Origin of the sequence: Rothia kristinae NBRC 15354 (genome assembly GCF_001570865.1) — a bacterium.
Taxonomy (GTDB): domain Bacteria; phylum Actinomycetota; class Actinomycetes; order Actinomycetales; family Micrococcaceae; genus Rothia; species Rothia kristinae.
In genome coordinates this window covers 110875-167079 of the sequence record NZ_BCSM01000002.1, presented here as the reverse complement: position 1 = coordinate 167079, position 56205 = coordinate 110875, and the positions used below count along the sequence as shown (strand labels likewise).

Sequence of the window (56205 nt, the reverse complement as noted above, 5' to 3'; positions counted from 1 at the left end):
GATCGCCGTGCGGCGAGATGCCTTCGGTCAGTTCGCCCATGAACTGCTGTTCCTCTGCCTCCTCGAGCTGATCTTGGATCGGCCGGAACACCTTCTCGATGATGTCGCGCCGAGCTTGCCAATCCCCATAGGCACCTTCAGCGATCCAGTGACTGTGGAAGGACGAGAAGTCGCGCCACGGAGGGTCGAAGACGATGCCTCTTCGCTTGAGGAGCATGCGGAGCGCCCTGAGCGCGGCCCTCGCCTCGTCCTCGTCGGTCCGCAGGTGCGACTTCTCGGTGCCGTAGGACTCGTACTCTGCTCGGACGAGCCTGGTGAGCTCGAGCGCTGTCTCCAGTGGGTTCGGGTCGTGGGCGGTGCCCTGTGCGAGCTGGGTGATCAGGTCGGCGTTGAGAACCGGCTTCGATGAATCCCAGGGGTTGCCAGTCCCTGCTGGCTCCTGGAAGAAATCACTAATGCGCATGCTTCATTATCCCTTGACCCCTGCATTCACGGAGATCAAGAAAAAGACCCCCGAGGAGCGGATGCTCCCCGGGGGTCTCGTGATCGCGCTCAGCTCTCCTGCTTCTGCAGCAGCTTCGAGGTGACGTGGTTCTGGTGCGGGATGGTGATCGAGCCGTCGTCGTTGACCGTGCCGTAGACGTTGTAGCTCATCAGGCCGACGAAGGTCAGCTCGTCGCCGTTGCGGCTCCAGGAGCAGTCGTCGTCGATCTCGGCATGCGGGTTGGTCTGCTCCTGGTGGCCGCAGGTGCCGTCCTCGCCGAGGATCAGCATGTAGCGCCCCTCCTTGGCGTCGAGGTAGGTGCCCTCGAGGTTGTTGCCGCTGCAGCCGGCGAGCAGGGCGGTGGCGGCGATGGCGAGCGTGGTGGCGGTGATCAGGTGGCGTCGCATGGTGGGGCTCCTATGGGAGGCAGGGATCTGTCAGACATGCTATAGGCGCGTTTACGTGACAGTGCAGTAAACGCGCCTATAGATCAGAGGTTGCGGAAGACGATGACGCCGCCGTCCTCGGCGTCCTCGACCGTGTAGTCCATGAGCAGGTCACGTGCCCACTGGTCGTAGTCGATGTAGCGGCGGGCCTCATCGGAGACACCCTCAAGGAGGCCGCCCTCCTCAAGCATGTGGTCGGCGTACTCGCGTCATGAGCACCACTCGCCCTTGTACACGTCCTCGAACGCCTCGAGCGACGGGAAGTCGCCCTCACCCTCGGCGACATAGCTGCCGGACCGGACCCAGGCGAAGAGGGCTTCCTGCTGGTGCTCCGGCACCGAGGTGAGGACGCGACCCCACTGGGCCGCGGTCATGGGGTCCATCTCGCCGGTGACAGGGATGCCCTCGTGGTCCATCACCCAGAGTTCTTCGTGGTCGGTCGCGTGACCGTGCAGCTGGGCAGGGGTGACCTCGTCGCAGTCCTCGGCGTCGTACCACCTGCCGACGAGATCGGCTTCTGAATAACACGTGAGACAGCCAAGCCACGCGCGGGGCTCGGTGTGGCGGATGATGCGGGCGCTGGTCGTCATGGGGTCCTCCTCGTCCGTGAGCAGGCTGATCACCTACTCCTCGGGAGGTCTCCCGGCCACGCCTGGCGTGGCGTGTCAGCGGCTGCTGTGCCACTTCGACGACACGAGCGTCATGAAGCTAAGTGCTCGTAGCGCATGTTCGTTTTATGGCTCTCGTTTTCTCGGTCCGCGTCCCTCTACAGGTACCGGCAGACCTGGTCTGGGCTGCATGTGTCGGGGTCCGGGTGCGCGGCGTCGTGCCGGAGGTCGGCGATGGTGCCGTGCAGGGCGGTGAGCTGGGCGATCTGCTGCTCGATCTCGGCCAGGCGCGCGTCGAGGAGGTCTCGCACGTGCTCGCAGGGCGCGTGGCCGCTGTCGCGGATGTCGAGGATTTGGTGGATCTGGGCGAGGGTGAGGCCTGCGGCCTGGCCACGGTGAACGAAGTCGATCCGGGCGACGGCGTCGGGCGCGTAGTCGCGGTACCCGGATGGCGTCCGGTCGGCCGGGGGCAGCAGTCCCTGCTCTTCGTAGAACCGGAGCGTCTTCGAGGTGGTGCCCGCGCGTTCGGCGAGTTCTCCGATGCGCATTGCGGCCTCCGATCATTCGGCAGGGGCCACGCTTGGCCTTCCCCTGCACTGGAAGGTCCAGTATGGCTGAAACGGAACAGAAGTCCAAGCCTTGACGGGAGCAGCGATGCCTACGAAGTACGATCTCGCCATCATCGGATCGGGCGGCGGAGCGTTCGCCGCCGCGATTCGCGCGACCATGCTCGGGAAGTCGGTGGTGATGATCGAGCGTGGCACGCTCGGCGGCACCTGCGTGAACACGGGCTGCGTGCCGTCGAAGGCCCTCATCGCCGCCGCCGATGCACGGCACGTCGCCGCCGACGCCGCCGACCGGTTCCCGGGGATCGCGACGACGGCAGGCCCAGTGGACATGCCCGCGCTGATCGCCGGGAAGCAGGCGTTGGTCGAGACGATGCGGGGCGAGAAGTACGCCGACGTCGCCGATTCATACGGGTGGCACGTCCGGCGGGGAGACGCCGGGTTCGCGGGCACCCCGGACGCGCCGGTGTTGGAGGTCACCGCCGCAGACGGAGCGGTCGAGACGATCGAGGCCGAGCACTACCTGGTCGCCACCGGTGCGCGGCCGTGGGCTCCGCCGATCGACGGCCTGGACGAGGCCGGGTACCTGACCTCGACCACGGCGATGGACCTGACCGAGGTCCCCGAGTCGATGCTGGTGCTCGGCGGCGGCTACGTTGCCCTGGAGCAGGCGCAGCTGTTCGCCCGCCTCGGCTCCCAGGTCACCGTGCTGGTGCGGTCCCGGCTCGCGTCGAAGGAGGAGCCGGAGGTGTCCCGGACACTGCAGGAGGTGTTCGCCGACGAGGGCATCCGGGTGGTCCGCCGCGCGGTGCCGACCCGGGTGTCCCGGGACGCGGCGACCGGGCAGGTCGTGGTTACCGCGGACGTGTCCGGCGGCTCGCAGGAGTTCCGCGCCGACCAGGTGCTCGTCGCCCTCGGACGCCGTCCCGTCACCGACGGCTTGAACCTCGATGCGGTCGGGGTGAAGACCGGGGACTCCGGTGAGGTGGTCGTCTCCGACCATCTGCAGTCGTCGAACCCGCGGATCTGGGCCGCGGGCGACGTGACAGGGCACCCGGAGTTCGTCTACGTCGCGGCCCACCACGGCACCCTCGTTGCCGAGAACGCGTTCGCCGACGCCGACCGGTCCGTCGACTACTCCCATCTGCCGCGGGTGACGTTCACCGGACCGGCGATCGGCGCGGTCGGGATGACCGAGAAGGAGGTCGTCGCCGCGGGGATCCGCTGCGACTGCCGCGTGCTGCCCCTGGAGTATGTGCCCCGGGCGGTGATCAACCGCGACACCCGCGGGTTCATCAAGATCGTCGTGAACGCCGATACGAGCGAGATCCTCGGCCTCACCGCCGTCGCCAAGGACGCCGGGGAACTCGCCGCCGCAGGCGTCCACGTGCTCGGCAAGACCATCGCCGAAGTCGCCGACGCCTGGGCCCCCTACCTGACCATGACCGAAGGCATCCGGATCGCCGCGAAGTCCTTCACCACCGACCCGTCACTGCTCTCGTGCTGCGCATGAACGGCAACGCATGCAATCGGGGAGATCTCATCCGGAAGAGGTGCAGACGATGAGCGCCGATCACGACCGCGACGAACGGCGCGCCGGTCCCATCGTCGCCGCAGGGACCGGGCTGCTCCTACTGGCATGCTGCGCGCTTCCGTTGCTGCTCTCCTGCGGCCTGCCGCTCATCGCGGCGGGCGGAGCACTCGCAGGCGTCGGAGGGATCCTCGGCAATCCCTGGATCATCGGTGCCGGGATCGCCGTCGCGATGGCCGTCACGGCCGGGATGCTCGTCAGGCTACGGCGGCGGCACCGAGGCCGCAGGACTGGCTGCTGCGAAAATCCTTCGACTGCTGATCGGAACCGGTAGCTCGATCGGATCCAGCCATCACCGCCAACGGGGCCACCTCGGCATCCCGCGGCCCTTCCAGGTCTCCACGAGACCGGCGACCCAGCGGACGGACGCGAAGAGTCCGTAGCCAGCCCCGGCGAGGCCCATGGAGACCACGAGCCAGCGACCGATCCCGAGCCACACGCTCCCGTCCACGTCGAGGGCCCAGTGAGCGCCCGTGATAAGCCCGGCGACGGCCATCCAAACACCCGCGACGATCACTGCGACCGGCAGCAGCGCGAGGCACATCGACGCGGCGACAGACCAAAGCTGACGGGCCTCCAGCTTCGCCGTTGTGGCGATGATCTTTTCGGTCCGCTCGTTCGCGGCGTCAATCTTGGCTGTTGCCACGGCCCCGGCGACGGCAGCGGCCCTCTCGATCGACTGCACAGCCTGATCCCGGGCCGTGCTGATCGCACTCGTCGCCTCGGCGCTGGCTTGGGTGATCGACTCCCGCCAGGCCTTCTGCGCACCGTTCGCGGCCCGCTCGAACTTAGCCCGGCTCTCATCGAGATGCTTGGCGGCAGCCTCGGACTTAGAGGCTGAGCCCTTCAGACTCTCCCCGTTGAGGTTCACGCTCATACCCGCGAGAGTGGACGCGATTCCGGCGAGCAGTTCGCTGTTCTCGTTCGACTCCGGCGGCGGCGACGTTGAGGTCAGCTGATGCGAGATCGCGGAGAGCTGCTTCTCCTGCTCCTCGCTGTCCACCTTCACGAACCCCGCGAGCTTCTTCTGCTGCTCGGTCAGCGTGGCGATCCTCGTATTCTGCGCCTCGACGGCGGCGAGGATCGAGGTCAACAGCTCCATCGTCTCCGGACTGCCGAGCGGTTGCGGCGACTGCACGGGCCCGTTCTGCTGCTTCAGCCTGTCGAGTGCTGCGCTCATGTTCCTGCTCCTTCTGCTGCTGGTGGTAGTCGAAGAACGCCTGCGCGCCCTCCGGGGTGAAGTCCGCCGAGAGTGCGCTCGTGCGCTTGCGGCGCTCGGCACGCCCGGACTCGCCGCGGCGGTCCTCGATGTAGAGCGTCCAGGTCTCCTGCCCGGCGCGTTTGCCCTTCTTGCTGACGGGGCTGTGCAGCCGCATCCGTGGCACCCGATCCCCGTCATCACCGAGCTGCTGGTTCTGCTCCTCGATCACCGAGACCAGACCGGCCTTGTCCACCGCGCGGGGATCGGCCAGCGCCGCACTCATCCGGTCGCCCATCTCGCGGTCGAGCGACCCCTCGGCGAAGTCTTCGCGGCGCAGCTCCCAGTCCTTCGGCGCGTGCTCCAGCCGCTTCACGACCGAGAGCCCGTGCTCGCGCATCAGCTCGTCGTTCGCCGACTGCACGCCCTTCTGATTCCCGGCCTTGCGGTCGTGGAACGTGCGATAGTCCGAGAGCGCCTTTCCCGTGCGGTTGTTGTGATTGAGAACCAAAATATGGTTGTGCGGCTTCTTTCCCCGCCCATCCACATGACTGACGACGAGGCAGTCGGAATCCGGGTGCATCTTCTTGGCGAGCTGGTAGCCCAGGTCGTTCACCCGCTGCACGTGTTCGGGGTTCTTCGGGTCGAACTCCTCGTCGCTGAACGACTGGCGGTAGTGCAGCGTCTCGACCTCGCGCGTCGTGTTCTGCGTGAGCGCCCGAGCGCGCGCCGAGAACGCGCCGGGGCCTCCCGGCACATCGCACGTGATCGCGACGCCCCGCTCGTCCTCCTTGCCCCGGATATAGCGCTCCGTGTCGGCGGCGCTGGCGCTCGGGCTGTAGTGCGTCGTGCTCATGACGCCGTCCGATCACCGAGCAGGGCGCGGACCTCGCGCAGCAGCTCGATCAGCTCGGGCACCTCCGACGACAGCGCCACCGCCTCACCGGCACGTGCTCGGTGGTCCAGGTCGTTGACGTTGATCGCCAGCGGGCGGATCTGCGCGGCCAGCTCGCGCGCGTCCGCCGACACCTGCGCGCGCGCCTCGACGCCGAGCAGGTGCGCGGCCACGGCGGCGTCCAGCTCCTCGCTCCGAGAGGCGTGGAGGGCATCGCGCACGACGGCCCGCACCCACGTGCTCGGAGCCAGCCCGAGCCGCTTCGCACGAGTGCGAAGCGCCGCGAGCGTGGCCTCTCCGAAGTCGGTATCGAGCTTCGCGCGGCCCCCACGACGACGCTTCGCGCCGCCGTGACTCTGCCGCACAGCCTCCGCATCAGCCCGACCCGTGTTCACCTGGGAGTCGGTCTGCTGCTCCACCTGTACGCCAGAGTGGCAAGCAGTAGGCATGTCGGACACATCGCTGACGCTCGTGTCCTCCATGTCTGCTTGCGAGGGGCCTCCGGCCCCCTCGACCCCCTGGAAGAGCGCGTCCAGTTCGGTGCTCATGCGGCACCTCCGATCAGTGCCAGCGGCACGTCCGGACTCCGCACGGCGAGCCCGCTCAGCAGCTCCGCGACCGCGCCGTCCGCGTCGTGGTCGGCCGAGGTCTCCGGACCGTAGGTCAGTTCCCGCGACCCGGCGTTCCGGTGGTACGCGTTCCCGTACATGCCGGGCGTGTGCGCGGCGGCCGGAACGCTGCACTGATGCCACTCGTAGGGCTCGATCCTTCCGATGTGCTGCACGAGGTAGCGGTTGATCTCGTCGGCACGGTAGACCTTCACGACCGAGGCCAGGCGGCGGATGAACTGGTCCAGCGCCTCGTCCACGTTGCCCTTCTGACGGGCGTAGTAGAAGAACTCGACGGGCTCGATCGTCGCCGTGATGACGATGAGACGCGGGGCCACCTCGCCCTTGTTCTTATAGCGCGCCTTCGCCGGGGAGGCGTTGTACGGATCGAGCAGCAGCAGCCAGTCGTTCGCGTCCATCGCCGAGGCGCGCAGATCGTCGAGCAGCAGCACTTCCTCCCCGCGCCAGTCATCGAGGGGGTTCCCCGTGGCGGCCCGGTAGACCTGCCACCGCTCGCCGTGGGCGTTCGCCGCGTTGATCGCCTCGGTGATGAAGTCCGTGGCGAACCGGGTCTTGCCGATACCGGCATCCCCGTGCACGAATACCACGTGCGTCGAGAACTCATCGGCGCGGAGCTTCGCCGCCGCCCGGTACGCGCGGCGTTGACCGTAGGCGGACAGGGCATCGTCGATCTCCCGCTGATGCCGCGAGTAGATGTCGAACAGTTCATCGGTAAGCATGATCTGATCGCGCGTGATCTCGCCCTGGAGCACGCGCTCGCGCATGTCCTCGAAGTTCTCGGCGACGACCTTCTTCTTCACGTGGGCGCGACCCTTGAGCCACGTCTCCCGGCGCTGGGCGTCGATGCCGAGGTAGTCCGGCCCGCGCACCGTGGCGACCTCCGAAGGCGCGTACTGGTGCTTGTCCGCGTACTTCACGTGCGTCAGGTACGAGAGCATGTTGTCGAAGGCGTACCGCCCGCGACCGGGCTTCTCGACGTACTGCGGTTCGACGCCGATGCCAAACGCGAGCCGATCCAGAGGCGCGCTCTTCGCGCGGCTGGCGAACTTGATCACCGCGTGCAGGTGATCCGGCTTCGGCTCGACCACGAGGGTCTTCTCGGTGTCGCTCCAGACCTCGCGCTCGTCCTTGTCGTGCACGATGCCGTAGGCCTCGACGACCTCACAGCCGATCGCCTCGAGCCGCTGCACCACGTAGGCGAGGATCGCCCCGGCTCCCTGCTGGAGCAGCGCGGCCCCGTTCGCGTCCTCGGCGGCCCAGGTCCAGTACGACGGATCGAGGTACTGCGTGAGCCCGATGCTCGTCGGGTTGTTCTCCTGCTTAGCTACGGCGACCACCGCCCAGGACGTCGGAAGGAGCGTGCGGCGCCTTAAATGACCCCCTATTGACCCCCAAATGATCCTGCGGGGTCACGCGGTGGAGCGAAGGCGAAACCGGCAGCTGACCAGGCATGTTGTTGCATGGCGCGGCAATCGACAAGCCCTTGCCGCGCCCGTAGGAACGGATGAGGCTTCCAGAACTCTTGGAGTGCGGAGCACGGATGAGGACGGGCATCACGACGACGGGCAGCCCGCCTCCGGCGGATGCCAGGCCAGGCCCATCGGTCGGGCTGGTCAGGTCAGCGGGAGCGGTGGCGCTGGTGCGTTCGGCGGCGTTCATCGGGCACCACCCTTGCGGTAACGCTTGATGACGGCCTGATGCGTGACGCCGAGGGCGTCGCCGATCTTGGCCCAGGTCACCCCGTCGGCGCGGGCATCGGCGACGGCCATCTCGACGGCCTCCTCCAGCACGGAGCGGAGCACGCCGAGGTCGTAGAGGTGCGCTTCGCTGTCGGCGAGGGTGGGGTCGCCCACACGCCAGCGGAAGCCGTTCACGTGGGCGAAGGCGGCGGAGTTGGCGCTCATCAGCGATCACCACCCATCACGGCGGCGACCGCGGCCCGCTGGCGCGGAGTCAGCGGCATGCGGGCCAGGCGCTCACCAGCTCGGCGACCGGCGGCGAGGGCGGCAGCGATGACGGGATCGAGCCCATCAGCCTGCGGATCGGGGGTCGAATCCTGGTCGAGCCCAGGGCAGTCCAGCGCAGATGCGCGGGGAGCGTCGATAACGACAGACATCGGAAGTCCTCAAACATGAGTGTGCTTCCGGTTCCCCGCCACGGTAATTGGGCTGTTTGACCGGCTACTCATCCGGGAGTAGTACCGCCAGCTTCAAAGTCTGGCCCCCGGTGGGATCTTCTTGTCTGCAACCAGACTCCCACGAGTCGACTCACCAGTCCACTGACGAGTCGACTCGCGTGTCAGTCGCGACGCGGCTCTATACGAATGAGGTCGGGGTCGAACTTCACATGACCGGGCGCGATGGGCTCGATGGTCACCGTCACCAGCTCGTCCACGAGCATCCGGCGGCGGTCCACGTCCAACGTCTTCCACTTCGCCTCGACCACCTCGCGGCGCTCCGCGGTGCCGACCGGCTCGTCCACGTCCGCGAGCAACTTCGCCGCCACCGACACCGAACGGTCGAGCAGCTCCGCGTCGATCTCATCGATGCGGGCCTTCACGTCGTTGATCGCCGCCGTGATCTCCAGGACCGGCTGATGGATGTCACGCAGCAGCGGGCTCAGCTCCTTCACCCGCTCGACCAGGGCGTTCCGCTCCGTCAGCAACTCCTCGTGATCTGGCCCATCGTCCTCCTGCGGCATCACGAGGTTGTGCACATCCACCGAGGACAAGCGGGTGAGCACCGCCTCGGTCACCATCGCATCGACGGGCTCGCGCTGGCGGGTGAGATGGAACTGCTCGCCGCAGCGGTACGTCGGCTGCTTGCGACTGTTCGTCCCGGAGACGAGCGTCGCGCCGCACTTCCCGCACAGCCCGATCGTGGACAGAAGGTACTTCGGCTGGTTACCCTGCCTCGCCGACCTTCGCACGTTGTCCTCCAACTTCGCCACCGCGGCCCGCCACGTTTGCTCGCCGACGATGGGCGGGAACGCGTCGCCCTGCACCGGGTACAGCTCGCCCGACGCGTAGTGCTTGATGTAGCCAGCGTAGAGCGGGTTCGCCAGGAGGTAGCGCACGGCATCGACGGAGAACTCCGACCCGCGGGCGGTGAGATGACCGGCACCGTTCAGATCCTCGCGGATTCGCCGGATCGACAGCGACGGCTCGCCGAGGAACGCGGCGAAGGCCCGCCGGACGGCGTCGGCCTCCTCCGGGATCAGCTCGCCCTCTCGCGTCCACCCGAACGCCTTCCAGGCGCTCGTCGGGATGCCCTCGAAGCGTCGGCGCTCGTTCGACCTGATCTGACGCTCCGCCTTACGCCTGGCCTCGAACCGGGCCAGTGCCGCGAGCATCGTCGCTCGGAACTCACCGTCGGCCGTCGAGAGGTCGATCTCGCCGTCCACGGTGACGACCCGCAGCCCCAGGTCAATCAAGGTGTTGAGGTCCTTCGTGCTGCGCAGCAGCCGGTCCATGTCCACGGCGACCACCATCGAGAAGCGGCCCGCGCGGGCGTCGTCCAGCATCTCGGCCCAGCGGGTGCCAGCGCGGCGCTTCTTCGTCGCCGACACGGCGTTGTCCTCGTAGACCTCGACGACGTTCCAGTCCTTGGCCTCGGCCAGCGCCCTGATCTTCCTCAGCTGCGTATCGACCGTCCAGCGGTCGCCCTTGCGGTCCATGGAGGCGCGGACGTACGCGGCCACCTCGTTCGTCTTCCTCAGCGCTACCAGTTCGACCATGCAACCAAGCTTACGGAACGAGTGTCACAACCGCGACATGCTCTAGCGCATGTCGATGACGCCGTTGCCCACCTCGATGCGGGAGGTGCGCGCGGCGATCGCGGACAGCAGCGGCATGGGTGCGGCCGCCTGCGGGGCGAAGTGGTGAACCCGGAAGTACGCGCCGTTCACCCCCAGCTCCTCCGCGCCGACGGCGATCTCCACGGCGTCGTGCAGCATCTGCCGGGCATCCACCCCGTTGCCCGCGGGGCCGGTGCCGTAATGACCGAAGCTCAGGAATCCAAATGCTTTCATGTTCAAGCAAACCGCCCCGGGATGACGGTTATTCCCGCCGGCATTCCGGGGATCCGCTGCCCCGCCGGCGGTGCGGCGCGGAACATCCGCAGCGGCGGCCCGGTTGTGCCGGGGGAAGCACCCGAGCACACGGAGGAGAACCCATGAGCACCGGAAGCGCATCCCCAGCCGACGCCCCCCGGGAGCAGGGCCGCACCCTGCGCCTGATCTGGCCGCAGTGGCAGGGAGCCGGGCAGGAGATGGTCGCCCAGCTGCTGCCCGAAGCGCCCCTGGATCGGGCCCGCCGCGGCTACGCCCTGGGCGCCCGCTTCCTCGAGGCCATGCTGCCCGAGCACGACGGACCCACCGAGGTGGTCCCGGTCCCGCAGGAGGAGTCGGGCTCCACGGGCGGCATCGAGTCCCGCGAGCAGATCCTCGCCTCCCTCGACGCCGCCCAGGAGATCCTGTCCCGGCACGGGGACGCGCCGCGCATCCTCACCCTCGGCGGGGAGTGCTCGGTGAGCGTCGTCCCCTTCACCGAGCTGGCCCGCCGCCACGGGGAGGACCTCGCGGTGGTGTGGATCGACGCCCACCCGGACGTCGACACCCCGGAGACCGGCTACGACGGCTACCACGCGATGGCCGTCTCCGCGATCGTCGGGCAGGGAGACCCGGAGATCCTGGACAGGCTGCCGGCGGCGGTGGATCCCGCGCGGGTGGCCCTGGCCGGGCTGCACGACGGCGAGCAGGACGCCCTCGCCCACCTCGACGAGTGGGGTCTGAGCTCCTTCTCCCCGGCGGATCTGCGTGAGAGCACCCGCCCGCTGCTGGACTGGCTGGCCGGGACCGGGGCGGGCAAGGTCGCGGTGCACCTGGATGTGGACGTCGTGGACAGCGACGAGGCCGCGCTCGGTCTCGGCCTGGTGCCCGGCGGGCTGACTCGGGCGCAGGTGCGCCGCATCATCGCGGACCTGGACGAGGCCGCCGACGTCGTGGGGCTGAGCATCGCCGAGTTCATCCCCCGCTCCGTGCTGGCCATGGAGGCCCTGGTGGACGGGCTGCCGCTCACCGAGCGGTAGCGGCCTGCTCCTGCGGGTCCGGGGCGGGCAGTCGGTGCGCGACGCGCCCGCGCATGTCCCGGAACACCCGGACGCTGGCCCACACCACCGCGGTGAGCGGGACCGCCAGCAGCGCCCCGGCCACCCCGCCCTCGTGGGCCCCGATCGCCAGCACCGAGATGATGACCACCCCGTGCAGGCTCAGGGCCGAGCCCATGACCTTGGGCTGCAGCACGTGGTGCTCCACCTGGTTCACGATGATCACCACGATCGTCAGAATCACCGCGGCCGCCGGGCCCGCCGCGACCAGGGCCACCAGGGCCGCGGCGAAGCCGGTGACCAGGGCGCCGACGATCGGGATGAACGCGCCGAGGAAGATCAGCGCGGCCAGCGGGAAGGCCAGCGGCACGTGCATCACGAGCATCGCCGTCAGGTCCACGATCGCCGCGAAGGCCGCGATGATGACGGTCCCGCGGATGTAGCGGCCCAGCACGTGCACGCTGGCCCGCCCGGCCTCATTGGCCCGCTCGGTCAGCCGCTGCGGCAGCCACCCCACCAGGAAGGCCCACATGCGGGGCCCGTCCAGGAGGAAGAAGAACAGCATCACCACCATCAGGAGGGACCCGGCCAGCAGCTCGGTGACCACTGAGACGCCCTCCACCGCGCTGGAGCCGGCGTCGCTGGTGCGCAGGTACTCCCCGGCCTTGAGCAGGTACTCGTTCAGGTGCGTCTCGTCCAGGGGCACTCCCCAGCCGGTGAGGATCTCGGCGAGCTGGTTGGCCCCCTGCTGCGCCTGGGCGGAGAGGTCCGGCCACTCCTCGATCACCGTCATCACGATCCCGGAGATGATCGCGGCCAGCACCAGCAGGATCGCCAGCAGCGCGGTGACCGCCGCCCCCACCCGGGAGAAGCGGGCGCGGGTGCGCAGAGCCCGAATGATGGGGTTCATCGCAGCGGCGATGATCAGGGCGATCAGCAGCGGCAGCGTCACCAGCTTCAGCGTCGCCGCCAGCCACACCCCCAGGCCGACGACGCCCGCGATCAGCAGGGTCTGCAGGCACCGGATCGCGGCCCGCCCGTAGGCGTCGCGCCACAGGCCCCGCACGGGGGCGGCCGGCGACGCGGCGGGGGTGGTCTCGGCCGGCTCGGCCGCGGGGGTCTCCATGACTCCACACCCTAGACCCGCACCCGTCCCGCCCGCCCGGGCGCGGGCAGCTGGGAGTCTCCTGGGGATCCGGTCACGCTCGGATCACGCGGCGGCACCCGAGCGCCCCGACGGCGAGGCTCGAAACCCGGTCCCGGCAGCGGTGCGCCCCGCCGTCGCCGGCCGCGACGGGGCGCCGCACCCGGGGTGACCGTCCCGTGACCTTCTCGGACCGCGGATCACGGCCCGGTGAAGCCCCGGCGCGGCGGGCCTACGGTGGGGGTGTCCCCCGGGAGGAGACCCCTTCCGCGGGCAGCGACACGCAAAGGAGCATTCGGATCATGACCCGCCATCCTCAGCACCGCATCGCCGCCGTCTCCGCCGCCGGAGCCGCCCTCGCCCTGGGCGCCGGCATCCTGGTGGCCGGTCCCGCGCAGGCCGAGGACGCCGCGTCGACGCCGACCGGCACCGCGACCTCCACGCAGCAGACCACGGCTCAGCAGGCCGCCGCCTCGCAGAGCCCCGAGTCCTTCGCGAACCTGGCCCTCGTGCGCTCGGCCACCGAGCCCACCGTGTACTGGCTGAAGGCCCCCGCCCCGAACGGGATCGGCGAGGTGCCCGCCCCCGACGGGACCTACAGCGTGGATCTGACCAGCGGGGATCAGCACGAGCACTTCGAGGTCACCTCCCACGAGGGTCGGCTGGATCTGAAGGACTCCCACATCCTGAAGACCGCCGCCTTCGACCCGCAGATCACCGTTCAGTGGGTGGGCTGAGGCCCGCCCCCTCCCCCGACGCCCGAGCCCGCGCGCGCACCCTTTCCCGGAGGCGCTGCGCGGGCTCTCGCGTGTCCGGATGAGGCGGCGTGAGGGGTGATCCTCAGGTGCCGCAGTAGGTGGTGAACCCGCGGGTCTGCGCCCCCGACGGTGCGCCCAGCCGGGTGTTGCCGGGCCGGTGCTCGAAGGGGTGGGAGACGGCGTCGAGGATCTCCAGCACCGGGCCGATCTCCCCCGCCTCCGCCGCGTCCAGGGCCTCCTGCAGCGCGTGGTTGCGCGGCACGACCCGCGGGGCGCTTCGGCGCATCAGCGCGGGATCCGGCCCCAGCTGATGCCAGCGGGCGAGCCACTCCCGGAAGCGCGGGTCCGCCGCGAGGCCGGGGTCCGGGGAGGGGTCCGCTCCCGGCTCATCCCGCGTGCCCTCCGCGGCGGGTTCGGCCCGCGGCCGGGCGCCGCGGGAGCCATGCCCGTCGGCCCGCGCGGGATCCCCCGACTCGGCCACAGGGATCAGGGCGCCGAAGGTGTCCGTGTGGTCCGCGGCGTGCTGGGCCATCAGCCCCAGCAGGTCCTCCACCGCAGCGGCGGTCGAGGGCGCGGCGGCCTCCCCCTGCACCCGCAGCCCGATCCTGGCGGCGAAGAGCCGGAGCCGCTCGGCCTCGTAGACGGGCGGGAATCCCGCGAGCGCCTCCTGGGCGAGGTCCACGGCCCGGTCCGGCTCGGCGTCGAGCACCGGCAGCAGAGCTTCCGCGAAGCGGGCGAGATTCCACTGCGCGGCCGCGGCCTGGTTCCGGTATCGGTAGCGCCCGGTGCGGTCGATCGAGCTGAACACGGCGTCGGGGTCGTGGGCGTCCAGGAAAGCGCAGGGGCCGTAGTCGATGCCCTGCCCGGAGATCGCCATGTTGTCCGTATTCATCACCCCGTGGACGAAGCCCACCGCCTCCCACGCGGCCACCAGCCGCGCCTGGGCGAACACGACCCTCCGGTACAGCTCCAGCGGCGGGTTCGCGGCGTCGGCGGCCCCCGGGTGGTGGCGGGTGATGCACCAATGCGCGAGCCGGCGCACCAGCTCCGGTCCCCCGGTGCTCAGCGCGTACTGGAAGGTGCCCACCCGCACGTGGCTGTCCGCGACGCGGGCGAGCACTGCTCCCGGCAGCTGGACGGTGCGCCGCGGGTCCATCCGGTCCGGGCGGGACACGAGGGCCCCGGTGGCGGCCACCCCCAGGGACCGGGTGGTGGGGATGCCCACGGAGTGGAGGAACTCCCCGACCACGTGCTCGCGCAGCATCGGGCCCAGGACCGCATTGCCGTCGGCGGCTCCCCGAGCGAAGGGGGTGCGTCCGGTGCCCTTCAGGTGCAGCTCCCGCAGGGACGCCGGATCCGGGGCTCGGCGGGCACCGGTCGCCGCGGCGGCGGGTGGCCGGGGCGGTTCGGCCCCGGCAGAGGCGCAGCCGCCGGCGGTCTTGGGCGGGGCGGCATCGACGTCGGGGAGGTCACCCAGCAGCAGGGCCCGACCGTCGCCCAGGCGCGGGGACCAGCCGCCGAACTGGTGCCCGGCGTAGGCCAGGGCGGCGGGCCGGGTGCCGGCGGGCAGGTCGGTGCCGGTGAGCAAGGCGGCACCGGTGCGGGTGCGCAGGCGCTGCGGGTCCAGGCCGAGCTGTGCCGCGAGCCCGTCGTTGACGAGGACGCTGCGCGGAGCCGGTGCAGACTGCGCGCGCCACGCGATGCCGAGCTCGGGGAGATCCCGAAGGAAGGAGGAGCGCATGCCCCCAGTCTCCCACCGGGATGCGGGGGCGGCAGGCCCCTCGGGGGATCAGGCGTCGTCGACGGCGGCGCGCAGCTGCCGGTACGCGTTCAGCGCCGCCGGCATCCCGGTGTACGGGGCGCAGTGCAGGATCGCGGCGGCCACGGTCTCCCGGGACAGGCCCGCCCGCAGGCACCCCTTCACGTGCACGGCGACCTGCGGGGCCAGCCCCATCGCCACCAGGGCGCACAGGATCAGCAGCTCCCGCTCGGCCGTCTCCAGGCCCTCCCGGGACTCGAAGTCCCCGAAGGCGAACTCGGTGAGCAGCCGCGGCAGGGCCGCGCCCGCGGCGGTGCCGTCGTCGAACTCCTCGCGGATCTCATCCCCGTACAGCCGCTGCTGCAGGACCGTGCCGCGTTCGAAGCGCTCCTCCTCCGGCGTCGCGGTGCGCGGGGCGAGGGGCAGCTGGACGCCGGCGGCGCGCAGTCCCTCGTTCATCGCGGCGATCGCGTTGAGGGTGCGCGGGAAGCCGAGGAACGGGGCCAGCCCGTAGATCGCCTCGCGGATCTGCTCCGGGGTGGCGCCGACGTGCAGGGCGGCCCGCGTGTGGGCGGTGAGCTGGCCCGGGCACTGCATCGCGGCGAGGATCGTGACCGTGATGAGCTCGCGGGTGCGGTCCTCCAGCTCCCCCACGGAGAACACCTGCCCGAAGATCACCCGGCGCAGGATCGCCATGAACTCCGGGTCATCCCCGGCCTGCGGGTCCGGGGCCGCCCCGAAGAGCCGCTCGAAGACCTCATCGCCGCGTCGGGTCAGCTCCTCCGACATCGCCATCACCTCATCGGCCGGTTCGCTCCGCCCGGTCTCGGGCGGTCTGCGCACCTCCCGTTCTACCCCGACGACGCCCCGCGCGGCAGTCCCCGCCCAGGGGAGGCACCGCGAGGGCCCCTCTCGGAGGCCCCCCGGCGAACGCCGTCGAGGGGCGCCGTCGGGGAACGGCGGCTCAGACGACCTGCGTGAGGACCACCCCGTAGAAGGCGAGGATCATCGCGATGATGGGGGCGAACGCCAGGAGATGCGCCCACCGGTTGGTCACCAGCACCGCCGCGTACTCCCGCAGGAACGCCGAGGGGACGTAGTACCCGGCCGTGCGCGAGCCCACCGCGCGCCCCCGCAGTCCGGCCTTCCGCAGGAGCATCGCGGCCCGGTACACGTGGTAGTCGCTCGTGGCGACCACCACGGGCCGGTCGGGGTCTTCCAGCAGCTCCCGGGAGAACAGGAGGTTCTCCAGGGTGGTGGTGGAGCGGGTTTCCGGGCGCAGGTGCTCCGCGGGCACGCCGCGGTCCGCGAGGTAGCGGCGCATCGCCTCCCCCTCGGGGATCACCTCATCCGGGCCCTGGCCGCCGCTGGGGATCATCACCGGGGCCCGCCCGCGCGCCGTCTCCCGGTGATACACCTCCAGGCCGCGATCCAGCCGCCCGGCCAGCAGCGGCGTCGGCTCCTCCCCCTTCAGCCCGGCGCCGAGCACGATGATCGCGTCCGGGGCGAAGCGCCTGGCGAGCTTCCGGTACCCGACGGCGGAGGTCAGGAACCCGAGGAAGAAGAACGCGACGTACGCGGTGGCCGCGAAGAGCACCGAGTAGATCGCGGCGAAGACCACCAGCACCGCGTCCTGACGCAGGGCCCCGGTCGCCGCGAGCACGACGGGCAGCGCGGGCAGCAGCACCATCCACGCCCCGGCGGCGAAGGAGAGCAGGGTGGCCGGGCGCCGCCCCTCCTTGCGCATGATGGTGACCCCGTTGACCAGCAGGAACACCGTGAGCACCAGGTACCCCAGGCACAGACCCAGGAACACCAGCAGGGCGATGACGCCGCCGACGACGTCCACCCACGGCACCCGCGCCGACCCAGCCAGACGCAGGACGGCTCCGATCAGCAGCACGACGCCGATGGGCAGGATGATGCCGTAGCGCAGCCGGTGCCCGGCCCGGCGGAAGCCCACCAGGCAGTACACGACGACGCCGAGGGCGATGGCCAGGTGCAGGACGCCGTCGACGGCGGGGTCCTGCAGGATGTCGCGGATGCTCACGAGCCGGATGCTCCGTTTCTCATCGGGTCGCCGGGGATGGCCGGGCACGGGCCATTCTGCCCTGTCCGGACCCGAGGGCGCCGGCGCTTCTCCGGTGCCCCCGCATCCCGCAGGCATCCCCAGCGCCTGTCGCCTCTGGACGCACAACGGGAGATGCCGCGCAGTCCGGGAGATCTCCTCTCCCGTTCTGCGCGGCATCTCCCGCGGAGGAAGGGCCGAGCCAGCGGCGGCCCACACCGGCGCATCCGGTGCGGCCCAGCCCGGCGCGTCCGGGCGGTCAGTGCAGGATCGGCACCAACCCGGTGATCGGCGCGGTCGCCGTCGGCACCTCGAAGCGCACGGCGTGGCTGTCGATCGGGCTGCGCCGGTCCACCAGCACGTTGACGACCAGCAGGGCCAGACCGCCCATGGAGAAGGCGACCGCGACCCAGCCGGTGGAAGCCCAGCCGCCGCCCATGCCCATCACGGTGCCCGCGACCAGCGGACCCACGCCGTTGGCGAGGTTGAAGGCCACGTGGTTCATGGCCGCAGCCAGGGTCTGGGCGTCCCCGGCGGCCATCATCAGGCGGGTCTGCAGCGGCACCACCAGGCCGCCGCTGGCCCCGATCATCACCATGGCCACCCCGGTCAGCCACGCGTTGCCCACGCTCACCGCGTACAGCGCGGAGGACAGCCCGAGCACCGCCTGGAAGCCCAGGGCGGAGTACAGCAGCGTCTCGTGCTTGATGAATCCGGCGAGGAAGCTGCCCGCCGTGGACCCCACGCCGTAGAGCATGAGGATCAGGGACAGCGCCCAGCCCGGGCCGGCGCCGGTGGCCTGGAAGGCGGAGGTGAAGTAGGAGTAGATCGCGAAGATCCCGCCGAAGCCCACGGCGCCGGTGACCAGGGTCAGCAGCACCTTGGGGTTCTTCAGCGCGGTCATCTCCAGCTTGGCGCTGGTCATCCGGTTGCCCGCGGTGTTGGGGGCGGTGCGCCACAGGGCCACGAGGACCGCGGCGGCGATCGCGCTCATCAGCACGAAGCACAGCCGCCACCCGGCCACGTGCCCCAGCAGGGTGAAGGCCGGGACGCCCACGATCGTGGCGACGGTGATGCCCAGCTGCACGTTGGACACGGCCCGCGCCTGCTTGGTGGGCAGGGTCAGGCTGGAGGCGAAGAGCATGGCCACCCCGATGAACGCCCCGTGCGGGATGCCGGAGAGGAACCGGGCCAGCACGAGGGTGCCGATCGTCGGGGCCGAGGCCGCGAAGAGGTTGCCGAGGATCAGCGCGGCGAGGAGGGACAGCATGAGCGGCTTGCGCGGCCACTTGGCCCCGAAGACCGAGATGATCGGCGCGCCGATGACGACGCCGAGCGCGTACGCGGTGATGATGTGGCCGGCGGTGGACTCCTGGGTGCCCAGGTCCGCGGCGATGGACGGCAGCAGGCTCATCGAGGCGAACTCCCCCGCCCCGAACGCGAACGTCCCCATGGCCAGCCAGAATGTGACCAACCCGACTTTTGGTGATGCGTGACGCATGGTGAACAGTCGATTCTCCGACATGATCCCTCCCTTCAGCAGTGACTCGAGACAGCTCACCGTGCGGCGCTGCGCGGCGGGCAGGCGCCCGTCCGTCCCCGGCAGGCACGGAGGAACAACGGGAGACCTGCCGCCATTATTTCGCGATCGGGGAAAAAGATCTGTGAAATCCGTGTTACGTCCGGATATGTGGCTCATGCCATTTATCAGCATGGTCTGGTGTGAGCGCTAACGGCGCGTGGGGGCGGCATCGTCAGTCGCGGCGGACACGCTCCGTCGGTGTCGGTAGGCGCAGGTGCTGCCGATGCGCGCATGGAACACCCCGCCATCCCTCCCCCTCGAGCGCGGTGTTGGGAGCGGTTTCGACGTTCTGGAGCGTTCTCGTGGCTCCCGAACGCCGAAACCGCTCCCACACCGGGGGAAGGGGCCGAGGAGGGGGGCGGTCGGCCACCGCGGAGGCCCTTCCTACGCCTCCGGGATGTCCATGCCGAAGGACTCCAGGGTGATCTCCTCCGGCTCGGGACCGCCGCGCACCCCGCCGTCGAGGGCGTCGATGCGGGCCATCTCCTCCTCGGACAGCTCGACGTCGAAGACGTCCAGGTTCTCCCGGATGCGGTGCTCGTGCACGGACTTGGGGATCACCTGCACCCCGTGCTGCAGGTGCCAGCGCAGCATGACCTGCGCAGGGGACTTGCCGTGCTCCTCGGCGATGCCGGTGATCACCGGATCCGTGAGGGTGGAGGTCTGCCTGCCGTCGATGCCGCGGTAGCTGGTGATGCCGCCGATGGGCGACCACGCCTGGGTGAGGATCCCGTGCTCGCGGTGGAAGGCCTGCAGGTCCGCCTGGCGGAAGTACGGGTGGGATTCGATCTGGTTCACGGCCGGCACGACGTCGGTCTCGGCCAGCAGGCGCTCCAGGTGCGGAACCATGATGTTGGAGACGCCGATCGCCCGGACCTTCCCCTCGGACAGGAGGGACTCCAGGGCGCGGTAGGCGTCCAGGGTCCGCTCGAACTCGGAGGGCAGGGCCTGGTGCAGGATCAGCAGGTCCAGCTGGTCCACCTCGAGCTTGCCGACGGCCTTCTCGAAGGCGTGGCGGGTCTGGTCGTAGCCGTAGTCGGAGATCCAGACTTTCGTCTCCAGGAACACCTCCTCGCGGGAGATCCCGGAGGCGCGCAGGCCCTGCCCAACCTGCTTCTCGTTGCCGTAGGCGGCCGCGGTGTCCACCAGGCGGTAGCCGGTCTCCAGGGCGGTGCGCACGGCGTCGGCGGTGTCCTCCGGGGAGGACTGGTACACGCCCAGCCCGATCACGGGCATCTCGACGCCGTTGTTCAGGGTGAAGGTGCTGTCTGCGGTGAGCTTCTCGGTCATGCCCCCACCCTGACCCCTGATCCCGAGTCTCAGCCAGGGACTGTCAGTACCTGTCTCGCGATCGCGCTTCCCCGGCCCGCTACCCTGACCCCATGCGCATCCGAACCGCCGAGCACCGCGATGTCCCCGCCATCACCGGGATCTACAACGATGCCGTGGAGAACACCACCGCCATCTGGAACGACGCGACGGTGGACGACGCCGACCGGCTGAGATGGCTCGCCCGGCACCGGGAGGCCGGCCAGCCGGTGCTGGTCGCGGTGGATGAGGACGACGCCGTCCTCGGCTACGCGACCTACGGGCCGTGGCGGGATTTCGACGGGTACGCGCGCACGGTGGAGCACTCGGTGTACGTGCACCGGGACGCCCGGGGCGGCGGCATCGGCCGGGCGCTGATGGAAGAGCTGATCGACGCGGCCCGCGCGCGGGGCATGCACGTGATGGTCGCCGGGATCGACGCCGGGAACACCGGATCCATCCGCCTGCACGAGCGGCTCGGCTTCACCCGGGTGGGGCTGCTGCCACAAGTGGGGCGCAAATTCGACCGGTGGCTGGACCTGGCGTTCCTGCAGCTGACCCTGGACTGAGGGGCGGGTGCGGCTGCGGCTGCGGCTGTGGACGGTTTGGGAGCGGTTTCGACGTTTGGGAGCGCAGAGAACACTCCCGAACGTCGAAGCCCCTCCCAAACCTGCTGAGTGGGGCCGGCACAGCCGGGCCGAGGGTGCGAGAAGATGAGGGGATGAGCACCGCCGCGCCGAAGCCCCTGCCCGTCCCTCCCTTGGAGCACACGGTGGAGGCGGTGGTGCGGGCGGTGGGCGCCGTCGTCGACGCCCCAACCCTGCGCGCGACCGAGGCGGCGGCCCGGGCCTTCCTCGCGGGCCCCGGTCCCGCCCTGCAGGAGCGGCTGCGGCAGCGAGCGACCCGGGAGGCGTCGGCCGGTCGCAGCTGGCTGTCCGCGTGGTGGCTGCGCGACTACCTCGCGGTGCGCGAGCCGCTGCCGCTGAGCACCAACGTGGCCTTCCAGATCAACCCGAGCTTCCTGGATTCGACGTGCGGGGAGCCGACGGACGCGGACGCGGAGGATATGGGGTCGGGGGATGCCGATCCGGGGCGGACGGACGGGGCTCCCGACGTCGGGCGGGCGGCGCGGTTCATCCACCGGGCCGCGGCCGTGCACCTGACCCAGGCTCGCGGGCAGACCCCCCAGGAGACGGATCCCCGCGGCAACCCCGTGGATATGACCCAGTGGGAATGTCTTGCCGGCGGGCTGCGGCATCCGCGACCGGGGGTTGATGAGATCCTGGCGCCGCGCGCGGGGGCCGCGCACCGGGAGATCGGGGTGTTCCGGGTCGGCCGGCTCTACGCGGTGCCCGTCGCGGACGACGACGGCGCGCCCCTGCCGGTCTCCACCCTCACCGAGTCGCTGCGGGCGGTGCTGCGGGCAGCGGCGCGGAAGACCGAGCAGGACCAGGAGGCCCCGGGAAGCCGGGTCTCCGTCATCGCTCCCGGGGCGCTGCCGTTCGCGGCGGCCTCGGCCCTGGGCAGCGGCGAGCTGGCCCCGCTGCTGGCAGAGGCCCTGCAGGATCCGCGCAACGCCGCGACGTATGCGCGTCTGCGGGATCTGCTCTTCACGGCGACCCTCACGGACGAGGTGCTGGAGGATGCGGAGCACCTGCGGCGCCTGGCCTTCGAACCCTCCCGGGTGTGGGCGCTCCGCCCGATCAGCTACGAGATCGGCCTGCGCGATGACTGGCTGTGCCTGCACGCCGAGCACTCCACCGTGGACGGGGCCACCCTGGTCGCCGCGATCCAACGGATGCAGGAGGCAGCGGAGGACGCGGGCGGGTCCTCCCGGGTGGTCTCCGGCTCGGCCCCGGCCGAGGCCGGGCGGTGCGTCGAGCGGGCCGCGGCTGGGGAGAACCGGCCGGAGGAGACCGCGACCCGGGACTCGGTCCAGGGGCCGGCGGAGCTGGTGTGGCACTGGCCCGACGCCGCCTGCGCGACGATCCGGGACGGCTTCGCCCGCGGGCGCGAACGGGCGCGGGAGCTGAAGACAGCCATCGTTCGCGTCCCGCGACCGCCGGCGGAGGGACTGCCGCTGAAGCTCAGCGTCGATGCGGTCTCCCAGTTGATCCTCACCGTTGCCCAGCAGCTGGCCTACAGCCGCACGCGCGCCGTATATGAAGCCGTGGACATGCGAGAGTATCGGGCCGGGCGCACCGAGTGCCTGCGGCCGGTGACGCCGGAGGCCGTGGCCTTCGCCCACGCTCTGATCAGTGAAGATGCCGCACTCGACATGTTCTCCGAGGCGCTGGAAGCTCATCGCTCCTGGGTCAAGGCCTGCAAGCGCGGGGAGGGCGTGGACCGGCACCTGCTGGGGCTGCGGCGCATCGCCGCGGAGGGCCGTGATGTCGACGCCCCGGCGCGGGCGTTCCTGGAGGACCCGGGGGTGGCCGCGGCGACGACCGACTTCCTGTCCACCACCTCGATCGGCGGGGCGCAGCAGATCGTGCGCTACGCCTTCGCGCCCACCGTCCCGGAGGGCTTCGGCATCAGCTACACCCCGCACCCGGAGGCCATCGAGTACTGCCTGACCTGGCACCGGGACACCGCCGACGCCCCGGAGGAGTTCCTGGCCGCCCTGCCGCGCGCGGCGACGCTGCTGGGGGAGTTCGTGCGCGGGCTCGGGCAGTGACCCGCCGGGCCTGAGCTTGCGACCCGCCCGGTTCACCCGATCCCGGACACCAGCACCCCGATGCCGAGCAGTGCGCCTCCGAGGATCCAGCGCGCGGTGGCGCCCCGGGAACTCCGCGCTGAGGCGTCACCCAACTGCCCGGCGACCAGCTGCCACAGGAGCACCGCGATGCCGCAGGCGAAGCCCAGCCACGCCAGGGCCAGCGCCGTGGAGGACCCGAAGATCCCCAGTCCCAACCACGCCATGGGCACCGCGCCCAGCAGCCAGTGGCCACCGAAGATCACGGCGATCGGCAGGAGCACACCGATCAGCCAGGCGGGACGAGCCGGAACACCCGCGCGCCACCAGGAGCGAGCCGCGACCAGCTGCATCCCCACCCCGAGCAGGAAGGTCACCGAGTACAGGAGGTCGAAGGGCACCGCCATCTGCACGACCCACACCGCCAGCACGATCAGCGCCAGCAGCATCAGCGCCCCCGGCCCCCAGATCCCGGCCCCGACCCGTCCGGAACCCCCGCCGCCCGGCGTCGACGGCGACGACGCGGCGGACAGCGCCAGACCCACCCACAGCACGCTCCCGGCCCAGGCCAGGCAGGCGATCCCCAGGCCCGCCGTGACCGCCCGACGACGCGCGACCCCGGCCTCCGAGCACGCCGCATCGTGGATGCCGCAGCTTTCCGGACCGACCATGGGCAGCATTCCCGCAAGCACCGCGACCGTGAGCACCATGAGGCCGCAGGTCAGGAACGGAAGGCGGCGGCGGGCGGTGTCGCTCATGGGCCCATTGCACCACAGGCCATCACCCCTGGGAACCAGATTCGGGACGGGTTCGCCGCTTCGGGACGGGATATTCCGGTCCCGAAGCGACGAACCCGTCCCGAATCGATCGGAGAGATGGGAGAACAGGGCTGAGAGCTCAGGCCCGGGCGGCCCCGCCCTTGCGCAGGGTGATCTGCCAGCTCGCCGAGCCCGTCTCGCGGAAGTCCTCCACGGCGTGCCCGTCCTTGGCGGCCCACTGGGGGATGGCGTCGGTGGCCTGGGTGCAGTCGAAGTCGATGACCAGCCTGTCACCGGCGGACAGTTCACCCATGACCCGCTGGGCCTGCAGCAGCGGGAAGGGGCAGACCGCGCCGAGGGAGTCCAGGGCGTAGCGGCCGTCACCGAGGTCGCGCACCTGCTCCTTCTCCTCGAGCCGCTGCAGCACCCCGACGCCGCCCGGGGCCATCGCGATCCCCGCGAACACGGTCGACGCGGCGGCGGGAGCGCCGACGGAGGGCCCGGCGGGGGCAGCGGGGACGGACCCCGCCGACGTCGCCTCCCGGTCCTCCTCCGGCAGGGCCTGATCCAGGCTCTGCGCGGTGGTGTAGGTGCCCTCAGCCTCAGACCCGGCGCCGGCCCCGGTGGCGGCGGGCCGGTCGCGCACCGGGGCCAGCCACAGCTTGGCGCCCAGGCCGACGCCCAGGGCGATGAAGACCAGCGCGACCCAACCCTGCACGGTGAACAGGCCGGTCTGCACCATGCCATTACCGACGGTGCAGCCGCCGGCCAAGGAGGCGCCCACGCCCATCAGCACGCCGCCGGCCGCCGCGCGGACGGTGGTCTGGGCGTCGGGCACCCGCACCCGGAACTCCCCAGTGGCCTTGGCCGCGAGGAACGAACCCGCGAGCAGGCCGAGCACCAACAGCACGCCCCAGTCCAGCTTCTGCGGCTCCCCGGTGATGAGGAACCCCATGAGGTTGGACGACGGCGTGGTGATGCCGAGACCGTCGTTGCGTCCCGTCGCGGCGGACAGCGGCCAGGCGATGACGCCGAGCAGCCCCACCAGGATCCCGGCGCTCCACAGTCCCAGCGGGCGCTGCCACGTCGGGCGCCCGTCCAGGCGCGCGGGACGGGGCCGGGCGGCGTCGGCCCGGCGGTAGCGGGCCACCGCGAGCGCCGTGATCACGGCCAGACCGACGGCGAAGACCCAGGCGGGCAGGCCGAGGGCCTCCGGGATGGTGGTCAGCCCCGTGGTCCCGGACTTCATCCAGGTGGTGAAGCCGCTCAGCGGACCGGACTTCATCACGGCCGCGGAGGTGGCGTACAGGGCCAGCGCGACCCAGGAGCCCACCAGCCCCTCCCCGGAGCGGTACCAGGTGCCGGAGGCGCAGCCGCCGGCCAGGACGATGCCGAGGCCGAAGACGAGTCCGCCGATCACCACGGCCGCCGGGGCGAAGGCCGGGTACTCGGGGGTGATCGCCCCGGTGGCGGTGAGGAGTGCCAGGCCCAGCCCGTGCACGGAGATCACCACGAGCAGGGCGGTGAACCCGCGCCACGAGCGCTGCAGGAAGATGTCCCGGAGCATCCCGGTGACGCAGAAGCGGCCGCGCTGCATGATGATGCCGAGGAGGATGCCGATGCCGAGTCCGGTGAGGATCATGGGTGCCCCGTTTCCGTCGCGAGTGGGTGGCCCGCCGATCGCGGGCCTGGCCCGAAGCTACGCGGGCGGTCGCGGCGTCGTCGAGGGTCGCGTCATCCGGGGACACGACGACGCCGGCGGTCATCTCCCGCAACGCAGCGGTGGGCAGCCCCGCCCGACAGGAGATTCGGGACGGGTTCGTCGCTTCGGGACGGGATATTCCGGTCCCGAAGCGACGAACCCGTCCCGAGACGAGGTGATGGGCGACGGGCGGGGGCGCTCACGACCGGAAGTAGTCCTGCGCCGTCGCGAAGCCGCCGGCCCGCTCGAAGTCCTCGCGCACCGCGGCGGCCAGGGCGTCGTCGTGCAGGAAGTCCAGGGCGGCGCAGGCCAGGCCGAAGGCCCCGTCCATCCCGGCCCGCTCGGCGTCGGGGGTGCCCGCGGCGGCGGCGAACTCCCGGGTGTGCAGCCCCACCCCGTCGGCCGAGACCCGGATCAGCGGGTGGATGCCCGGCACCCGGTGGCTGACGTTGCCGAAGTCCGTGGAGGCCGCCAGCACCTCGGAGACCGTCCCGCCCGGGTACGGGTCCCGCCCCCGACGCCGCTGGGCCAGCACCCACCGATCCGTGAGCGGCCCGTTGGAGCGCACCGGCAGGGTCGCCGGCGCCTCATCCCACCGCACCTGCGCCTCGACGCCGGCCATCATCGCGGCCCCGCGCAGCACCTGCTCCACCCGCGCGGACAGCTCCGCCAGGGTCTCCGGGTCCTGGGAGCGCACATACAGCAGCATCTGCGCGGACTCCGTGATGATGTTCGGCTGGCTGCCGCCCTCGGTGATCACCGCGTGGATGCGGTCGGTGGGCGGGGTCTGCTGACGCAGCAGCCCGATCCCCTGGTAGGCCAGGCTCGCCGCATCCAGCGCGTTGCGGCCCAGGAACGGGTGGGAGGAGGCGTGGGCGGCCCGCCCGGTGAAGCGCACCCGGCAGTCCCGGCGCCCCAGCCACGCCTGGTCCGCGGTGTCCGTGAAGTAGGAGTGGACCATCACGGCGGCGTCGAGATCGTCGAAGGCGCCGTCCCGGGCCATGAGCTCCTTGCCCGCCTGCCCCTCCTCCGCGGGGGTGCCGAGGAAGACCACCCGCCCGCGGAAGGCGCGGGGCTCGGCGCGCAGCAGGTCCGCGAGCGCGGTGAACGCCCCCAGCCCGGCCACGGCGATGACGTTGTGCCCGCACCCGTGCCCGATCTCCGGCAGCGCGTCGTACTCCGCGAGGATGCCGACGGTGCGGTCCCGCGTCGGGTCGAAGTCCTGCGAGCGCACCTCGGCGCGCACGGCGGTGTCCAGCCCGTGGGCGGGACGCTGCGCCGCGATCCCGTGGGATGCCAGGTGGCCCACGACGACGTCGGCGGCGTGGTGCTCCCGGAAGGCGGTCTCCGGGTGCTCGTGCAGGTCGTGCAGGATGGCGGTCAGCTCGCCCTCCTGGGCATCGACGGCGCGCTCCAGGGCGTCGACGACGGCCGCGGGGGCGCCGTCGTGCGGGGCGAGGTGGTGCTGGGCGGTCTCCCGACGCCGTGCGGTGCGTCGCTCGAGGATCTCCAGGTACGGATGTGATGCGTCTCCCATGGGAAAACGCTATCAGTCCGCTGTGCGCCCTCCTCTCCCCTCCCGGCGCAAAACGGGACATGCTTCCCACATCGGGACGTGTAGCGCCCAGATATGGGAAGCATGTCCCGTTTTGCGGAGGGGAGAGGGTGGGAGAGGGAGAGGGGGAGAAGGCTAGGGGCGGAGCATGACCTTCACGGCCTCCCGCTGATCCATCAGCCGATACGCCTCGGCGGCCTCCTCCAGCGGCAGGACGCGGTCGAAGACCTTCCCCGGGTCGATCTCCCGGTCCCAGATCCGCCGGATCAGGTCCGGCAGGAACCGACGCACGGGGGCGGGCCCGCCGTGCAGGTGGATCAGGCCGAAGAACAGCTCATCCCCCGGCAGCTGGACGTCGTGGGAGACCCCCACGTACCCCACGTGCCCACCGGGGCGGGTGCTGCGGATGGCCTGCATCATCGAGCCCTGGTTGCCCACGGCCTCGATCACGCTGTGCGCGCCGAGCCCGTCGGTCAGCTCCTTGATCCGCGCCACGCCGTCGTCCCCGCGTTCGGCGACGACGTCCGTGGCCCCGAACCGGCGGGCCAGGGCCTGCCGGTCTTCGTGCCGGGACATGGCGATGATCCGCTCGGCCCCGAGCTGACGGGCCGCGAGCACGCCCATCAGGCCGACGGCGCCGTCGCCGACCACGGCCACCGTCTTCCCCGGCCCGGCCTGGGCGGCGTCGGCGGCGAACCACCCGGTGCCCAGCACGTCGGAGGCCGCCAGCAGGGACGGGATGAGGTCCTCGTCGGGCTCCCCTGGCAGACGCACGAGGGTGCCGTCGGCCCACGGGATGCGGGCCCTCTCCGCCTGGGTGCCGATCTCCCCGTGCACGAACACGGCGTGCACGCACCGGGACTGGTACCCGGCCCGGCAGATCTCGCAGGTGTTGTCCGAGATGACGAAGGAGCCGACCACCCAGTCCCCCGGGGTCAGGGTGCTCACCTCATCGCCGACCTGCTCCACGACGCCCACGTACTCGTGGCCCATGGGCAGGTCCTCACCGGGGTCGTCCCCGCGGTAGGGCCACAGGTCCGAACCGCACACACAGGCGGCTTCGATCCGGATGACGGCGTCCTTGGGGTCCTCGATCCTCGGGTCCGGGCGCTGCTGCACCCGGACGTCTCCGGCGCCGTGCAGGACGACTCCTCGCATGATGGCTCTCCTTCAGCTGTGGATGATCGCGGCCGTAAGCCGCACTTCTGTGGTGCCCCGTCTGGGGTCAGGGGCGGCGGACGTAGTCCTCGTCGCTGACGTGCTCCAGCCAGGTGGTGGTGGTCGACGGGTCCTCGGCGTTCTCCAGCATCGCCAGGTGCTCCATGAAGTGCTCCGGGTCCGCCCCGTGCCAGTGCTCCTCCCCGGCGGGGCAGTACACGGTCTGCCCGGGCAGGGCGCGCAGCACCTCGCCGTCGCGGGTGCCGAACAGGGCGACGCCATCGGTGACGTGCAGGGTCTGCCCGTGGGCGTGGGAGTGCCAGGCGGTGCGCGCGCCGGGGGCGAAGCGCACCTTCGCGACGACCATCCGCTGGCCCTCCTCCTGGGGGACGGCGATGGGGTCCACCCACACGTCCCCCGTGAAGTTCTCCGGCGGGTTCTTGGTCGTCGCCCCGTGCTCGATGACGCGGTGTGCCATGGTCATGCCTTCCTCTGGTTCTCGATGGTCTGGTTCCCGTTGGTCTGATTCCCGGCGACCTGCCCGGTGCCCTGATGCTTCGCCGCACCCCGCCGCTCGGCGGCCTGCTGCGCGGCGTCGGCCGCCGCGTCGGTCGCGGCGAGCGAGGCCAGCAGCCGCAGCTTCTGATCCGCCTCCGAGCCGGCCGGGGCGGAGTAGACGTAGAGCACCTGCCCCGGGTCCGCGGTCACGGCCAGCTCCTCGTAGGCCAGCTCCAGCCGCCCGACCTCGGGGTGGTCGAAGCGCTTGAGGCCGTTGCCGTGCACCCGCACGTCGTGGGCGGCCCACAGGGTGCGGAACAGGTCGCTGCGGGTGGACAGCTCCCCCACCAGCTCCTGGATGCCGCGGTGATGCGGGTTCCGGCCGGCGTCAGCCCGGAGGATGCCCACGCACATGCGGGCCATGGTCTCCCACTCCGGGTAGAGCGTCCGGCTGGCGGGGTCCAGGAACTGGAAGCGGGCCAGGTTGGGCAGGGCGCCGACGGAGCCGATGGCCGGGGCGTAGAAGGCCCGACCCAGGGCGTTGACGGCGAGCATGTTCTGGGCCTCGTCGCGCACGAACGCGACGGCGCCGGTGATCGCATCCACCATCTGCTGCAGGGCCGGGCGCACGGGCGCGGGCCCGACGCCGCCCCGGCCGGGATCCCGGGAGTGCGGGGAGCGGGTGCGCTCGGCGGGGCGGGCGAGGTCCAGCAGGTGGGCGCGCTCGGCGTCGTCGAGCTGAAGGGCCGCGGCCAGCCCGTCCAGCACCGCCGGGGAGGCGCTGGCCAGGGCGCCGCGCTCCAGGCGGGTGTAGTACTCGACGCTGATCCCGGCCAGCTGCGCCACCTCGGAGCGACGCAGCCCCGGCACCCGGCGGGGACCGGGCCCGGCGGGCAGGCCCACCCGCTCCGGGGTGATCTTGGCGCGCCGCGAGGAGAGGAATTCGCGGATCTCGGCGGATTGGTCCATGTCTTCGAGGCTAAGCCGCACCGGGCGCCCGGAGGGAGACCCTGACAGGGCACCCCACCTCCTCCTCTTCCGCAAAACTGGAGATGCTTCCCATATCGGGACGTGTAGCGCCCAGTTATAAGAAGCATCTCCCGTTTTGCGCAGAGAAGGGAAGGGGCGCGTCAGTCGAGGTGCTCGGAGAACTGCTTGCGGATCTGCTCCGCGGTGACCGTCGGGATCTCGGCGGTCAGCGGCCGGTCCTGGGAGATGAGGCGGCGCTTGACCACCTGCCACATGACCGCCAGGAACCCGAACCAGACGGGGCTGACGTACAGCGCCACGCGGGTGTCCGGGGACAGCGCCAGGCAGCAGGCGATGAACGCGAAGAACGCCAGCGAGATCCACGGGGTGACCTTGGGGAAGGGCACCCGGAAGCGGGAGGCCTCGTGGTGGGTGGGGTGGCGCCGGTGGTATAGGATGTAGCTGACGACGATGGTGCCCCACGTGAACAGGATGTACGCCGAGCACAGGGAGCTGACCATCGTGAACGCCTGGGTGAGGGCGTCCCCGGCCAGCAGCACCGGCACGGAGGCGAACAGGAACACGGTGGAGAAGAAGACCGCGTTGCGCGGCACCCCGCGGGAGGAGGCGAAGCGCAGCCAGCGCGGGGCGTGCCCGTCCTTGGCCAGGCCGTAGGCCATGCGGGTCGCGGAGTACACCCCGGAGTTGGCGCTGGAGGCCGCGGAGGTCAGCACCACGAGGTTCACCACGAAGGCCGCCCCCGCGAAGCCGACGTTGCCGAACATCGTGATGAACGGGCTCTGGGCGGGGTCGATGGAATCCCACGGGGTGACCATCATGATCACCGCGAGGGAGCCGATGTAGAAGATCGCGATGCGCAGCACGATGGAGTTGACCGCGCGCGGCAGGTTCCGGTGCGGGTTCTCCGTCTCCGCGGCGGTGGTGCCCACCAGCTCCACCCCGATGAAGGAGAAGATCGCCAGCTGGAAGCCCATCAGGAAGCCGTGGAAGCCGGTGGGGAAGAAGCCGCCGTGGTTCCACAGGTGCGCGACCTGCGCCTCCTGCCCGGCCGGGTTGCGGAAGCCGGTGGCCACCAGGATGATGCCGACGACGATCAGCGCGAGGATCGTGACGATCTTGATGATCGCGAACCAGAACTCCGTCTCCCCGAAGGCGCGCACCGGCTGCAGGTTCAGGAGGATCAGGCCCAGCGCCGTCGCCACGGCCGGCAGCCACACGGGCACCTCGGGCCAGAAGTACTGGACGTACGCGGTGATCGCCACGAGGTCCGCCACGCACCCGATGACCCAGGACAGCCAGTAGTTCCAGGCCACCATGAACCCGGCCCACGGCCCGATCTGGTCCTTGGCGATGTCCCCGAAGGTCTTGTAGTGCAGGTTGGACAGCAGCAGCTCCCCGAGCTGGCGCATCACCAGGAACAGGATGAAGCCGATCAGCCCGTAGACCAGGAGGATCGCGGGACCCACCAGGTGGATGGTCTGCCCGGAGCCGAAGAACAGGCCGGTGCCGATGGCCCCGCCGATCGCGATCAGCTGCAGGTGGCGGTTGTGCAGCCCGCGGGCCAGCCCGCCTTCGTTCTCACCGCTGGCGACGTCGGCCGGGACGCGCCCGGAGGACGCCGCGGCGTCGGGGGTGCTCGCGGGGGATTCGGTCATGGCTGGGCCTTCCGTGGGGGCCGACGCCGCACGCCGACCGGTCGAATGCTTCCCTCAGCATATGGGGTGGTGGCCCACGGTGATCCAGGCTACCCCCGGAAAGGTTTCCGGCGGTTTTCCCCGCCGCGGTCGTCTCACGGTGCGGAACAAGTCAGTGTGCGGAACGGGCGGAGCGCTCCCTCAGTCCCCCAGGCCGCGGGCCAGGCGGGTGAGGGTGCGCAGCACGGCCTCGGTGACCTCGGCCTCGGTGACCTCGACCTCGTCGTCGGGGGTGCGGAAGGACTGCATCTCCCGGTGCAGCCGCTCCATCTCCCCGTCCATGGACGCGGCGGAGTCGGCGGTGCGGGTGAGGTCGGCGACCAGCCCGGAGGGGACGTCGCCGTCGTACTTGTAGAAGATCTTGTGCTCCAGGCGGGCCCAGAAGTCCATGGCGATGGTGCGCAGCTGCACCTCCACCGGCACGGTCACCGGCCCGGTGGACAGGAACACGGGGATCTCCAGGATCAGGTGCAGGCTGCGGTACCCGTTGGGCTTGGGGCGGGCGATGTAGTCCTTCTCCACCACCAGGCGCACGTCGTCCTGGCGGCAGAGCATATCCCGCACCCGGTACACATCCGCGGTGAAGGAGCAGATCACCCGCACCCCGGCGATGTCCGTGAGGGACTCTCGGATCTGCGCCAGGGAGCCCAGCCCGCGCTTCTGGGCCTTGCGGGCCAGGCTGTCCAGGGACTTCAGGCGGGAGGAGAAGCTCTCGATCGGGTTGTAGGAGTGGATGGCGGACAGCTCCCGACGCAGCACGCGCACCTTGGTCTCCACCTCGTCGATGGCGCACTCGTACTCCAGGAGGAACCGCTCCACCGTCCTGCGGTGCCGGCTCAGCTCCGCCGGATCCAGGGCCTCGGACCCCAGCACGTCCCCCATGGTCAGTTCCGTCCGGCGCCCTGCCAGGCGCGGTCGTAGAACTCCTGGGAACGGGCCTCCAGCAGCAGCCGGTAGTCCTCGGGGCTCAGCGACTGGGCGGAGCCCTCCGGGATCTTCTCGGTGAACGCGGAGACGCCCAGCCCTGCCTCGTGGTCCTTCAGCTCCAGGCCCGCGGCCTCGAGCATGGTCGGGTACATGTTCAGCTGGTCCGCCCCGGAGCGCAGGGCGCCCTTCTTCCGGTCGGCTTCCGGCACCCAGATGCGGTTGAAGATGGTGCGGTTCGGGTGGTCGTCCAGCTCCTCGTGGAAGGCGTCCCCGGCGCTCATGTGCTTGAGGTGGTCGCCCATGATGACGACGGCCGTGTCCTCCAGGTACCCCTTCTGCTTCATGTACTGCACGTAGTCGGCGACCTGGTTCATCGAGCAGGCGTACACGGAGGTGACCTCGCTCTGGGTGTCCACGGAGCAGTAGTCGAACACGTGCACCGGCTCGTGGGTGTCCAGGGTCAGCATGGAGAGGTTGAAGGGCTGCCCGGTGTGCTGGGCTTCGGCGTGCAGCTGGTCGATCTCGTCCTTGGCGTGGGCCATCAGCCGCTGGTCGCTCAGGCCCCAGTCGCTGCGGAAGTTCTCCTCGGGCTCCCCGGCGGCGCGCCAGTCGTGGAGGTCCTTCTGCTCGTCGTAGCCGTGCCCGCCGAGGAACTTGCTCTTGGCGGCGAAGTCGCCGTTGGCCCCGCCGAGGAACACGTTCTTGTACCCGTGCTCCTTGAGGACGTCGCCCATGCAGGTCAGCCCGCCCAGGTACGCCGCGTTCTCGTCCTTCTCCGCGGAGTCGGCGATGGAGCTGGAGCCGGAGCCGCCCTTCAGCGGCACACCGCACTGGGTGGAGACGATCCCGGCCATGGTCCACCCCCCGCCGTCGTACTGCCGGTAGTCCGGGATGGACTGCCAGCCCTCAGCTTCGGAGGTGGCCTCCTCCAGGCCCTGGAAGGCGTCCTTCTCGAACAGCTGGTCATCGGCCAGGGTCTGCTCCCCGGATTCCAGGTAGATGACCACGAGGTTGCGCTTGCCGGCGTCGGAGGTGACGGTCGGGGCCGCGTAGTAGTCGTCCAGGGTGTACGGGGAGTTGGCGGCGCGCAGGTAGTCGCGGATGCCGACGGTGCTGGCGAAGGCGCTCGTTCCGCCGATGCCCAGGGCCAGAACCGAGAGCGTGGCGAGGATGTTGCGGGGCCAGCGCCAGCTGCGCGGCGGGCGGGGGGCGCCGTCGGCCATGCGCCGGCGCACCACCCGGCGGCGCCAGGCGATGATCCCGGCGACGGCGAGGGTCACCACCACGGGCAGCACGCCGACGCCGAGGATGCCCTTCCAGACGATGGCCCCGCCGCCGCCGTCGGTCTGCACGGAGAAGAGGTTGGTGCGCAGCTGGTCGAAGGTGATGGGGCCCCAGTAGTGGCGGATGCCGAGGGCGGCGATGAGGCAGGTGAGGCCCAGCCACAGCAGCAGGTAGGCGAGGATCCGGCCGAGCACCCGCCCGACGGCGCGGGTGGCCGTGCCGATGCGTCCTGCCATCGTGTGCTCTCCTCCTCGCGTGCGCGCTCCACCGGGGGACACCTCGGGATGGGCCATGCGGATTCATGGCGGGGACGCGCCGAACCCATCGAAGTCTAATGAGGGGTCACCTGCTGTTCAACAGCATGTCGCCGTGAGATGGACCCGGTGACCCGCGCCCCTGCGCGCTCCCGTGCCCCTCCGCCCGCCTCCACCCGCGTTTGGGAGCGGTTTCGTGGTTTGGGAGCCTCGAGGACACTCCCAAACACCGAAACCGCTCCCAACCCGGCCGGTTCCCCGCCCCCGCGGGTCAGAAGCCGCCGGCGTCGGCGGCCATGTTGGCGAAGCGGGAGTAGTGGCCCTGGAAGGCGACCGTGATCGTCTTGGTGGGGCCGTTGCGGTGCTTGGCGACGATGACGTCGGCCTCCCCGGCGCGCGGGGACTCCTTGTCGTAGATGTCCTCGCGGTGCAGCAGCATCACCATGTCCGCGTCCTGCTCGATCGAATTGTGCACCGTGATGCCGTTGGCCACGAAGTTGTGGGTTCCCAGGACGGTCGCGTCGAAGACCTCCTGCTCCCCCATCGGCTGGATCGCCGTGATCCGGTCCCAGAGGAGGTCGTTGACGGCCAGCATCTCCAGCTCCGCGGATTCCAGCAGCGCGGCGACGGCGCCGATCCTCTGCCGGGACGGGGCGTGCTTGTAGTACGTGCTGCCGCAGTAGGCGGAGCCCATGGCGGACTGGAACTGACGGTGGGTCATGCCCCGGTCCTCCAGCACCCTCTTCACGTCCTGCCACACGTCCACCGGCACCGTGTCCACGTTGGTGTTGGAGGTGGAGACCTCCAGTGCGCGCAGCAGCGCCGCGCAGTTGCCCGCCCTCTCACCGTGCACGCCGATCTCCCGGAGGAAGCGCAGCTGGTCGTCCCGCCCGGAGACATCCAGGGTGTATCCCTGCCGGTACTCGCCCTTCAGGGCCGTCAGGTGCAGGCGCGTGGAGATGCCGAACCTCAGCAGCAGGAGGCTGAGCTCATCCAGCATCCGGCGGGAGGTGGAGGCGTAGTAGATCCTACCGGAGCGTCGGCTCCTCGTCAGCGTGACGGAGCCGTCCGTAGCCCACAGATGCTTGATGAACAGGGCGATCTGGCGCTTCGGAAGGGAGAACACCGGCGCCGGGATGAACTTCTCCCAGGACCGCAGGCCGAACAGACCCAGGCCGTCCAGCCATGCCGCGATGGGGTTGCGGCGGCCGTGGGTCAGATGATGCGGAGCCGGCAGACGCAGCGAGGTCACGCGCGCGGCCGGACGGTCGTCTAGGACGGCGGTGACGCCGAAGTGCTCCGCCGCCGCACGGACCGCCTCGAGGTTCTCCTCGTCGACGGAGGCGTACCTGATGGGCTGGCGCTTGACGAAGGACCCGTCCCCCAGCAGGTGCGCCAGCAGGATCACCTCGTCGTCACTCCACCGGGTGCGCTGGGTGGGGCCGTCGGTGTGCCGGGGCACGCCGAGGCGATCCCCGACGGCCAGCTCACCGAGGGGCTTCCAGCCGCGGTAGGTGAAGAAGGGGTGGTTCGCGGTGGCGGTGATGGTCTTGCCGGAGGCGAGGCTGAGCCGGAACACGGGCTTCCTGCCGGTGGGGAACACGTGAGTCAGGTGCCGTTCCACGTAGCGCATGTTCTCGTCCAGGGACCAGACGGGCACGTCCCGGGCGCCGGAGGCGTACAACTCGCCCATGCTCGTCTCGGCCCCGGTGTCCGAGCGCAGGATCCGGGTGTCGGCCGTGAGGCAGCCCGATTCGCGAAGGTCGGAGACCATGGGCTTCTTGTCCGTGCGCTGCTCGGAGCCGCGGTTGAGCTGGGACAGGGCGATGACGGGCACGTCCAGCTCCTTGGCCAGCAGCTTCAGGGAGCGGGAGAACTCGGAGACCTCCTGCTGGCGAGACTCCACCTTCTTGCCGGAGCTCATCAGCTGCAGGTAGTCCAGGACCACCAGGCGCAGGTTGTTCTTCTGCTTGAGCCGGCGGCACTTGGCGCGGATCTCCATCATGGACATGTTCGGGGAGTCGTCGATGAACAGCGGGGACTTGTCCATCCGCCCCATGACCTCGGCGATCTTGGACCACTGGGCGTCCTCGAGGGAGCCGCGGCGCAGGTCGGAGAGGTTCAGGGAGGCCTCCGCGGAGAGCAGGCGCATCGCGATCTCGTTGCGGGACATCTCCAAGGAGAAGATCACGGTGGCCATGTCGTGGTGGATGGCGGCGGAGCGGGCGATGTCCAGGGCGAGGGTGGATTTGCCGACGGCGGGGCGGGCGGCGACGACGATCATCTGCCCGCCGAGCAGCCCGTGGGTGAGGTCGTCCAGCTCGTAGAAGCCGGTGGGCACGCCCTGCATGCCGTCGGCCTTGTCGCCGTTGGCTTCGATCTCCTCGACGGTCTCCCCGATGACCTCCTTGAGGATCACGTAGTCCTCGGCGGTGCGCCGTTCGGCCACCTGGTAGATCTCGGTCTGCGCCTGGTTGACGAGGTCGTCCACCTCGCCGTCCTGGGAGTACCCGAGCTGCACGATCTTGGTTCCGGCCCCGACCAGCCGCCGCAGCACGGCCCGTTCCCGCACGATCTCGGCGTAGAACCCGGCGTTGGCGGCGGTGGGCACGGAGGAGATCAGGGAGTGCAGGTACGCGGCACCGCCCACGCGCCCGAGCTCCCCACGCTTGGTGAGCTCGTCGGCGACGGTGATGGCGTCGGCGGGTTCGCCCTTGCCGTAGAGGTCGATGATCGCTTCGTAGATGGATTCGTGGGCGGGCTTGTAGAAGTCGACGCCGCGCAGGACCTCGACGACGTCGGCGATCGCGTCCTTGGACAGCATCATCCCGCCGAGCACGGACTGCTCGGCGACGTTGTCCTGGGGCGGGGTGCGGCCCCCGCCGTCGCGTTCGGAGACAACCTCAGACACGTGCTCTCCTCGTCGTAGTTATCCACAGGTTAGGCCCGCGGTGGGCCGATGTGCACCGGATGTGCACCGTTCGGGGCGGTTCATCCACAGGTTCGCCGCGTTCTTCCACAGAAACTGTGGACAGCGGTGGGGATGGGGGCGGACGACGCCGCGCGCATCCTGTGGATAACCCTACCCGCTCCCGCCCCCTCGGACCCGGCCCCGAAGCCAGATTTCGGGACGGGTTCGTCGTTTCGGGACCGGAATATCCCGTCCCGAAGAGACGAACCCGTCCCTAACGCGATTCCGGCGGGGGCGGGGGCCGGAGCCAGGGTCAGCTGTTGGCGGCGGCGACCATGAACACCAGCACCGGGTTGGTGAGCACGGAGACCACGAGCAGCAGCAGGTTCAGAACGCGGCGGCGTCGGTACTTGAAGAAGCCGAAGACCGCGAAGAAGGAGGCGAAGGCCGCCGCGATCGAGGAGACGACGAGGCAGATCAGGAAGATCGCGAGGATCACCTGGTTGCTCCCCCAGTTCCCGCCGAAGAACCCGAGGATGATCAGCAGCATCGCGGCCAGCCAGAACCCCAGACCCATCGCGAACAGGCGGGTGCTGGGCAGCCAGCGACGGCGGGATCCAGGACGGCCGGGGCGGGCGTCGTCGGCGGTGGTGTGGCTGGGGGTCATGGGCTCCATCTTCGCATCGGCGGCTGGGAGCATCCGCGGGGTGGATGCGCCAGGGCCCGCCGTCCGCACCACGGTGGGTGCGGGGGCGGGCCCTGGATCGGCAGGCGTCAGGCGCGGGTGCTACGCGGCGACGACGTCCAGCTCCACGGAGGCGACGACGTCCTCGTGCAGGCGGACGGCGACCACGTGGCGGCCGGTGCGCTTGATGCTCTTCTCGATGGTGATGGTCCGCTTGTCCACGGCACCGAGGCCGGCGGCCTCGATCGCCTCGGCGATCTGGGCGGGCTTGACGGTGCCGAACAGGCGGCCCTCGGCCCCGGCCTTGACCGGCACGGAGACGGTCTCACCGGTCAGACGCTCGGCCTGGGCCTGGGCGTCCTCGAGGTTGTGCTGGGCACGGGCCGCGCGGGCGGCGCGGATCGACTCGACCTGGCGCTCCCCGCCCTTGGTCCACACGGTCGCCAGACCGCGGGGGAACAGGTAGTTGCGGGCGTAGCCGTCCTTGACCTCGACGACGTCGCCAGCGGCGCCGAGGCCGGTGACTTCCTGGGAAAGAATGATCTTAGCCATGTGTTCTGGTCTCCTTCTCGATCAGCGGCCGGCGCCGGAGTAGGGCAGCAGGGCGACCTCGCGGGCGTTCTTCACGGCCTGCGCGATCTTGCGCTGCTCCTGCACGGTCACACCGGTGACGCGACGGGCGCGGATCTTGCCGCGATCGGAGATGAACTTGCGCAGCAGCGCGACGTCCTTGTAGTCGATCTCGGTGATGTCAGCAGCCTTGAGCGGGTTCTGCTTGGGTTTCGGCTTGCGGAGTTCAGCCTTGGCCATCGTGGTGCTCCTTGTTCTCTCAGTTGGAGCCCGCGGGTTCGTGCCCCGCGGGATGGGTGGGTGTCAGGGGAGGGCGGGTGCGGTCTAGAACGGCGGTTCGTCGTCCTGGCCGGCACCCCAGTCGTAGCTGCCGCCGGAGCTCTGCCCCCAGGGGTCCGCCGCCGGGGCCTGCTGGCCTCCGCGGTTGCCTCCCTGGTTGTAGCCGCTGCCGCCGTAGCCGTTGCCGGGCCCCTGGCTGGGGTTACCCCCGCCGAAGCCCTGCTGCTGGCCGCCGCCCTGGTTGAAGTTCTGCTGTCCGCCGCCGAAGCCCTGACCGCCCTGGTTTCCGCCGAAGTTCCCTCCGCCGGAGCGCTGGTTGCGGTTCACGGATGCGGTGGCGAAGCGCAGGCTGGGGCCGATCTCGTCGACGTCCAGCTCCATCGAGGTGCGGCGCTCGCCCTCCTTGGTCTCGTACGACCGTGCCTTCAGCCGCCCCTGGGCGATGACGCGCTGGCCCTTGGTGAGGGACTCGGCGACGTTCTCCGCGGCTTCGCGCCAGATGGAGCAGCGCAGGAAGAGGGCTTCCTGGTCCTTCCATTCGTTGGTCTGGCGGTCGAAGGTGCGGGGGGTGGAGGCGATCGTGAAGTTTGCGACCGCCGCCCCGGAGGGGGTGAAGCGCAGTTCGGGGTCGGCGGTGAGGTTGCCGACGACGGTGATGATGGTCTCTCCGGCCATCATGACCTCCTTGCAGTCGTAGCGAGTGGTGCTCCTACCAGTGGACCACGGGGGACTGACAGATCCAATGTCCCGGGGCCCCCTGTGGAAGCTACTTGGAGGAGATCTTCTGCTCTTCCGGGCGGATGATCTTGGTCCGCATGATGTTCTCGTTGAGGTTCAGGACGCGGTCCAGCTCCTTGGCGACGTCCGGCTCCGAGGTGAAGTTCACGACGGCGTAGATGGCCTCGCTCTTCTTCTGGATCTCGTAGGCCAGGCGGCGGCGGCCCCAGATGTCGATGTTCTCGATGGTGCCGTTGCCCTTGCGGACGACGTCGAGGAACTTCTGCAGGGTCGGCTCGACGGCGCGGTCGTCAACCTCGGGGCTGATCAGTGCCATGAGTTCGTATTCACGCATGTGGGAACCCACCTCCTTCGGTCTCGGCGGCTGCGGTCTCTCCGCAGCAGGAGGTTCGCTTGCGCGGGTGCGGTGCGCGAGGGGTCCGGGAACGGTCCCGGTCTCGGCACAACCTGCCCGAGTCTACCCCATCCGCGCCGCGGCACCCAGGGGCCGGGTCACGCGGGGTCAGCCGATGCGTCCGCGCAGCTGCTCGGGGTCGGCCGGCGGGGCGGCGAGGACCTCCCGGGCGGCGTCGACGGCGTCTTCCACCTTCCACAGCAGGACGCCGACGGGGCGGCGGTCGGCGTCGAGGTAGTAGACGACGCGGCGGCCGTCGCCGAGGTCGTCCTCGAGGGTCTCCAGGGTGGAGTCCAGGGTGCCGACGGCCTCCCAGCGGGTGCCGTTGACGAGGGAGTAGAAGTACGGGGTGTGGGCGTACCGCTCCCCGCCGGAGGCCATGGAGCGTCCGGCGGTGGTGCCCATCTGCAGGGCGTTGTCCTTGTGCTCCACGCGGGTGCGCCCGAGGATCACGTCCGGGTAGGAGGCGATGTCCCCGGCGGCCCAGATGTGGGGGTCGGAGGTGCGCAGCTGCTCGTCCACGCGCACCCCGCCGTCGGCCAGCTCCAGTCCGGCGGCTTCGGCGAGCTCGGTGCGGGGGGTGGCGCCGAGGCCGAGGATGAGCACGTCGCCCTCGACGTCGGTGCCGTCGTCCAGGCGCACCCGGATGCGATCGCCGTCGACGTCGGCGCGCTCGGCCCGGTGCCCGCCGCTGACCTGCACCCCGGCGTCGGTGAGCAGTGCCTGGTACTGCACGGCGAGGTCCGCGGGGAATTTGGCGTCCCCGAGGGTGGTCTCCGGGATGATCAGGTGCACGGAGACGTCCTCCTGGCTGAGGACGGCGGCGAGCTCCGCGCCGATGTACCCGCCGCCGAGGAGCACGAACTCGCGGTGGGTGCGGGTGAGCTCGCGCAGGCGCCGGTAGTCCTCGGCGGTGCGGTAGGTGAGGATGTGCGGGTGCTGTGGGGCGTCGAAGCGGTTCGGCTCCGCGCCGGTGGCGAGCAGGAGCTTGCCGTAGCCGATCTGCTGGCCGTCCGCGGTGCTCACCCGGCGGTTCTCCCGGTCGATGCCGGTCACGGTGGTGCCGGTGCGCACCTGCGCCCCGGTGGCTTCGGCGGTGCCGGTGAAGAAGTCGTCGAGCTTCGCGTCCGGGTTGAGCCAGAGCAGCTTGGACAGGGGCGGGCGGGCGTAGGGCTCGTCGTCTTCGGCCCCGAGGATGCCGATGCTGCCGGTCGCGTCGATCTCCCGGATGCCGCGGGCGGCGGTGTCCGCGGCCATGCCGGCGCCGGTGATGAGGTAGTCGAACCGCTCCGTGCCCGATTCCCGCGCTGCGCGGGTCTCCTGCTGGGTGTGTGATGCGTCCATGGGTGCTGCTCCCTTCCGGTCCGCGGGCGGCACCCCGGTGGGCGGGGTGGCGCGGACCGAGCGTCGTTCCTCATTCCACGCTACTGCGCGGCAGCGGCCGCCGGAACCCCGCTGACCTGGGCAGACGCACGACGACGGCTCGATGCCGGTCAGCGCAGACCGTAGGCCTGAGGCTGGGGGTGGTTGCTGCGGGCGGTCCACCCGGGGATGAGGCAGGCGTCGACGACCAGCCAGATGAACTGGGCGGTGCCGATCAGAGCCGGAATCACCAGGGTCCAGGAGAACAGGATGATCAGGACGGTGAGGATGATGTGACCCACACTACACCCGGGGTGCGACGAAGGGCTGAACCTCAAGTGGTCATCGTCGTGGGGCCTGCCGGCGCAGACCCTACGACGATGACCACCCGGTGATCCGAAGGGTTTCCTACTTCGGGTCCCGGCGAGTGAAGGAGAAGAACCCCGCCACCAGCGGTACCGCGCACCACAGGGCGTACCACCAGCCGGCCGGGACCCGCTGCGGATCACCCACCGGGTCCGAGGCGGTGGTCAGGGTGTTCGCCAGGTTCATCGGCAGATACGGCATGAAGTCATTGGCCCAATCCAGGTTGGTCAGGAAGGACCACACCAGCGGCAGCACGAACAGCACCACCACCACGACCACGATCGCCCCCGCGCTGTTGCGCAGCAGCGCCGCCAGCCCCAGGCCCATCCAGGAGGTCAGCACGAAGACCACCAGCAGACCCAGCACACAGGTCCAGTACCCGGAATCCGTGAAGTCGAAGTGCGCGTCATCATCGGACAGGATCAGCTGCGTCAGCGGGTAGGAGACCACCGCGGAGATCAGCGCCACCAGCGCGGAGAACACGGAGATCACCAGCGCCTTCGCCACGTACACCGCCCACCGGCGCGGGGCCGCGGTGAACGTGGAGATGATGGACTTGGTGCCGAACTCCGTGGACAGGATCATCACCGCCATCGCACCCACCACGATGAACCCCAGGGTCGCGCCCGCCGTCGGCGTCATCACCGCCAGGTCATGCACGTTCCCGGACAGCGAGGCCTGCATCTCCGCGCCGCCCTCCGCGGCCGCGGGATCCTGCGGCACGGACTCGCTCGCGGAGGTCATGAAGTTCACGCTCCACGCGGCCATGGAGGCCATGCCCGCCATCAGCGCGATCGTCACGATCATCAGCACCCACGAGGACACGAGGGTGCGGAACTTCAGCACCTCCGCGCGCAGGATCCCCAGGAAGCTCAGCCGGTACGGGGAAGTGTGCGCGGCGCGGTCGGTGCGGGGGGTCTCGGAAACGGCGGTGCTCATGCTCGGCTCTCCTTCGCGACGTGCTGGGCCTGCGGGGCCTGCTGGGCCTGGGGGGCGTTCGGGTCCGCGGAGCGGTACTCCACGGAATCCTGGGTCATCCGCATGTACACCTGCTCCAGGGAATCCCGCTGCGGGGTGATCTCATACAGCAGGACGCCGGCCGACTGCGCCCGCTCGGCCACCTCGCGGGCCTCGGCCGCCACCAGCAGACCGTCCTGCTCATACGGGGTGGACTCCACGCCGTCGGCCCGCAGCCGATCCGCGAAGGCCGCGGCGTCGTCCGTGCGCACCAGCACCCGGTGCTCCCCGTTGGCATCCAGGAAGCTCTGCAGGGGCTCATCCGCGAGGATCCTGCCCTGCCCGATCACGATCAGATGATCCGCGGTCTGCGCCATCTCCGACATCAGGTGCGAGGACAGGAACACCGTCTTGCCCTCCGAGGCCAGGTGCCGGGCCATCTGCCGCACCCAGATCACACCCTCCGGGTCCAGGCCGTTCACCGGCTCATCCAGGATCACCGTGGAAGGGTCCCCCAGGATCGCCGTCGCGATGCCCAGGCGCTGACCCATCCCCAGGGAGTACCCGCCCACCTTCCGCTTCGCGGCCGAGGCCAGGCCGGTGATCTCGATGACCTCATCCACCCGGGACTTCGGGATCCCGTGGGTCACGGCCATCGCCCGCAGGTGGTTGACCCCCGAACGCCGGGGGTGCACCGCGCGCGCCTCCAGCAGGGAGCCCACCGACATCAGCGGCGAGCGCAGGGCCGCATACCGCTGCCCGTCCACCAGCGCCTGCCCGCGGGTGGGGTGCTCCAACCCGAGGATCATCCTCATCGTCGTGGACTTCCCGGCGCCGTTGGGCCCGAGGAAGCCGGTCACCTTCCCGGGTTGCACCGTGAAGGACACATCATCCACGGCCCGTTTGGGGCCGTACGTCTTGGTGAGGCCGCTGACCTCGATCATGGAATCGCTCCCGTTCTGCAGGGGTCTTGGTGGTCTTCTGGTCTTCTCCGGCGTGTGTGACCCACTGTATAAGGAGATCCCGGCCGCTCCCGCAGCACAGCGAGGAAACGGCCGGGATCTCATCCTCAGGGCGGAGGCCGGGGTGGAGCTGGCTCCACCCCGGCGCCGAGCCGGACCCCCTTCCGGCCCCGAGCCGAGCCCGGTCAGGGCCGGCGCGGGTCAGTACCCGTTGCTCGAGTGCGAGTCCTGCACCGTGATCTCCTCCGGGGTCACCGTGATCATGAAGGCCCCGGAGAGGGGCGAGGTGGTGCTCTTGTCCTCCCACGGCTCGTCATCGTCGAAGCGGTACTGGTAGGAGAACTTCACCTTCCCGCTCTCCGAGGTCCGCACGTACAGCTGCTGCCGGTCTCCAGCTCGTCCACCGGGTCCGAGTCCGTGCTGTTCAGGCCGTCCGTGAGCATGAACGTCGGGTACTCCTCCACGGACCAGCTGGGGTTGCGGTGCTCGTCATCGGCCTCGTAGTAGCTGTTCAGCCTGCACTCGGCGACCTTGAACTCCTTCTTCGCCACGCACGCGTCGATCTTCTCCTTGGCCTTCGCCGCGGCATCCGTCACCGCCTGCTCGGTGAGCCTCTGCCGGAACTCCACCGTGGAGCCGGACAGCTCCGAGGAGGTGTCCTCGTCCGCGGTGACCGTGACCTTCTGGTCATCGCCGTAGGTCAGGTACTTCCCGCCCTTCGGCGCGGCGAAGGTGTACTCCCCGGGCAGCACCGTCAGGCTCAGCGCGTCCGGGTCCTCCTCGAACACGGAGCGGCGGTGGTACCCGGAGGTGGGCGACGGCGAGGCCGACGACGCCGGCACGCTCACCTCATGGCCGTTGACCGTCAGCGTGTCCTGACCGGCCGGCACCGAGACCCGCACCGTCTTGTACAGCCCGGACTGGTCCGGGGCGATCTCCCACTGCCGCAGCCCCAGCACCCCGCCGGCACGCGTGAGCTGCAGCGTGGTGTCCGTGGAGCGCTGATCCTGGGTCACGGAGACGGTGGCCGTGGCGGACTGGCCGTCATCGGCCACCTCCACGTCCTTCACGTCGTACCCGGAGATCCGCTGCCCGGCGTCCTTGTACACGTCCCCGGTCAGCAGCACGCGCTGCGCGGAGGGGACGTTCGGATCGATCAGGTTCGTCGCGGCCTCGGCGTCCCCGTCCACGACGGCGTCGAAGCACTCCTCCACCACGTGCTCGGGGCTGTACACGGTGGCGTTGGCGATGCGCACCCCGGCGAACGCCAGGATCAGCACCAGCGCCCCGGCGATGATCCCGGAGATCTTCAGCCGCTTCTTCGCCCTCGGGGACAGCGGCGCGGCCTCGCGCACGGCCGCCGTCTGGGCGGTCTGCTCGGACGGGGACGAGGAAGCCGGCTGCCCGGGTTGCGGGGCGGTGAAGGGACGGGTCTGCTTCGCACCCTCCCCGACGATCGGTGCGGCCTCAGCGCCGGACCGGGCGTCCGCCTGGGCATCGGCCTGAACGGCGGTCTCGGCACCGTTCTCGGCGGCGACCGACGCGCCGGCTCCGAAACCGGCGGCCCCGGCATCGGCACCTCCGTTCCCGGCGCGCTGGGTGAACAGCACCGAAGCCGGGGCTCCGAACAGCACGGCGCGCGCGACCCTGCGGCACGGCCCGGGCCAGGTGCGGCACCGCATACCGGGCCAGCACCTCCACGACCCCGCCCCACAGGGCGAACACCACCGGCGTCCACCACGCCGAGCCCATGGACAGGCGCGCGGAGTAGCCGCTGTAGGCCTGCACGGATATCTCCGCGCTGATCCGGCCGAGCATCAGCGTGACCAGCCCGGCGAGGAAGAACACCAGCGGCATGGCCACCCAGGAGGTCCACCGTCCGAGGCCGGGGCGGCGCCCGGCCCACGCGCAGGCCAGAACCAGGATCCCCACCACCAGGAACAGCCACATCAGCATCGGCCAGGCGGTGGCGACATCCCGGGTGCCGCCGGACCACAGGAACAGCGTCTCCCGAGCGTTGCCGCCGTCGCCGCGGGCCACGGCCGTGACGGCCCCGAGGTGGGTCATGGAGACGAGGTCGACGCCGGCGAAGGTCCCGATCAGCAGCACCGCCAGGAAGGCGGCGAAGGAGCCCTCCTCCACCCCGGAGCCGATGGACAGCAGGATCAGACCGAGCACGGACAGCGCACCCAGGTACAGCGCGCTCAGCCGCGCCGCCGGCGCGAGGCCCGGCACCTACTGGTGCACCAGATCGGAGACCCGGGTGGGCTCAGGCCCCAGGGCGGTGCGCCGAGCCCAGACGCCCAGCAGCGTGCCGAAGACCAGCGGGCAGATCACCAGGCCAGGACTCATCGCCCAGAAGTGCAGACGCACGGCGTAGTCGCCGTCCTCCGTGGCTCGCCCGGCCAGCACCATGGTCAGCACCATCGCGAAGACCGTCAGCAGCCCGGCGGTGACCAGGGAGGAGAGCCACACCTGGTCGGGAGCCACCCGCTCCTGGCGGCGGACCTGGCGGGCCGCCACCACCCGGGAGCAGATGAACAGCGCCACCGCTCCCACCACGGTGATCATCACCGGCAGGAAGCCGATGGACAGGTGCAGGAGATCCGACCTGGAGTCCACGGCGGTCACGCTCAGGTGCATCCGTCCGCCCAGGGCCATGGAGACCAGCTGCACGGTCAGCGCGACGACGAAGTACACCCCGGTGCCGTTGCGGAGCAGTCCCACCACATCATCGGCGTCCAGCAGACCTGCGCCACTCAGGGAGCCCGCCGTCTCGGAGCGGATGGCCACCACGATCAGCACGGAGAAGACGACGGCGGCCAGGAGCATCGCCCCGTAGGTGATGCCGGCGGCGGCCCGCGGGTTCTCGTTCCTCTCCGGCTCGCGGGCAGCGCCCGAGGACTCGGAGGGGGTGGGCTGACCGGGGGAATCAGTCATGATGCATCCTCAGAGGTGATGGTTGCGGGTGATGATGCCCACCAAACTATCGGATCGCACGGCGATGCACCTCACCGGCACGCCGCGTGCCGGCGTGGGATCAGGCCCCGCCCTCCGGCTGCTGCGCCCACCACGCCAGCAGGCGACGCCGGGCCTCCTCCTCGCCCAGGCTGCCCTCATCCAGGCGCAGCTCCAGCAGGAAGCGGTACGCCTTCCCCACCGTGGGCCCCGGGGCGATCCCCAGGATCGCCATGATCTGCTCCCCGTCCAGGTCCGGGCGCATCGCGTCCATCTCCTCCTGGGCCGCCAGCTGCTCGATGCGCCGCTCCAGGTCGTCGTAGGCCCGGCGCAGCCGCCCCGCCTTGCGCTGGTTCCGGGTGGTCACATCCGAGCGGGTCAGCCGGTGCAGGCGCTGCAGCTGATCCCCGGCGTCGCGCACGTACCGACGCACCGCCGAGTCCGTCCACCCCGCATCGCCATATCCGTAGAAGCGCATATGCAGCTCCACCAGCCGCGCCACGTTCCGGATCGTCTCGTTGTCGAAGCGCAGAGCCCGCATCCGCTTCTTCACCAGCTTGGCCCCGACGACGTCGTGGTGCCGGAAGCTCACCGCGCCGTCCTCCTCCAGGCGCCGGGTGGCGGGCTTGCCGACGTCGTGCATCAGGGCGGCGAAGCGCAGGGTGAAGTCCGGGGCCGGCACAGGACCCTCCGGACCCGTCTCCAGGTCCACGGCCTGCATGAGCACGGTCAGGGAGTGCTCGTACACGTCCTTGTGCTGGTGCGCCTCATCCCGCTGCATCCGCAGCGCGGGCACCTCCGGCAGCACGTGATCGGCCAGACCCGTGCTCACCAGCAGGTCCACGCCGCGGCGGGGGTTGCGCCCCACCATCAGCTTGACCAGCTCATCGCGCACCCGCTCCGCGGAGACGATGCCGATCCGCTCGGCCATGTCCGTCATCGCCGCGACCACCTCCGGGGCCGGAGCCACGTCCAGGCGGGAGGCGAAGCGCGCCGCGCGCATCATCCGCAGCGGATCGTCCGAGAAGGAGTCCTCCGGGGCGCCCGGGGTGCGCAGGATCCCGGCGTGCAGGTCGCGTATGCCGCCGTAGGGATCCACCAGCTCCAGCCCCGGCAGGCGCAGGGCCATGGAGTTGATGGTGAAGTCCCGGCGGAACAGGTCATCCTCCAGCCGCCGCCCGAAGGCCACCGTGGGCTTGCGGGAGTCGGCGTCGTAGGCCTCCGCACGGTAGGTGGTCACCTCGATCATCGCCTCGCCCTTGCGCAGCCCGATGGTGCCGTATTCCCGGCCGATCTCCCAGTGCGCATCCGCCCAGTCCCCGGCGGTTTCCAGGATCTGGTCCGGAGTGGCGTCGGTGGTGAAGTCCAGGTCCAGGGCCTCAGCACCCAGGAACAGGTCCCGGACGGGCCCGCCGACCAGCGAGAGCTCGTAGCCGCGCTCGGCGAAGATCCGGCCCAGCTCCAGGGCCGCCGGGTGGATCGCAGAGGTGTCGAAGAGGTGTGCCATAGTCCTTCGATCGTGCCAGATCCGCGCCGACGACGACGCCGCGCCCCTCCCGGGGACGGGCCGCCGCAGGCCCCGGGGCGGGCAGCCGGGCCCGGGAGCCGGTCGCGGACGACTCTGTAAGGTGGACACATGAGCTTTCCAGTACCGCGGGCGCCGAAGAGACGGGTGCTCCTGCCCGTCTCGGCCACGCCCACGGTGGAGGAGGTCTCCGCCGGGGGCCTCGTCGTGGACCTGGAGACGCCGGGCCAGCCCGTGGCGATCATCGCCCGCCTCAACCGCGGCGGGCGCGTCGAATGGTGCCTGCCCAAGGGCCACCCGGAGGGCCAGGAGACCAACGCCCAGGCCGCGCGCCGGGAGATCGAGGAGGAGACCGGGGTGGCCGGGGAGATCCTGGCGGGCCTGGGCTCCATCGACTACTGGTTCTCCGTCTCCGGGCACCGGGTGCACAAGACCGTGCACCACTTCCTCCTGCAGGCCACCGGCGGGTACCTGACCACGGAGAAGGATCCGGACCACGAGGCGATCGACGTCGCCTGGGTGGGCATCGACGACCTCGGGCGCAAGCTCTCCTTCCCGAACGAGCGCCGCATCGCGGACATCGCCCGGGAGTACCTCATCCACCAGCTCTGACGGGCCCGGCCGCCGCGTCGACACGGAATATCACGGACAGGGAATACCTCCTATGGCAACCACCGGTGCGCGCTCGAGCGCCATCATGGCCGCCGGGACGCTGGTCTCGCGCATCCTCGGCTTCCTCAAGACCATGCTGCTGGCCGTCGCCATCGGCGGTGCGACCAACGTCGGAGACGTCTTCGCCCTGGCCAACACCCTGCCCAACCAGATCTACGTGCTGGTGGCCGCGGGCGTGTTCAACGCCGTGCTGGTCCCCCAGGTCATCAAGGCCTCCAAGCATCCCGACGGCGGCGCGGACTACATCTCCCGGCTGCTCTCCCTCGCGGTGATCGGCCTGTTCGCGGTCACCGGACTCGTGGTCCTGCTGGCCCGACCCATCATCTCCGTGATGGCCTCCGGGTGGTCCGAGCAGCAGATCGACCTCGGGGTGACCTTCGCCCTCTGGTGCTTCCCGCAGATCTTCTTCTACGGGCTCTACACGGTGGTCGGCCAGATCCTCAACGCCCGCGGCGCCTTCGGGGCGTATATGTGGGCGCCGGCCCTGAACAACGTCGTCGCGATCGGGGCGCTGCTGGTGTTCGTGTGGCTGTTCGGCACGCAGCAGTCCGCCCAGCACACCCCGGAGAGCTGGACCTCCCAGCAGACCTTCTGGCTGGCCGGGATGGCCACCGTGGGCGTCGCGCTGCAGGCCCTCATCCTGTTCATTCCGCTCAAGGCATTGAAGATCGGCCTGGGGATCAAGCTGGGCTGGCGCGGGATCGGGCTGCGCACCGCCGGGCGCCTGGCCAGCTGGACGCTGGCCACCGGCGTCATCGCCAACCTCGCGTTCCTCTACGTCGCCCACCTGGCCACCACCCCCGCCGGGTTCCGCGCGGACTACGACGTGCCGATCGCCGGGAACAACGCCCTGGACAACTCGACCATGCTCTACCAGCTGCCGCACGGGGTGATCGGGCTGTCCGTGGCCACGGTGCTGTTCAACCAGATGTCCCGCTCCGCCGCGGAGGAGGACCGGGACACCCTCATCGCGACCCTCTCCCGCGGCCTGCGGATCACGTGCGTGGCCACGATCTTCTGCGCCGTGGCCCTGGTGGTCTTCGCTGGGCCCATCGGCGTGCTGTTCGGCGGCGGCGGCCCGGTGGCCGGGGCGGTGGTCGGGCAGGTCATCACGGTGATCGCCCTGGGGGGTCCGTTCCTGACCACGTCCTTCATGATGGGGCGGATGTTCTACGCTCACGAGGACGCCAAGACCCCGCTGATCAACCAGGCGATCTGCGCGGCGTACCTGATCATCGGAGGATTCCTCATCAAGCATATTCAGCCGGATCACATCGTCTTCGGCTTGGCCGGTCTGTATGCCGGTCAGAACATCCTCGCGACCCTGCTGTACCACCGCAGTCTGCGCCGCTGGCTGGGGGACTACGACGTCGCGAACATCATGACCACCCACCTGCGGGTCACCGTGGCTGCCCTGCTGGCCGGGATCGGCGGCTTCGCGGTGCTCACGCTGCTGGGCGGCTCGGACTTCTCCGGGTTCGCCTGGAGCAACCAGATCACCTCCCTGATCACGATCGCCGCGGGAGGGACCCTCATGGGGGTGCTGTACCTGGGGGCGCTGAAGCTGCTGCACGTGCGGGAGCTGGACGGCATGGTCCGCATGGTGCGCACCCGACTGGGCCGGTAATCCCCGCCACACCCCGGTAGGATCGTGGGCAGCGGTCCGCACCGGGCCCGGAAGAACCCTCGCAAGGAGAGCTGGAGGACTCGTGACGCAGGCTATCGAGCTGGGCACCGTGCTGGGCGGTCGCTACAAGGTGACGGCGCAGGTGCTGACCACGGCCGCGCGCGACCAGGTCCTGGAGGGCCGGGATCAGGTGCTGGGCCGGCAGGTGTCCATCCTAGCCGCGGGCCCCCAGCACGCCGAGCTGCTCATCGACAACGCCCGCTCCCTGGCCTCGGGGCCGCGCTCCAGGTCCCTGCAGATCCTGGACCTCGGCCAGTCCGAGGACACCACCTACCTCATCACCTCCCACACCGACTCGGAGGAGCTGCTGGACCTCCTGCTGCCCGGAGGCGCGGACCCGGATGACGGCGGAGAGGCCCTCGGCTCCGAGATCTTCGGCACCGAAGATGCCCCGGCGGGCGCGGAGGACGGCTACGAGGCCGTCACCGGCCCGGTCGACGAGTCTCGAGCCGAGGAGCGGGAGCAGGACGGTCCGGCCGTGACCCGCTGGACCGACGCGGATTACGAGTCCTTCGGCGAGGAGCCGCCCGCCCAGCGCTCCGGGCGCTCCAGCCGCTCCGGAGGCACCCTGTTCGATCGCGCCGCCTCCGATGCGGCCGGCGGCGCCGCGGCGTCGGCCGCCTCTCGGCGCGCCGCGGACGCCGGCTACGACGGCAGCGGCGTCGGGGACGCCGACGATGACCGGGCCTACGACTACGGGTACGACGAGGCGGAGCCCGCCTACGCCGGGCCGACCTCCCCGGATCCCGCCACCGGAACCTATCCCGGGGCCGAGACCGTCGCCGATGAGGACCCCGAGGACGAGGATCTCTACCCGGACGATGAGGAGGAGTACGACGACGAACCGCGCCGCCGCGGCCCCGGCGGGGGCCTGTGGATCACGACGCTGGTGGTGATCCTGCTGCTGGCCGGACTGGTCTTCTTCGGCTTCACCCGGCTGGGAGCGATGGTCTCCTCGATCGGCGGCGGCTCCTCCTCTGCTCCTGCGTCTTCAGCTTCCTCCGGGGGCTCCGAGGCCTCCGGGACCGGCAGCTCCTCCGCGTCGGCCTCCGCCTCGCCCACCGAGGACGACGGCGCCGAGCCGCGCGCCGTCTCCGCGCAGCGGATCGTGCCGGGCAACGCCTCGTTCATGGCGGATCAGGACGGAACCCTGTCCCAGGTGGTGGATGGGAACCCGTCCACCGTGTGGACCAGCTACGGCTTCTCCTCGGCGCAGTTCGGCTCCCTGATCTCCGGCTTCGGCATCGCCGTCCAGCTGCAGGATCCGGCGAAGGTCAGCCAGGTGACGGTGGATCAGCAGGGCGGGACCGGCGGGTCCTTCACCGTCTACACCAGCGATTCCCCGTCCCTGGACGGCGCCACGGAGGCCGGGAAGGGCACCTTCGACGCCGCGCAGACCACGGTGCGCCTGAACGAACAGGCCTCTTCGAAGACCGCCCGGTACGTGATCGTCTTCGTGGATTCCGCTCCGCGGCTGTCCCAGCCGATCGGCGGGTACCCCTACGGGCTGCGTCTGGGGGAGATCTCGGTCCGGTGAGGCGCTGTGCGCCCGGCGGTCCGGTGAGGCACGGCTGGCCAGGTGGCCCGGTGAGGCGTTGTGGCCCCGGGCCCGTCGCGCGGAATATCCCTCCCCGGTCCCCGGTTCCACCCTGTAGAAGCACCGGGGCGTCTTGCGAGGCGCCTCCTCCCGCCCGAGCGCGTCGGCCCGGCATCCCGCGGGCCGCAGGAAAGGTCCCCCAGCACGTGAACGAGAACGTCTTCGCCGCGGGTTCCCCCGTGATCTCCCTGAACCAGCAGACCGCCGCCGAGGGCCGTGACGACGCCGTGCCGTCGTCGGCCACGGAGGCCATCGCGCCGTCCGCGGAGGACTCAGTGCACGACGTCGCCATCATCGGCTCCGGGCCGGCCGGGTACACGGCCGCGATCTACACGGCCCGCGCCAACCTCAAGCCCATCGTGTTCGCCAGCTCGGTGGCGGCCGGCGGGGACCTGATGACCACCACGGAGGTCGAGAACTTCCCCGGCTTCGTGGATGGCATCCAGGGGCCCGAGCTGATGTCCACGATGCAGCAGCAGGCGGAGCGCTTCGGTGCGGATATCCGCTACGAGGATGTGGAGTCCGTGGAGCTGGCCGGCGAGCTGAAGAGGATCACGGTCGCGGACGGGTCCGTGCACTGGGCCAAGGCCGTGATCGTCTCCACCGGGTCGGAGTACCGGAAGCTCGGCCTCGAGGATGAGGCGCGCCTGTCCGGGCACGGCGTCAGCTGGTGCGCAACCTGTGACGGGTTCTTCTTCAAGGAGAAGCCGATCGCCGTCGTCGGGGGCGGGGATTCCGCCCTGGAGGAGGCGCTGTTCCTGACCACCTTCGCCTCCTCGGTGACCATCATCCATCGGCGCGATTCCATGCGGGCCTCGGAGATCATGCAGCGCCGGGCCCTGGAGCACCCGAAGATCACCTTCGTGTGGGACTCCGAGGTGGTGGGCATCGAGGGTGCCGCGCAGACGGAGGCCCTGCAGGTGCGCAACGTGAAGTCCGGGCTGACGCAGCGCCTGGAGGTCAGCGGCCTGTTCGTGGCCATCGGCTCGGACCCCCGCACGGAGCTGGTCAAGGACCAGCTGGAGCTGACCGCCGAGGGCACGATCGCCGTGCAGGGCCGCTCCTCCAAGACCAGCCTCCCCGGGGTGTTCGCCGCCGGGGACGTCATCGACCCCACCTACCGCCAGGCGATCACCGCGGCCGGCTCCGGCTGTGTGGCCGCCATCGACGTCCAGCATTACCTGGAAACCCTGTAACACCCTTCCCACCGAAAGGAGCTGTCATGAGCAGCGCCAGAGCAGTCACCGATGCGTCCTTCCAGGAAGACGTTCTGAACAGCGATCGCCCGGTCATCGTGGATTTTTGGGCCGAGTGGTGCGGCCCGTGCCGGATGGTCGGCCCCGTCCTCGATCAGATCGCCGAGGAGCACGCGGAGAAGGTCGACGTCGTGAAGCTCAACGTGGATGAGAACAGCGAGACCGCCGCGAAGTACGGCATCACCTCCATCCCCGCGATCTACGTGTTCAAGGGCGGCGAGGTGGCCAAGACGAGCGTGGGTGCCAAGCCCAAGGCCGTCCTGGAGAAGGAGTTCGCCGAGTTCCTCGGCTGATCTCCCCCGCCTGACGCGCCTCCCATCCGACGACGAGGCCCGCATGTTTCACGTGAAACATGCGGGCCTCGTGCTGTGTCGTCAGCCGCGCTCGATCTCCGGATCCAGCACGCTGATGATGCGGTTGAGATCGTCCACCGAGGCGAACTCGATGGTCATCTTCCCCTTGCGGGCCCCCAGGGCGATCTTGACGCTGGTGTCGAGCTTGTCCGCAAACGCGTCGGCGATGTAGTCAAACCTCTCATGATGCCGAGGGGCCGACGGCCGGCGCTTCTTCTTCTCCGGACCGGCGGCCGCCCCGGACTGGATGATCTCCTCGACGGAGCGCACTGATAGTCCCTCCGCCACGATGCGCTGTGCGAGCCTCTCCATGGCGGCGGGGTCCGACAGCGCCAGCAGGGCGCGGGCGTGCCCGGACGAGAGCACTCCCGCCGCAACCCGACGCTGCACCAGGGCGGGCAGACGCAGCAGGCGAATGGTGTTGCTGATCTGCGGGCGCGACCGGCCGATCCGGCGTGCCAGCTCCTCCTGGGTGGTCCCGAATTCGTGGAGCAGCTGCTGGTACGCCGCCGCCTCCTCCAGCGGATTCAACTGGCTGCGGTGGAGATTCTCCAGAAGAGCATCACGAAGCAGGTCGATGTCCTGCGTCTCGCGGATGATCGCCGGGATCCGGTCCAGCCCGGCCTCCTGGCTGGCTCGCCAGCGCCGCTCACCCATGACCAGCTCGTACTTCTCCGGGCCGTCCTCCTGGCTGGGGCGGATCACGATCGGCTGGAGCACCCCGATCTCCCGAATCGAGTGCACCAACTCGGCCATGTCATCGGGGTCGAACTCCTGGCGCGGCTGCTTCCGGTTCGGGTGGATGTCCCGGACGGGGATCTCTCCGAACAGCGCCCCGGGGACGGGCACCAGGTCCTGATCCGTCTCGGACACGGGTGCGTCCGCAGAACCGGTCCGAGTCCTCGTGGTCCGCTGCTCGCCCTCCTCTGTGCCGGAGCGGTCAGACTTTGAGGCCTGGGCAGAGTCATGTGTCGATGCGGAGGCGGAGACGGGCATGGAGGATCGATCGTCCGGGCGACGGTTGGTCGAGGAGGTGCCAGCGCTGGATTCCGCCGTTTCACGTGAAACAGTCGCGTTGCTCGACGAGGAGCTCCCCCGTTCACCGGTCCCCGCCTCGGCGGTTCGCGGATCCTCGCTCTTCGTTTCCTGGGCGGCGGCGCTCGGCTCGAAGAAGAAATCAACCGGTCGCCGGCCCGCACCGCTCTTGCGAAGGGCGGCGCCCATATCGGCGCGCCCAGCGGATCGCCCGCTCTTCTTCGCAGAACGACTTGTAGAGGCTTTCTTCTGGGGCTTCTCCGGAGCGTTGTCGGTCTGTTCGCCGTTCTTCGCCCCGCTCGCCGAGGTCGCAGCGGAAGCCTTCTTGGCGGCCGACCGCCCGCTCGTCCCTCGACCGCCACTCTTCGCGCCGACCTTTCCGCTCGCTCCAGCGGAGGTCGAGGCCGTTCCCTGTCCGCTCGGCGATGCAGCCTGGTTGTCGGCCACGGAAGAGCCTCCACCGCTCGACGCCTCAGCCCTCGATGTTTCACGTGAAACGGTCGGGCCGTTCGCACTCGATCGGCCCGACGAGCCTGACGTCGACCTTCCGGCCGGGGTACGCCGACGTCCCGCCTGGTCCTTCGTCTCCGCCCCAGCATCACCGGTATGACCGGCAGCAGCCGATGAATCGACGGATGTCGTCGGTTCCTCTTCGGGTGAGCTCGGTATGAGAGCCCCCAGTCCGCGCCCCAATCCACGTCGTCTCTCTGCCATGTCCCTCGACCTTCCCACTCGACACTCGTCGCTCCGATTCTACTGGGCCTCGGTGTCATCGAACCGTCCTCCTCCACAGGAATCGACCTCCCACCGCGGGCCATTCGCTCGAACCGGGGCCGGATCGTGTGAATGTACGGCATCCACTGCAGGCTCACCTTCATCGCATGGGTCAGAACCGCCCATCCTCAGTGCCACCGATTCCCAAACCGGCGTGTTGACTCCACCCTCCCCACTGGGGCGCCGAGACCATCTGCCCGGAGGACGCCGGGTTCCCTTCAACGGGAGCACACGGACAGGGGCAGACAATCCGGGCTGCTGCCGGTCGACAGGGCAATATTGGCCGGACGGGTGAAGACCACCTCCTGGACGCTCATCGTGAAGGCAGTAGACAGCGACAGATGGGTCGGGATGGGGGGCCAGACACGTGAAAGCTCTTGTGCCAAGCTGTCCCCCTTCGGAGCGGATCCCCTCAAGTCCGCGTGGAGAGCAGCAGATGGACACCCGAACATAACGACTCACGGCAGAGGTCTCCTGCGCCCTTCGGTCTGACCAGCCCTAGGGGCGGACGACACCTGCGCAGCACAGCCGAGCCCCACGCGTTCCCATGGCGAACGTCGAAGGTGCCACGTACTCCTCCGTTTCACGTGAAACGGGCGCTGGATTGGGCGAAAGCGCCTACGCTCCAACTCCGGCAGGGCGCGACTGATCTATGGGTCCGGTACGCAGGGACGTCCGCGCCTCTCCACGGAGAGTGCTTCTCACATCCCTGAGGATGTACCGAGCGAGCCCACGATAGAGGTCTATCCCTCGGGTCGTGTGCCGAATTCTTGCGTCCCCGATCACGATGGCGTTAGGTGTTGGGTCAGTCGCGGACTACCGGGAGATGTGGTCCAGACCCAAGGTTTCGGGGATCCAGACGCTCGGCTTCCCGGCTTCCCGGTCATGATGATCGTCTGTGCGCGCGTGTTTCACGTGAAACATGACGTGAACTTGCTGGACGCTCCGCCCTCGACGCGGACAGGATGCCGTCGCCTTGGGTAGTCCCCCGGGGGTCTGGTGACTCCCTCAGCACCGCCGGTGTGCCCGATCCGGGCGTATCAGGCCCTCCTCCCCCTGGACGGGATTTGGAAGGTCAGACTCTGCGACCATCCGGCTCGCGCAACCCCACGAGGACTGCCTTCCGCATTGGCCGTTGGCAAACAATAACGGAGATCAATCGTTTCGGATCTATCAAGGGGACAGCTGAACCTGAACGTTCGAAGGTGCTGCCGCTCCCGGACCGGTAATGCCCTCCATCCACCGCCCGGACCTCCGCACGGACCAAGCATGTTTCACGTGAAACACATGGAACAGCGGGCCGCCGCCTCGCCCTCCGTCGTCTCCTAGAGGTGGCGGGCGCGATGCTGCCCGGGGGCAGCATCCACGTCGGCCCGCTGCGCGATCTCGACGGCCGCCTCCAGGTAGGACAGGGCGCCGGTCGAATGGGGATCATAGGTGAGGACGGTCTGCTGATAGCTCGGCGCCT

General features: G+C 70.2%; 53 protein-coding genes and 2 pseudogenes (2 of these 55 cut by a window edge). 11 read left to right on the top strand and 44 right to left on the bottom strand.

Annotated features, from left to right (window positions below):
* The 4 genes and pseudogenes from KKR01S_RS02025 to KKR01S_RS02010 form a co-directional block, all read right to left on the bottom strand.
* Positions 1 to 463: the 5' portion of a hypothetical protein gene (locus tag KKR01S_RS02025; RefSeq protein WP_061225167.1), read on the bottom strand. The gene continues 386 nt to the left of window position 1, outside the view; the window shows 463 of its 849 coding nt (coding positions 1-463); it begins with the start codon at positions 461 to 463; the stop codon falls past the left edge of the window.
* Positions 464 to 552: 89 nt separating this feature from the next.
* A complete protein-coding gene (locus tag KKR01S_RS02020) occupies positions 553 to 891 on the bottom strand; it encodes a hypothetical protein (protein WP_061225166.1) in 339 nt (112 codons plus the stop codon).
* 83 nt (positions 892 to 974) lie between these two features.
* Positions 975 to 1520, bottom strand: a pseudogene (locus KKR01S_RS11580) (antirestriction protein ArdA).
* Positions 1521 to 1696: 176 nt separating this feature from the next.
* On the bottom strand, positions 1697 to 2086 hold the full coding sequence (locus KKR01S_RS02010; RefSeq protein WP_058730782.1) for a heavy metal-responsive transcriptional regulator: 390 nt from the start codon (positions 2084 to 2086) through the stop codon (positions 1697 to 1699).
* 106 nt (positions 2087 to 2192) lie between these two features.
* Here KKR01S_RS02010 and merA point away from each other — a divergent pair, with 106 nt between their 5' ends.
* Together merA and merT are read left to right on the top strand one after the other, a co-directional pair.
* Positions 2193 to 3617, top strand: coding sequence for a mercury(II) reductase (gene merA / locus KKR01S_RS02005; protein ID WP_061225165.1), 1425 nt, complete (start codon positions 2193 to 2195; stop codon positions 3615 to 3617).
* 49 nt (positions 3618 to 3666) lie between these two features.
* Positions 3667 to 3969, top strand: a complete 303-nt coding sequence (gene merT / locus KKR01S_RS10500; RefSeq protein ID WP_081101492.1) for a mercuric ion transporter MerT — start codon at positions 3667 to 3669, stop codon at positions 3967 to 3969.
* An 18-nt stretch (positions 3970 to 3987) separates the two neighbouring features.
* On the opposite strand, the gene KKR01S_RS10495 is transcribed toward merT, so the two are convergent.
* The 8 genes and pseudogenes from KKR01S_RS10495 to KKR01S_RS01970 form a co-directional block, all read right to left on the bottom strand.
* Positions 3988 to 4875: an ABC-2 transporter permease gene (locus tag KKR01S_RS10495; RefSeq protein ID WP_061225164.1), complete on the bottom strand. Its 888-nt coding sequence runs from the start codon at positions 4873 to 4875 to the stop codon at positions 3988 to 3990.
* A gap of 412 nt (positions 4876 to 5287) precedes the next feature.
* Positions 5288 to 5749 (bottom strand): annotated as a pseudogene (locus tag KKR01S_RS11575) (relaxase/mobilization nuclease domain-containing protein); the annotation flags it as partial.
* Positions 5746 to 6336, bottom strand: a complete 591-nt coding sequence (locus KKR01S_RS01995; protein ID WP_058730784.1) for a hypothetical protein — start codon at positions 6334 to 6336, stop codon at positions 5746 to 5748. The pseudogene KKR01S_RS11575 and the gene KKR01S_RS01995, both read right to left, overlap by 4 nt.
* Positions 6333 to 7754 carry a Rep family protein gene (locus KKR01S_RS01990; RefSeq protein WP_061225163.1) on the bottom strand — a complete coding sequence of 474 codons (1422 nt, stop codon included), beginning with the start codon at positions 7752 to 7754 and terminating at the stop codon, positions 6333 to 6335. Before KKR01S_RS01990 ends, KKR01S_RS01995 begins: the two co-directional genes overlap by 4 nt.
* Positions 7755 to 8072: 318 nt before the next feature.
* Complete coding sequence (locus KKR01S_RS01985) at positions 8073 to 8321, bottom strand: helix-turn-helix domain-containing protein (protein ID WP_035123395.1); 249 nt, start codon at positions 8319 to 8321, stop codon at positions 8073 to 8075.
* A complete protein-coding gene (locus KKR01S_RS01980) occupies positions 8321 to 8533 on the bottom strand; it encodes a hypothetical protein (protein WP_061225162.1) in 213 nt (70 codons plus the stop codon). The genes KKR01S_RS01985 and KKR01S_RS01980 overlap by 1 nt, the downstream gene beginning before the upstream one ends.
* A gap of 182 nt (positions 8534 to 8715) precedes the next feature.
* A complete protein-coding gene (locus KKR01S_RS01975; RefSeq protein ID WP_061225161.1) occupies positions 8716 to 10152 on the bottom strand; it encodes a recombinase family protein in 1437 nt (478 codons plus the stop codon).
* Between the two features lie 42 nt (positions 10153 to 10194).
* Complete coding sequence (locus KKR01S_RS01970) at positions 10195 to 10446, bottom strand: LLM class flavin-dependent oxidoreductase (RefSeq protein WP_081101463.1); 252 nt, start codon at positions 10444 to 10446, stop codon at positions 10195 to 10197.
* A gap of 143 nt (positions 10447 to 10589) precedes the next feature.
* Here KKR01S_RS01970 and KKR01S_RS01965 point away from each other — a divergent pair, with 143 nt between their 5' ends.
* Positions 10590 to 11504, top strand: coding sequence for an arginase family protein (locus tag KKR01S_RS01965; RefSeq protein ID WP_061225159.1), 915 nt, complete (start codon positions 10590 to 10592; stop codon positions 11502 to 11504).
* Here KKR01S_RS01965 and KKR01S_RS01960 read toward each other — a convergent pair.
* Positions 11491 to 12648, bottom strand: coding sequence for an AI-2E family transporter (locus KKR01S_RS01960; RefSeq protein WP_061225158.1), 1158 nt, complete (start codon positions 12646 to 12648; stop codon positions 11491 to 11493). The genes KKR01S_RS01965 and KKR01S_RS01960 overlap by 14 nt on opposite strands.
* 320 nt (positions 12649 to 12968) lie before the next feature.
* On the opposite strand from KKR01S_RS01960, the gene KKR01S_RS01955 reads away from it, so the two are divergent.
* On the top strand, positions 12969 to 13403 hold the full coding sequence (locus KKR01S_RS01955) for a hypothetical protein (protein WP_058730791.1): 435 nt from the start codon (positions 12969 to 12971) through the stop codon (positions 13401 to 13403).
* A 103-nt stretch (positions 13404 to 13506) separates the two neighbouring features.
* Here KKR01S_RS01955 and KKR01S_RS01950 read toward each other — a convergent pair whose 3' ends face one another.
* The 5 genes from KKR01S_RS01950 to KKR01S_RS01930 form a co-directional block, all read right to left on the bottom strand.
* Positions 13507 to 15165 (bottom strand): protein adenylyltransferase SelO, encoded by a 1659-nt coding sequence (locus KKR01S_RS01950; RefSeq protein WP_061225157.1) that lies wholly within the window; start codon positions 15163 to 15165, stop codon positions 13507 to 13509.
* Between the two features lie 48 nt (positions 15166 to 15213).
* Positions 15214 to 16026, bottom strand: coding sequence for a carboxymuconolactone decarboxylase family protein (locus KKR01S_RS01945; protein WP_244884080.1), 813 nt, complete (start codon positions 16024 to 16026; stop codon positions 15214 to 15216).
* Positions 16027 to 16147: 121 nt separating this feature from the next.
* Positions 16148 to 17233: a YdcF family protein gene (locus KKR01S_RS01940; protein WP_165590130.1), complete on the bottom strand. Its 1086-nt coding sequence runs from the start codon at positions 17231 to 17233 to the stop codon at positions 16148 to 16150.
* 277 nt (positions 17234 to 17510) lie between these two features.
* Positions 17511 to 18704, bottom strand: a complete 1194-nt coding sequence (locus tag KKR01S_RS01935; protein WP_058730236.1) for an MFS transporter — start codon at positions 18702 to 18704, stop codon at positions 17511 to 17513.
* 513 nt (positions 18705 to 19217) lie between these two features.
* Complete coding sequence (locus KKR01S_RS01930; RefSeq protein WP_061225155.1) at positions 19218 to 20123, bottom strand: aldo/keto reductase; 906 nt, start codon at positions 20121 to 20123, stop codon at positions 19218 to 19220.
* A 92-nt stretch (positions 20124 to 20215) separates the two neighbouring features.
* Here KKR01S_RS01930 and KKR01S_RS01925 point away from each other — a divergent pair, with 92 nt between their 5' ends.
* Positions 20216 to 20710, top strand: a complete 495-nt coding sequence (locus KKR01S_RS01925) for a GNAT family N-acetyltransferase (RefSeq protein WP_058730238.1) — start codon at positions 20216 to 20218, stop codon at positions 20708 to 20710.
* 152 nt (positions 20711 to 20862) lie between these two features.
* Entirely contained in the window at positions 20863 to 22818 is a 1956-nt protein-coding gene (locus KKR01S_RS01920) for a choline/carnitine O-acyltransferase (RefSeq protein ID WP_061225154.1), read from the top strand.
* Between the two features lie 32 nt (positions 22819 to 22850).
* On the opposite strand, the gene KKR01S_RS01915 is transcribed toward KKR01S_RS01920, so the two are convergent.
* From KKR01S_RS01915 to KKR01S_RS01815, 24 genes are all read right to left on the bottom strand, one after another.
* A complete protein-coding gene (locus KKR01S_RS01915; protein WP_061225153.1) occupies positions 22851 to 23594 on the bottom strand; it encodes a hypothetical protein in 744 nt (247 codons plus the stop codon).
* A 139-nt stretch (positions 23595 to 23733) separates the two neighbouring features.
* Positions 23734 to 25236: a YeeE/YedE thiosulfate transporter family protein gene (locus KKR01S_RS11515; protein WP_061225152.1), complete on the bottom strand. Its 1503-nt coding sequence runs from the start codon at positions 25234 to 25236 to the stop codon at positions 23734 to 23736.
* A 259-nt stretch (positions 25237 to 25495) separates the two neighbouring features.
* Positions 25496 to 26833, bottom strand: coding sequence for a M20 family metallopeptidase (locus KKR01S_RS01905; RefSeq protein ID WP_081101461.1), 1338 nt, complete (start codon positions 26831 to 26833; stop codon positions 25496 to 25498).
* A 153-nt stretch (positions 26834 to 26986) separates the two neighbouring features.
* Positions 26987 to 28009, bottom strand: coding sequence for a zinc-dependent alcohol dehydrogenase family protein (locus KKR01S_RS01900; RefSeq protein WP_058730364.1), 1023 nt, complete (start codon positions 28007 to 28009; stop codon positions 26987 to 26989).
* Between the two features lie 67 nt (positions 28010 to 28076).
* Positions 28077 to 28493, bottom strand: coding sequence for a (R)-mandelonitrile lyase (locus tag KKR01S_RS01895; protein WP_224799973.1), 417 nt, complete (start codon positions 28491 to 28493; stop codon positions 28077 to 28079).
* On the bottom strand, positions 28490 to 29476 hold the full coding sequence (locus KKR01S_RS01890) for a helix-turn-helix transcriptional regulator (protein ID WP_081101460.1): 987 nt from the start codon (positions 29474 to 29476) through the stop codon (positions 28490 to 28492). The genes KKR01S_RS01895 and KKR01S_RS01890 overlap by 4 nt, the downstream gene beginning before the upstream one ends.
* A gap of 161 nt (positions 29477 to 29637) precedes the next feature.
* Positions 29638 to 31152 carry an amino acid permease gene (locus tag KKR01S_RS01885; RefSeq protein ID WP_061225150.1) on the bottom strand — a complete coding sequence of 505 codons (1515 nt, stop codon included), beginning with the start codon at positions 31150 to 31152 and terminating at the stop codon, positions 29638 to 29640.
* A gap of 180 nt (positions 31153 to 31332) precedes the next feature.
* Entirely contained in the window at positions 31333 to 32073 is a 741-nt protein-coding gene (locus tag KKR01S_RS01880; protein ID WP_061225149.1) for a GTP pyrophosphokinase, read from the bottom strand.
* A gap of 2 nt (positions 32074 to 32075) precedes the next feature.
* Entirely contained in the window at positions 32076 to 33638 is a 1563-nt protein-coding gene (locus tag KKR01S_RS01875; RefSeq protein ID WP_061225148.1) for an LTA synthase family protein, read from the bottom strand.
* A 289-nt stretch (positions 33639 to 33927) separates the two neighbouring features.
* The gene (locus tag KKR01S_RS01870) at positions 33928 to 36567 is read right to left on the bottom strand and encodes a replicative DNA helicase (RefSeq protein WP_061225147.1); all 2640 of its coding nucleotides are present in this window, start codon (positions 36565 to 36567) and stop codon (positions 33928 to 33930) included.
* 313 nt (positions 36568 to 36880) lie between these two features.
* Positions 36881 to 37234 (bottom strand): hypothetical protein, encoded by a 354-nt coding sequence (locus tag KKR01S_RS01865; protein ID WP_058730493.1) that lies wholly within the window; start codon positions 37232 to 37234, stop codon positions 36881 to 36883.
* Between the two features lie 120 nt (positions 37235 to 37354).
* Entirely contained in the window at positions 37355 to 37804 is a 450-nt protein-coding gene (rplI, locus tag KKR01S_RS01860) for a 50S ribosomal protein L9 (RefSeq protein WP_058730492.1), read from the bottom strand.
* 21 nt (positions 37805 to 37825) lie between these two features.
* On the bottom strand, positions 37826 to 38062 hold the full coding sequence (rpsR, locus tag KKR01S_RS01855) for a 30S ribosomal protein S18 (RefSeq protein ID WP_058730491.1): 237 nt from the start codon (positions 38060 to 38062) through the stop codon (positions 37826 to 37828).
* A gap of 84 nt (positions 38063 to 38146) precedes the next feature.
* Entirely contained in the window at positions 38147 to 38776 is a 630-nt protein-coding gene (locus KKR01S_RS01850; protein WP_058730498.1) for a single-stranded DNA-binding protein, read from the bottom strand.
* 91 nt (positions 38777 to 38867) lie between these two features.
* A complete protein-coding gene (rpsF, locus tag KKR01S_RS01845) occupies positions 38868 to 39173 on the bottom strand; it encodes a 30S ribosomal protein S6 (protein ID WP_058730490.1) in 306 nt (101 codons plus the stop codon).
* Positions 39174 to 39341: 168 nt separating this feature from the next.
* A complete protein-coding gene (locus tag KKR01S_RS01840) occupies positions 39342 to 40577 on the bottom strand; it encodes an NAD(P)/FAD-dependent oxidoreductase (protein ID WP_058730489.1) in 1236 nt (411 codons plus the stop codon).
* 149 nt (positions 40578 to 40726) lie between these two features.
* Positions 40727 to 40897 (bottom strand): hypothetical protein, encoded by a 171-nt coding sequence (locus KKR01S_RS10890; RefSeq protein ID WP_165596154.1) that lies wholly within the window; start codon positions 40895 to 40897, stop codon positions 40727 to 40729.
* 106 nt (positions 40898 to 41003) lie between these two features.
* On the bottom strand, positions 41004 to 41900 hold the full coding sequence (locus KKR01S_RS01835) for an ABC transporter permease subunit (RefSeq protein WP_061225146.1): 897 nt from the start codon (positions 41898 to 41900) through the stop codon (positions 41004 to 41006).
* Entirely contained in the window at positions 41897 to 42862 is a 966-nt protein-coding gene (locus KKR01S_RS01830) for an ABC transporter ATP-binding protein (RefSeq protein ID WP_061225145.1), read from the bottom strand. The genes KKR01S_RS01835 and KKR01S_RS01830 overlap by 4 nt, the downstream gene beginning before the upstream one ends.
* Positions 42863 to 43081: 219 nt before the next feature.
* Positions 43082 to 43228, bottom strand: a complete 147-nt coding sequence (locus KKR01S_RS10885) for a hypothetical protein (RefSeq protein ID WP_165590104.1) — start codon at positions 43226 to 43228, stop codon at positions 43082 to 43084.
* Positions 43225 to 44235, bottom strand: coding sequence for a zinc ribbon domain-containing protein (locus tag KKR01S_RS01825; protein ID WP_131800568.1), 1011 nt, complete (start codon positions 44233 to 44235; stop codon positions 43225 to 43227). The genes KKR01S_RS10885 and KKR01S_RS01825 overlap by 4 nt, the downstream gene beginning before the upstream one ends.
* 112 nt (positions 44236 to 44347) lie before the next feature.
* The gene (locus tag KKR01S_RS10750) at positions 44348 to 45115 is read right to left on the bottom strand and encodes a hypothetical protein (RefSeq protein WP_131800567.1); all 768 of its coding nucleotides are present in this window, start codon (positions 45113 to 45115) and stop codon (positions 44348 to 44350) included.
* The gene (locus KKR01S_RS01820; protein ID WP_061225143.1) at positions 45116 to 45820 is read right to left on the bottom strand and encodes a hypothetical protein; all 705 of its coding nucleotides are present in this window, start codon (positions 45818 to 45820) and stop codon (positions 45116 to 45118) included. It abuts the gene before it with no gap.
* A gap of 100 nt (positions 45821 to 45920) precedes the next feature.
* Complete coding sequence (locus KKR01S_RS01815) at positions 45921 to 47345, bottom strand: CCA tRNA nucleotidyltransferase (protein ID WP_061225142.1); 1425 nt, start codon at positions 47343 to 47345, stop codon at positions 45921 to 45923.
* A gap of 129 nt (positions 47346 to 47474) precedes the next feature.
* Here KKR01S_RS01815 and KKR01S_RS01810 point away from each other — a divergent pair, with 129 nt between their 5' ends.
* From KKR01S_RS01810 to trxA, 5 genes are all read left to right on the top strand, one after another.
* Positions 47475 to 47975: an NUDIX hydrolase gene (locus KKR01S_RS01810; RefSeq protein ID WP_058730484.1), complete on the top strand. Its 501-nt coding sequence runs from the start codon at positions 47475 to 47477 to the stop codon at positions 47973 to 47975.
* A gap of 52 nt (positions 47976 to 48027) precedes the next feature.
* The gene (gene murJ / locus KKR01S_RS01805) at positions 48028 to 49662 is read left to right on the top strand and encodes a murein biosynthesis integral membrane protein MurJ (RefSeq protein WP_058730483.1); all 1635 of its coding nucleotides are present in this window, start codon (positions 48028 to 48030) and stop codon (positions 49660 to 49662) included.
* Between the two features lie 82 nt (positions 49663 to 49744).
* Positions 49745 to 51259 carry a discoidin/SUN/FTP domain-containing protein gene (locus tag KKR01S_RS01800; RefSeq protein ID WP_058730482.1) on the top strand — a complete coding sequence of 505 codons (1515 nt, stop codon included), beginning with the start codon at positions 49745 to 49747 and terminating at the stop codon, positions 51257 to 51259.
* 206 nt (positions 51260 to 51465) lie between these two features.
* The gene (gene trxB / locus KKR01S_RS01795) at positions 51466 to 52515 is read left to right on the top strand and encodes a thioredoxin-disulfide reductase (RefSeq protein ID WP_061225141.1); all 1050 of its coding nucleotides are present in this window, start codon (positions 51466 to 51468) and stop codon (positions 52513 to 52515) included.
* A 26-nt stretch (positions 52516 to 52541) separates the two neighbouring features.
* Positions 52542 to 52868 carry a thioredoxin gene (gene trxA, locus KKR01S_RS01790; RefSeq protein WP_058730481.1) on the top strand — a complete coding sequence of 109 codons (327 nt, stop codon included), beginning with the start codon at positions 52542 to 52544 and terminating at the stop codon, positions 52866 to 52868.
* Between the two features lie 81 nt (positions 52869 to 52949).
* Here trxA and KKR01S_RS01785 read toward each other — a convergent pair whose 3' ends face one another.
* Both KKR01S_RS01785 and KKR01S_RS01780 read right to left on the bottom strand, forming a co-directional pair.
* Positions 52950 to 54152 carry a ParB/RepB/Spo0J family partition protein gene (locus tag KKR01S_RS01785; RefSeq protein WP_081101459.1) on the bottom strand — a complete coding sequence of 401 codons (1203 nt, stop codon included), beginning with the start codon at positions 54150 to 54152 and terminating at the stop codon, positions 52950 to 52952.
* A gap of 1910 nt (positions 54153 to 56062) precedes the next feature.
* Positions 56063 to 56205: the 3' end of a ParA family protein gene (locus KKR01S_RS01780; RefSeq protein WP_081101458.1), read on the bottom strand. It continues 784 nt past the right edge of the window; the window shows 143 of its 927 coding nt (coding positions 785-927); its start codon lies off the right edge, out of view — the gene reads right to left on this strand; its stop codon occupies positions 56063 to 56065.

Coding starts and splice junctions, on each gene's coding strand:
- KKR01S_RS01900 (WP_058730364.1), bottom strand. CDS start 28,009: ATGCGAGGAGTCGTCCTGCACGGCGCCGGAGACGTCCGGGTGCAGCAG.
- merT (WP_081101492.1), top strand. CDS start 3,667: ATGAGCGCCGATCACGACCGCGACGAACGGCGCGCCGGTCCCATCGTC.
- KKR01S_RS10495 (WP_061225164.1), bottom strand. CDS start 4,875: ATGAGCGCAGCACTCGACAGGCTGAAGCAGCAGAACGGGCCCGTGCAG.
- KKR01S_RS01880 (WP_061225149.1), bottom strand. CDS start 32,073: ATGGGGGACGTGCTGGGGTCCGAGGCCCTGGATCCGGCGGAGCTGAGC.
- KKR01S_RS01925 (WP_058730238.1), top strand. CDS start 20,216: ATGCGCATCCGAACCGCCGAGCACCGCGATGTCCCCGCCATCACCGGG.
- KKR01S_RS02010 (WP_058730782.1), bottom strand. CDS start 2,086: ATGCGCATCGGAGAACTCGCCGAACGCGCGGGCACCACCTCGAAGACG.
- KKR01S_RS01995 (WP_058730784.1), bottom strand. CDS start 6,336: ATGAGCACCGAACTGGACGCGCTCTTCCAGGGGGTCGAGGGGGCCGGA.
- rpsF (WP_058730490.1), bottom strand. CDS start 39,173: ATGCGTGAATACGAACTCATGGCACTGATCAGCCCCGAGGTTGACGAC.
- KKR01S_RS01865 (WP_058730493.1), bottom strand. CDS start 37,234: ATGACCCCCAGCCACACCACCGCCGACGACGCCCGCCCCGGCCGTCCT.
- KKR01S_RS01815 (WP_061225142.1), bottom strand. CDS start 47,345: ATGGCACACCTCTTCGACACCTCTGCGATCCACCCGGCGGCCCTGGAG.
- KKR01S_RS01960 (WP_061225158.1), bottom strand. CDS start 12,648: ATGGAGACCCCCGCGGCCGAGCCGGCCGAGACCACCCCCGCCGCGTCG.
- KKR01S_RS01930 (WP_061225155.1), bottom strand. CDS start 20,123: ATGACCGAGAAGCTCACCGCAGACAGCACCTTCACCCTGAACAACGGC.
- merA (WP_061225165.1), top strand. CDS start 2,193: ATGCCTACGAAGTACGATCTCGCCATCATCGGATCGGGCGGCGGAGCG.
- KKR01S_RS01785 (WP_081101459.1), bottom strand. CDS start 54,152: ATGGGCGCCGCCCTTCGCAAGAGCGGTGCGGGCCGGCGACCGGTTGAT.
- KKR01S_RS01965 (WP_061225159.1), top strand. CDS start 10,590: ATGAGCACCGGAAGCGCATCCCCAGCCGACGCCCCCCGGGAGCAGGGC.
- KKR01S_RS01975 (WP_061225161.1), bottom strand. CDS start 10,152: ATGGTCGAACTGGTAGCGCTGAGGAAGACGAACGAGGTGGCCGCGTAC.
- KKR01S_RS01970 (WP_081101463.1), bottom strand. CDS start 10,446: ATGAAAGCATTTGGATTCCTGAGCTTCGGTCATTACGGCACCGGCCCC.
- KKR01S_RS01885 (WP_061225150.1), bottom strand. CDS start 31,152: ATGACCGAATCCCCCGCGAGCACCCCCGACGCCGCGGCGTCCTCCGGG.
- KKR01S_RS01840 (WP_058730489.1), bottom strand. CDS start 40,577: ATGGACGCATCACACACCCAGCAGGAGACCCGCGCAGCGCGGGAATCG.
- KKR01S_RS01980 (WP_061225162.1), bottom strand. CDS start 8,533: ATGTCTGTCGTTATCGACGCTCCCCGCGCATCTGCGCTGGACTGCCCT.
- KKR01S_RS02020 (WP_061225166.1), bottom strand. CDS start 891: ATGCGACGCCACCTGATCACCGCCACCACGCTCGCCATCGCCGCCACC.
- KKR01S_RS01820 (WP_061225143.1), bottom strand. CDS start 45,820: ATGACTGATTCCCCCGGTCAGCCCACCCCCTCCGAGTCCTCGGGCGCT.
- KKR01S_RS01835 (WP_061225146.1), bottom strand. CDS start 41,900: ATGAGCACCGCCGTTTCCGAGACCCCCCGCACCGACCGCGCCGCGCAC.
- KKR01S_RS01810 (WP_058730484.1), top strand. CDS start 47,475: ATGAGCTTTCCAGTACCGCGGGCGCCGAAGAGACGGGTGCTCCTGCCC.
- KKR01S_RS01905 (WP_081101461.1), bottom strand. CDS start 26,833: ATGGGAGACGCATCACATCCGTACCTGGAGATCCTCGAGCGACGCACC.
- KKR01S_RS01895 (WP_224799973.1), bottom strand. CDS start 28,493: ATGACCATGGCACACCGCGTCATCGAGCACGGGGCGACGACCAAGAAC.
- KKR01S_RS11515 (WP_061225152.1), bottom strand. CDS start 25,236: ATGATCCTCACCGGACTCGGCATCGGCATCCTCCTCGGCATCATCATG.
- KKR01S_RS01985 (WP_035123395.1), bottom strand. CDS start 8,321: ATGAGCGCCAACTCCGCCGCCTTCGCCCACGTGAACGGCTTCCGCTGG.
- trxA (WP_058730481.1), top strand. CDS start 52,542: ATGAGCAGCGCCAGAGCAGTCACCGATGCGTCCTTCCAGGAAGACGTT.
- KKR01S_RS01950 (WP_061225157.1), bottom strand. CDS start 15,165: ATGCGCTCCTCCTTCCTTCGGGATCTCCCCGAGCTCGGCATCGCGTGG.
- KKR01S_RS01830 (WP_061225145.1), bottom strand. CDS start 42,862: ATGATCGAGGTCAGCGGCCTCACCAAGACGTACGGCCCCAAACGGGCC.
- KKR01S_RS01890 (WP_081101460.1), bottom strand. CDS start 29,476: ATGGACCAATCCGCCGAGATCCGCGAATTCCTCTCCTCGCGGCGCGCC.
- murJ (WP_058730483.1), top strand. CDS start 48,028: ATGGCAACCACCGGTGCGCGCTCGAGCGCCATCATGGCCGCCGGGACG.
- KKR01S_RS01955 (WP_058730791.1), top strand. CDS start 12,969: ATGACCCGCCATCCTCAGCACCGCATCGCCGCCGTCTCCGCCGCCGGA.
- KKR01S_RS01850 (WP_058730498.1), bottom strand. CDS start 38,776: ATGGCCGGAGAGACCATCATCACCGTCGTCGGCAACCTCACCGCCGAC.
- rpsR (WP_058730491.1), bottom strand. CDS start 38,062: ATGGCCAAGGCTGAACTCCGCAAGCCGAAACCCAAGCAGAACCCGCTC.
- rplI (WP_058730492.1), bottom strand. CDS start 37,804: ATGGCTAAGATCATTCTTTCCCAGGAAGTCACCGGCCTCGGCGCCGCT.
- KKR01S_RS01915 (WP_061225153.1), bottom strand. CDS start 23,594: ATGAGCGACACCGCCCGCCGCCGCCTTCCGTTCCTGACCTGCGGCCTC.
- KKR01S_RS01920 (WP_061225154.1), top strand. CDS start 20,863: ATGAGCACCGCCGCGCCGAAGCCCCTGCCCGTCCCTCCCTTGGAGCAC.
- KKR01S_RS01935 (WP_058730236.1), bottom strand. CDS start 18,704: ATGGGGACGTTCGCGTTCGGGGCGGGGGAGTTCGCCTCGATGAGCCTG.
- KKR01S_RS01875 (WP_061225148.1), bottom strand. CDS start 33,638: ATGGCAGGACGCATCGGCACGGCCACCCGCGCCGTCGGGCGGGTGCTC.